Here is a 56,367-nt window from a genome sequence, read left to right on the forward strand (position 1 = left end):
TGGTTGCTGCAGGCAAATTGAAAAGGGGCAAGAGCGATAAAGGATTGGTAATGGGTCAGCAAATTTGCAATGAGACGGCAAAGTGGGCAGGTGAGTGACGGCCCCGACCCGGGGTGGTGCGCTCGAGCGGCGGTCGAGCCCGGTCCGGTCCCCTCCTCCGAGGGCTTCGGTCGCGCGGTGCGGCTTGATCGACGACGAGTGGATGCGGCGCCCGCGAACCATGTGCCCGATCCCTGTCCGCCCCGTGGCGGTCCCGTGCTGCGTCACGCCCCGGGGGTTGGGCGACGTGCGCGAATTCGCTAGGGTCCCGCCCATGGCACACAACCCCACCGCCCCCCAGGGTCCCGACGGCCAGCACGACCCCGCGGGCAGCACGCAGATGTTCCGCGCCTTCGTCGACGAGGGTGCTCCGCAGGGGCAGCGTCAGGCGCCCGCACCGGCCGGCCCCCGGTTCGGCCTGATCGCCGGCATCGTGGTCGCGGTGGTCGTCGTCGCCGCGGTGGCCTGGCTCGCCCTGGGCTGAGGCCGCTCGGCCGAGCCCGGCCCCCGGCGCGGGTCAGCGCCCGCTACTTCCACTTCGCCGCGACGTCCTGGGTCTCGACGTGCATGCCGAGCGGCACCCGCCACTCGGCCACGCACACGGTCCAGGTCTTCTTCGCGGTCGCGCCCGGGGCGATCGGTACCGGCAGCTTCTCGGTGGACTCGACGGTCGCCCAGTCGACACCCAGGCCACCGATCACATGCGTACCGAAGGTCACGGTGCCCGAACGCACCGCCGTGCCACCGGAGTTGTGGAACTTCACGGTCACCCGGTCGCACCAGCGCTTCTCCACCTCCGCGCGCACCGGCTCGCCCACCTTCAAGGCCGCGGGCCCGGCCGGCTCCTCCGTACCGGGCTTCGGCGCCCCGCCGTCACCCTGACCGCCGCCCCCACCGGACGAGCCCCCGGCCCCGGATCCCGTACCGGCGCCCGAGCCGCCGCCGTCCGTCTGGTCTCCCGCATGAGCTCTGCCGTCAGGGCTCTCTGATCCCGGCGCCCCGGACTCGCCCGCCGCCTCCGGGCTGCCGGACTTCTCGCCCGATCCACCCGACCCGGACTCCTCACCGCGCGCCGCCCCGGAGCCGCCGCCCTCTCGCCGCTGTCCGCCGTCTCCGCCCTTGCCGTCGAGCGGCACCAGCGTCACCTCACCGCTCGGCGGTACGGGCTTCTGCGGCGCGCCCGAGGGTCCCGAACCGGCCGCGCCGAGGGGCACGTGGCCGTCGGTGGATGCCCCGGCGCCGCAGGCCGCGAGCAGACTTCCCAGGCACACCACGGCCGCCGAGGCGCCGATGACGGCACCGCGGCGACCGCGTATCCAAGCTCGGTCCATCGCGCCAGTGTGTCTGACGAACCGTCAAATATGAACCCTGGAGGCTCAGTCCGCGATGAGCCCTTCCCTCAGCTGCGCGAGCGTGCGCGTCAGCAGGCGCGAGACGTGCATCTGGGAGATGCCGACCTCCTCGCCGATCTGCGACTGCGTCATGTTCGCGAAGAAGCGGAGCATGATGATCTGGCGTTCCCTCGGCGGGAGTTTGGCCAGCAGCGGCTTCAGCGACTCGCGGTACTCCACGCCCTCGAGGGCGGTGTCCTCGTACCCGAGGCGGTCCGCGAGTGAGCCCTCGCCGCCGTCGTCCTCGAGGGACGGGGAGTCGAGCGAGGAGGCCGTGTATGCATTGCCCACGGCGAGGCCGTCGACGACGTCCTCCTCGGACACCCCGAGTACTGCGGCGAGTTCGGGCACGGTCGGGGAACGGTCCAGCTTCTGTGCCAGTTCGTCGCTGGCCTTGGTGAGCGCGAGGCGCAGCTCCTGCAGCCGGCGCGGCACCCGCACCGACCAACTGGTGTCACGGAAGAACCGCTTGATCTCGCCGACCACCGTCGGCATCGCGAACGTGGGGAATTCCACGCCCCGTTCGCAGTCGAAGCGGTCGATCGCCTTGATCAGGCCGATCGTTCCGACCTGGACGATGTCCTCCATCGGCTCGTTACGACTGCGGAAGCGCGCTGCCGCGTACCGCACGAGCGGGAGGTTCAGTTCGATCAACGTGTCCCGTACGTAAGCGCGTTCGGGGCTGTCCTCGTCGAGTGCGGCGAGCCGCAGGAACAAGGAGCGGGACAAGGTGCGGGTGTCGATGGCTGTCGATTCGACGTGGCTGTCGAGCCCGGTTTCCGGTGCGCTCTTGGTGAGCGTGAGCACCTTCGAGCTGCCCTGTTCTACGGACATGCCACCCCCTTGAGGTCGCGGACGGTCGCGGTGGCCGCTCCCGTCTTGAGGAGTGCAGCCTCCACCTGAATACCGGCTGCGAGGCCGCGGCAAACGCGGTTCCAGCAGAATGTCACATGTCGGCAACGCGCTGTAGCGCCAAGTCGACAAATCTGCGCAGGAAAAGGGCGGTCTGCGGCATTTCTGTCGGCAACCCCGGTACGGGTCCTCTACCCGTACCGGTTACGCCTCGATCCGATTTGCGGATCGAAGACGCGCGAAGCTCCTGGCCAGGAGCCTTGACACATGCATCTGGGAGACACCGAGTTCGACGCTGATCTGAGACTGGGTCAGATTGCGGTAGTAGCGCAGCAGAAGAATCCGCTGCTCGCGCTCGGGCAGCTGTACGAGCAGGTGCCGTACGAGGTCGCGGTGCTCCACGCCGTCGAGCGCGGGATCCTCGTAGCCGAGCCGGTCGAGAAGCCCGGGCAGTCCGTCGCCCTCCTGGGCGGCCTCCAACGACGTTGCGTGGTACGAACGTCCGGCCTCGATGCAGGCCAGCACCTCGTCCTCGCTGATACGGAGCCGTTCGGCGATCTCCGAGGTGGTGGGGGAGCGGCCGAAGGCCGTGGTGAGGTCCTCCGTCGCGCTGGTCACCTGCACCCACAGCTCGTGCAGCCGGCGCGGCACGTGCACGGTGCGCACGTTGTCCCGGAAGTAGCGCTTGATCTCGCCCACCACGGTGGGCATCGCGAAGGTCGGGAACTGCACTCCGCGTTCCGGGTCGAAGCGGTCGATCGCGTTGATCAGTCCGATGGTGCCGACCTGGACGACGTCCTCCATCGGCTCGTTACGGCTGCGGAAGCGGGCCGCTGCGTAGCGCACCAGGGGCAGATTGGCCTCGATCAGTGCGGCGCGCACCCGGTCGTGTCCGGGGGTGCCGGGTTCGAGCCCGCTGAGCTCGGCGAAGAGGACCTGAGTGAGCGCCCGGGTGTCCGCACCGCGCTTCTTGGCCGCGGTGAGGGCGGGGGCGGCCGCCGGAGCGGACGCGGCCTTCTGGGCCTCCACGGCCTCTGACGAGGCCTCCTGGGAGGGCACTTGAGGTGCGGTACTGGCCGGCACGTTCAACGCCACCCCTTTTCGAAACAAACCGTTCCACTCATCCGTCAAAAGCGGTCATAGCATCACAAGACATGTGCACTGTGTGCAAGCACCGCATAACGCCGTGTTGAGGGGCAAGTTGGGTGTCAAACACAAAAACGCCCCCCACGTTCGAGTGGGAGGCGTGCGTTAGCGCGCTGTACTGCCGTGCCCCGGTGGCTACTTGACGAGTTCGGACATGAAGTCGCCGATGCCTTCCGCGGCGCTGGATATCCCCTCGAAGCCCACTTCGACGAGATCCGCGGCGCGCTCGGGAGAGGTGATGATCGTGTACAGGACGAAGACGACGACTATGTACAGCGCGATCTTCTTTGCTTGCCCCACCCCTGGCCTCCTGTGACCTGTCCCCGCGTGCAGTCGGGTGAGTCTATCCCGGACCCTGCGCCCCGCCAGGGCCCGTCGATCACTCCCGTGACAGGCCGGGGGCCTGCCCCGCGGCCCGGCGGACGCCATCGGCGACGGAATGTCCGGACAGTCCCTCGACCTCCGCCTTTTCGGGACCAACGGCCCGTACGCCGAGGTCCTTTGCCCGCTCCGCGCGAAGCCGGGGCGGCGCACCATAGGAGATGCAGCCCGCGGATCCGGCAGGAATCCGCAGGGCGCGGGACCAGAGCCCCTGGCACCCAGCCGCGCCGTCAGCTTCCCCCCTGACGACGGCGCAGGCTCGAGCGGGCTCGGTCCTCAGTGGGGGAGGCGGCCGAATTCCCCCGTGAGCGCCGTCTCCCCCGACCCCCACCGCAACAGCGGAGCCCCGGCCGCCCCTACGGCGCCGGGGCTCGCGGCGTCGCACAGCTCTCCGAGCAGCACGAAGGGCCCGGTCCATCGGACCGGGCCCTTCGTTCAAGAGCGGTAGCGGTGGGATTTGAACCCACGGTGACTTGCGCCACACTCGCTTTCGAGGCGAGCTCCTTCGGCCGCTCGGACACGCTACCGAGAGAGAGCTTAGCCCAAAGGGGCCCGTGCTCCGAAATCGGTATCGGGAACGGCCCCGGAGATCGCTCTGGAGCGGGGCTCGCGGCGTCGCGGGATCCCGTCACAGGGCGCGGAAGAAGCGGCTCAGGACCGCCGCGCACTCCTCCTCGAGGACGCCGGCGACAACCTCGGGCCGATGGTTGAGACGACGGTCGCGCAGCAGATCCCACTGGGAGCCCGCGGCACCGGCCTTCTCGTCGCGCGCTCCGTACACGACCCGGTCCACCCGGGACTGCACCAGCGCCCCCGCGCACATCGCGCAGGGTTCGAGGGTCACGACCAGCGTGCAGCCCGTGAGCCGCCAGCCGCCGCGTGCCGCGGCTGCCCTGCGTACCGCGAGCACCTCGGCGTGCGCCGTCGGATCACCGGTCGCCTCACGCTCGTTGTGGCCGGTGGCGAGCAGGTCGCCTTCCGCGGAGAGCAGTACCGCGCCGACGGGGACATCCCCGTCGGCGACGGCACGCTCCGCCGCGTCCAGCGCGAGCCGCATCGGCGCCGTCCAGCGCGCTCGTACGGGATCGAGCAACGGAAGGTCACCCGCAGGGTCGTTCACCGGTGATGCCACTCCCTGCCGGGGTCGTTCGTCGATACGGACACGTAGAGGGATACAGAGGGATCACGTAGAGGGATACAGAGGGATACGGACAGGCGTAGAGCGAGAAGGCGGGGCGCCGGGGCAGTTCGAAGGTGAGCCCTAGCGGACGGCCTGCAGGATCTCCGAGGCGCCGAGGGCGTCGGCGATCTCCCCGAGGGCGTCCGTGGTCAGGCCGAGCAGTGCCTTGTCGTCCATACCGAGGTCGGCGAGGATCGCGACGTCCCCGATCGGGCCGGCCGGCACCGCGCCGGACGCGTCGCCGTCGGCACTGTCGGTGGTGTCGGTCTTGTCGGGTTCGCCGTCCTCGGTGCCGTCCAGGTCGACGAGCTCCTCGAGCGCGGCCAGAGTGTCGCCCGGGTCGCGGCCGAGCAGTTCGTCGGTGAGCAGGATCTCGCCGTAACTGCTGCGGGCGGCTGCCTGCGCCTGCGAGACGTAGATCCGGGGGTCTTCCTCGCCGTCCAAGCGGACGACGCCGAACCAGGAGTCCTCCTGTTCGATGAACACAAGCACCGTGTCGTCGTCGCCCGAGGCGTCTCGGGCCAGCTCTGTCAGGTCCGACAGAGTCTCCACATCGTCGAGCTCCGTGTCGCTCGCTTCCCACCCGTCTTCGGTGCGCGCGAGCAGTGCGGCGAAGTACACCGTGACTCTCCCACTGGTATGAGGGCGTGCCGTTGGGGGTTCCCCTCGGCGGAGGTTGGTGGGCGGAGGTGCGAGGTGCGTCCCGCCCAATCGGCATCGTGGCAGAAACGGGCGCTCCGCGAGGTGTCTTCGGCCCGCTGTGTCCACGGCGAGCCGTGGCAGGATGCCCGGCGGCTACCAGCGGAACGTGCGCATCCGCATCGCCTGGCGCATGCGTGCCGCCCGGGCGCGGCGCGGCTTCACCCGGTCCCGGAGCTCCTGCGCCTCACGTCGTTCACGCAGGAACTGGGCACGGCGCCGCCTGCGCTCGTCCTCGGCCTCGCGATCCGCCATGGGTCACCACCCTGGGTCCGTCCTCACCACTTTCCCCCGTACGGCGGGTTTGATGCCAGCGCGGGCAGGTCAGGGCCCCGGTTACTGTGGTGGACATGCGAATCCACGTCGTCGACCATCCCCTGGTGGCGCACAAGCTCACCACGCTGCGCGACAAGCGCACCGACTCCCCGACCTTCCGCAGGCTGGCCGACGAACTGGTCACGCTGCTCGCCTACGAGGCGACCCGGGACGTGCGTACCGAGCAGGTCGACATCGAGACGCCCGTCTCGACGACCACCGGTGTGAAGCTGGCCCGCCCGCGCCCGCTCGTGGTGCCGATCCTGCGCGCCGGTCTCGGCATGCTGGACGGCATGGTGCGGCTGCTGCCCACCGCCGAGGTCGGTTTCCTCGGCATGATCCGCAACGAGGAGACGCTGCAGGCCTCCACGTACGCGACGCGGATGCCGGAGGACCTCTCGGGGCGGCAGGTGTACGTCCTCGACCCGATGCTGGCGACCGGCGGCACGCTCGTCGCGGCGATCCAGGAGCTGATCCGGCGGGGCGCCGACGACGTCACCGCCGTGGTGCTGCTCGCCGCACCGGAGGGCGTGGAGATCATGGAGCGCGAGCTGGCGGGTACGCCGGTGACCGTGGTGACCGCCTCGGTCGACGAGCGGCTCAACGAGTCCGGCTACATCGTCCCGGGCCTCGGTGACGCGGGCGACCGGCTGTACGGGGCGGCGGAGTAGCACCGGCGCACCACGGGACTCAGCGATACGGCGGACGGGCCGGGGCGCACTGCCCCGGCCCGTCCGCCGTATCGCTCGATGGGTCGTGCCGGGTTCAGCAGCGGCTCTTGGTCGCGGCCGGAGCCGGCTTCTCGAGGGCGGCGAGCGCCTTGTCGGCCTCGGCCTTCGGGGAGAGCTTCTTGAAGGCCGTACCGATGACCAGGTCGACCTCGTCGCCGTCGCGGGCGACGGTCTTCGTCTCGGCGCCGGACAGCTGGGTGCCGAGCACCGTGAGGGCGCCCTTCGTCGCGGACGCGGGGCCGAGCAGCAGGCCGGTGCCCTTGACCTTCTTGTCGTACTCCTTGGTGGCGTTGCCGACCTCGCCGATCGCGAAGCCACGTTTCTTCAGCTCGTCGGCGGTCGACTTGGCGAGGCCGCCGCGCGGGGTGGCGTTGAGGACGTTGACCTTGATCTTCGCCGGGGCCGGCAGGTTCTTCGGGGGCGCCGCGGACGGGCTCGGCTTGCCGGGCTTGCAGTCCGGGGTCTTCGCGGCGACGGTCTTCGGCTCGTCCTCGCCGGAGAAGACGTCGACGAGCTGGACGGTGCCCCAGCCGAGCAGGCCGAGCGTGGCCAGCGATGCGACGGAGACGAGCACGATCCGGCGAGTGCGACTGCGGCGCATCCGGGGGTACTTGTCTCCCTTGATGCGGTACTGGCCGCCCATGCCGGGGGGAGTGAGCATGCTCATGGGCGCAGCGTAGTGCCGCTGGGCAGTGATTCCTACTAAATGATCAACAGGTGGTGGCCGACGGTACCCAAAAGGGTCAACGCCGGAGTGCGGGGCTGCCGTGGAGCCGGGACGAAAAGGGCGTGGCGCGGGTCAGCCGAGCTCGAGGACGCGGGCGTGCAGAACCTGCCGCTGCTGGAGCGCCGCGCGTACCGCGCGGTGCAGTCCGTCCTCCAGATAGAGGTCGCCCTGCCACTTCACGACGTGCGCGAAGAGGTCGCCGTAGAAGGTGGAGTCCTCGGCGAGCAGGGTCTCGAGGTCCAGTTGGCCCTTGGTCGTGACGAGTTGATCGAGGCGGACCGGACGCGGCGCGACGTCCGCCCACTGCCGGGTGCTTTCCCGACCGTGGTCGGGGTAGGGCCGACTGTTTCCGATGCGCTTGAAGATCACACGGAAAGCCTACCGGGCAAGCGCCTCCGGGCGCAGCCAGGACGACGGAGTGTGAGTCTGGGAAATCATGCGCCAACAGGTACAAAACGGACCTGTCCCAGCAGGAGCAGAGGCCTGAGATGAGCGACAGCGAGCGGAGCGTGTCGAGCGCGACCGAGCCCGCCCCGGGCGGCGGCGACGCCGGTGGCGCGGCGGACTCAGCTCCGGCGCGGGAGGCCCTGGAGATCGCCGCCGGCTACGCCTTCACGGGCCCCGCACTCGACCTCGGCGCGCTGCTCTGGGACGGGCGGTGCCTGCCGGACGCGCAGGTGCGGATCCCGCTGGCGATGCTCAACCGGCACGGCCTGGTCGCGGGCGCCACGGGCACCGGCAAGACGAAGACCCTCCAGCTGATCGCGGAGCAGCTGGCCGGTCAGGGGGTGCCGGTGTTCCTGGCCGACGTCAAGGGCGACGTCTCCGGAATCTCCGCGCCCGGAGCGGCGAACGAACAGGTCGAGGCGCGAGCCCGCGAGGTCGGGCAGGAGTGGCGGGCGCAGGGTTTCCCGACGGAGTTCTACGCGCTCGGCGGCCTCGGCCCCGGCGTTCCGGTCCGGGCGACCGTCACCGGCTTCGGCCCCGTACTGCTCGCGAAGGTGCTGCAGCTCAATCAGACGCAGGAGCAGTCGCTCGGCCTGATCTTCCACTACGCCGACCAGAAGGGCCTCGAGCTCGACGACCTGAAGGACCTCAAGGCCGTCGTCGCCTTCCTGACCTCGGCCGAGGGCAAGCCCGAGCTGAAGAACATCGGCGGTCTGTCCACGGCGACCGCGGGCGTCATCCTCCGGTCGCTGACCGCCTTCGAGGCGCAGGGCATGGAGCCGTTCTTCGGGGGGCCCGAGTTCGATGTGAGCGAGTTCCTGCGGACGGCGGCGGACGGCCGCGGGCAGGTGTCGGTGCTCGAGCTGCCCGCCGTGCAGGACAGACCGCAGCTGTACTCGACGTTCCTGATGTGGCTGCTCGCCGATCTCTTCAACCGGCTGCCGGAGGTCGGCGACGTGGACCGGCCGAAGCTGGTGTTCTTCTTCGACGAGGCGCATCTGCTGTTCAGCGGCGCCTCCAAGGCGTTCCGCGAGGCGATCACGCAGACGGTGCGGCTGATCCGCTCCAAGGGGGTCGGCGTCTTCTTCGTGACGCAGACCCCGAAGGACGTACCGGCCGATGTCCTCGGGCAATTGGGCAACCGGGTGCAGCACGCGCTGCGGGCCTTCACCCCGGACGACCAGAAGGCGCTGCGGGCCGCGGTGAAGACGTTCCCGACCTCGCCGTACGACCTGGAGGAGGTGCTCACCGGGCTCGGCACCGGGGAGGCGGTGGTGACCGTGCTCAGTGAGAAGGGAGCGCCGACGCCGGTGGCGGCGACCCGGCTCAGGGCGCCCGAGTCGCTGATGGGGCCGGTGGACGGCGCGGCTCTGGACGCGGCGGTACGCGGGTCTCGGCTCTACGACCGGTATGCGCAGGCCGTCGACCGGGAGTCGGCGTTCGAGAAGCTCGGGCAGCGGCAGGCCGAGAGCGAGGAGCGGGCACGGGTCGAGGCGGCGACGGCCGAGGCGGAGAAGGCCGCGGGGTCGGGGCGTGCCGAGAGGCGTGCCGGCGGGGAGCGTTCGGTGATGGATCAGGTGGTGGGCAGCGGGATGTTCAAGTCGCTTGCCCGGTCGCTCGGCACGCAGATCGGGCGGGAGATCTCGCGGTCGGTGTTCGGGACGCGGCGGCGGCGTTGAGCGGGCAGTGGGCTTGGTGGCTTTGAACTCCCGCCCACCCGGCGGGAGTTCGAAGCGCTCCTGTCAGCTGCGGGCCCGGTCGTGGGCGGCGTGGAGGCCGCCGCTGCCCGAGTTGCCCTCGGTGGCGGTCCTGGGCACGGGGCGGCTCAGGGAGCGCTGGTCGTGGGCGTAGGTGCCCACCGCGTCGGCGATGACGTCGATGTTCACGCCGAACGACACCATGTCGATGTTGTCCAGGTCGTCGCAGGCGGAGTGGTAGCACGCGTCGTACGCGACGCCCGCCTCACCGCCGTAACGCGCAGCCTGGTCCTCGGACTTGATGCCCTCGGCGCCGGTGAAGGTGCCGCCGGCCGGGATGCCGGCCGCGATGAACGGGCCGTAGTCCGAGCGGCCGTCGAAGTCGGTTCCCTCGTGCGGATCGCCGCGGCGGTCGAGGAACTCGGTGATGTCGCGCTCCAGTTGGGCCGAACCCTCCGGTCCCGGGCCCTCGCCCTCGTTGTCGGAGTCGTCGCCGTCGTAGACGAACTGGGCGGCGTTCGGTGAGGCGATCATGTCGAAGTTGAGGTACAGGGCGATGTTCTCGCGCTGTGCGTCGGTGAGCTTCTCGACGTACTTCTCCGAGCCGACGAGGCCGTTCTCCTCGGCGGACCAGAGCGCGAAACGGACCTTGTTGCGGAGCTGTTCGTGGGGGTGGCCCCGGGTCTCCTGGGCGAGTTCCACGGCGACTTCGAGGAGGCCGGCGGTGCCGGAGGCGTTGTCGTTGATGCCCGCGCCCTCGGTGACGGAGTCGAGGTGGGCGCCGAGCATGACGGTGTTGTCGGTCTTGCCGCCCGGTGTCTCGGCGATGACGTTGCGGGTCTCGCGCTCCTCCTGGAGCTCGCGGACCTCGAGGTTCACCACGACCTCGCCCGCCTCGGCCGCCGCGGCGAGCTTCTGGCCCTCCGCCCGGGTGACGCCGCCGGTCGGGATCTTCGCGTCGTCGGTGCTGCCGATGGTGCCGGAGAGCGCGCCCTCCTCGTTGTTGTAGATGACGGCGCCGACCGCGCCCGCCTCGGCCGCAGCGTTCTGCTTCTCGGCGAACGAGCAGGCGCCGCGCTGGATCAGGGCGATCCTCCCGTCGTAGTCGCCCGCCGCGTAGTCCTCGGCCTGGCAGCCGGTGGTCCCGTCGGTCGGTACGTGCGCGAGCGCCGCCTCCAGACCGCCCTCGGGGGTCGACTCGGTGTACGTCATGGACTCGATGGCGACGTCGCGCGCCTCGGGCGAGACGACGGACAGCTTCTCGGCGAGGGTCTCGGTGTAGGTGAAGCGGAAGGTGTCGTACGCGACGCGGTAGCCGGCCTTGCGGAGCAGTTGGTACACGTACGCGGCAGAGGCGTCGTGACCGGGTGAACCGGCCGCGCGGTGACCGCCGCTCTCGTCCGCGATCTGCTGGAAGCGCTCCAGGTGCCGGTACGCGTCGCGCGCCGACGAGTCCCGGACGAGTTCCCGGCTGAGCTTGCGCGCGTCCTCGGCCGGGTCGCCGTGGCCGCGGTCGGCGGTGGCCGGGCCTGCGGCGGTGAGCAGCAGGGGCGCGGCGAGTGCGACGGCCGCGAAGGCGGCGGTGGTGCGGCGTGCGCGGGTGGCGCTCGGCTCGCGGGTGGTTCTCGGTGCGCGGGCTGGCGGCTTCACTTGAGGTCCCTCCCCTGGCGTGGTGGACACGAGACTGGGGGGAACGTAAGCCTCACGGAGGTCCGGCGGAGGACCGCGGGGCGGGGGCGGGCGCGGGATCCGCCCCGATGGCGGAGGGGCGCGCCGGGTCAGGTCTTGGGCTCGGCCTTCGCGGCCTTGGCCGCGGCCTTCGCCTCCTGCTTGTACGCGCGGACCTTGGCCAGGGTCTCCGGGCCCGTGATGTCGGCCGCCGAGCGGAACGAGTCCTTCTCGCCGTACGCGCCGGCCGCCTCGCGCCAGCCCGTGGGGCGTACGCCGTACTGCTTGCCGAGCAGGGCGAGGAAGATGCGGGCCTTCTGGTCGCCGTAGCCGGGCAGGGCCTTGAGGCGGGCGAGCAGTTCCTTGCCGGACTTCACGTCGCGCCAGACGGCCTCCGGGTCGCCGTCGTACTCGTCGACGAGGTACTGGCAGAGCTGCTGGACGCGGCCGGCCATCGAGCCCGGGTAGCGGTGGACGGCGGGCTTCTCGGAGAGCAGCGCCGAGAACGCCTCGGGGTCGTACGCGGCGATCTCGTGGGCGTCGAGGTCGTCGTGCCCGAGGCGCTGGGCGATGGTGTGCGGGCCGGCGAACGCCCACTCCATGGGGACCTGCTGGTCGAGCAGCATGCCGGTGAGGGCGGCGAGGGGGCTTCGGCCCAGGAGGGTGTCGGCGTCCGGGTTCTGGGAGATGTGGATGGTTGCCTTCTTCATGCCTCGATCATGGCGGAATCGTGGCGGGCGCGCCTGGTCGTGGCGGGGGCGCCTTTGGGGGGTTTGGGCGGGCGTGGCTCCGGCCGGGGCGAGTGCGCGACAGGTCGTGCGGGCGTTCTTTGTCCTCAATCGCCGGACGGGCTCTGGAGATGGACGGGCTCTGGAGATGGGCGGGCTGTGGAGGCGGGCGGGCTCTGGAGGCCGGTTCCTTGAGGGCGCGTGCCGGCAGAGGGGAGAAGTGGCCCAAGAGGCAGTGCGGGTATTGGCCCAGAATTCAGGGCCAGTGGCGGGCTAGCGTCGAGGGATGGCGCAGTGGACGAGAGCGGTGCTGCCGCCGGTCGGGGTGCAACGGGGCCTGGCCTGGGCGCAATTGAGCAATTCGGTGGGGGACGGGGCGTATTACGTCACGTCGGCTCTGTACTTCACGCATGTGGTCGGGCTCGCGCCCGCGCGGATCGGGCTCGGGCTGACCGTGGCGTGGGGGATCGGGTCGGTCGTGGGGGTGCCGCTCGGGCGTCTGGCCGATCGGCGTGGACCGCGCGGGGTGGCGGTGCTGCTGGCGCTCGCGACCTGTGTCGCGGTGGCGTCGTTCCTGGTCGTACGGGACTTCGTGCCGTTCCTGGTCGCCGCCTGTCTGTACGCGAGTGCTCAGTCGGGGCTCGCCGCGGCCCGACAGGCGCTGCTGGCAGGACTTGTGCCCGAGCGGGAGCGGACGGCGGCGCTCGCGCATCTCCAGTCGACGCTGAACGCCGGGCTGGCGATCGGTGCCGCGCTCGGCGGGCTCGCGCTGCATGCCGGGACCGAGGCGGCTTACCTGGCGGTGTTCGCCCTGGATGCGCTGAGTTTCGCCGGATGCGCGCTGGTGCTGCGCCGGCTGCCCGAGGTCGTGCCGGTGGGGGAAGAGCCGCGGGGCGCCGGGCGTGCCGTGCTGCGGGACCGGCCGTACGCGGTGGTGACGTTGATCAACACCGTGCTGCTGCTGCGGATGCCGCTGCTCAGCGTCGGCCTGCCGCTCTGGATCACGGAACGCACCAGCGCACCTGAGTGGCTGGTGTCGGCGCTGTTCATCCTCAACACCGGCGCGGTGATGCTGTTCCAGGTGCGTACGGCCCAGGTCGTCAGCGGGCTGCCGAGTGCCGGCCGTGCGCTGCGACGGTCCGGCGTGATCATGCTGGTGACCTGCGGGATCTTCGCGTTCTCCGGGGCCGGTGGGCCGTGGGCGGCGGGCGCGTTCCTGGTGGCCGGGTCCGTCACGCTCGTGGTCGGCGAGATGCTGCACTCGGCGGGGTCGTGGCAGATCGGCTTCGACCTGGCGCCGGCCGGCCGCATCGGGGAGTACCAGGGGTTCTTCGGTACGGGCGTCACCGTAGCCCGCACCGCCGGACCGCTCCTGCTGACCACTTTGCTGGTCGGACTCGGCACCGCGGGCTGGCTTCTGCTCGGCGGCCTCTTCCTGTCGGCCGCGTGTGCGATGGGACCGGCGGCGCGGTGGGCCGCGGGACGGCGCACAGTGCCTGCCTATACGCCGAGTACGGCCTTCGCGGTGAGGAAGTAGATGATCAGGCCCGTGGCGTCGACCAGGGTGGTGACCATCGGGGCCGAGACCACGGCCGGGTCGATGCGCAGGCGTTTGGCGAGCAGCGGCATCGTGCCGCCGATGGTGGCCGCCCAGGCGCAGATCAGTACGAGGGTGATGGCGACGACCAACGCCACCAGCACGTCCGCGAACAGCGTGCCCACCACCAGACCGAGCAGCGCGAGCAGCGAACCGAGCACCAGGCCGACCCGCGACTCGCGCCAGATCACCTTGAACAGGTCCGAGCCGCGCACCTCGCCGACCGCGAGTGCGCGCACGCAGGCGGTGGCGGCCTGGGCGCCCGCGTTGCCGCCCGCGCCGATCAGCATGGGGATGAACATGGCCAGCACGGCTCGCTGCTCGAGGGTGGCCTCGAACAGCTGCGTCACCGAGACCGTCATGGTCGCGGCGACCAGGAGCAGGCTCAGCCACAGCGCGCGGTAGCGGGCCAGCCGCCAGACGCCGGTCGCCATGTAGTGCCCGGACCAGGGGCTCGCTCCCGACTGGCGGGCCATGTCCTCGGTGTCGGCCGCCTCGATGACCTCGACCGCGTCGTCGATGGTGAGCAGGCCGACGAGGCGCCGCTCGCTGTCGACGACCGGCAGGTTCAGGTCGTTGGTCTCCCGCATCAGGCGGGAGGCCTGCTCCGCGGGGTCGCCCGCGTACGCGAAGGCCGGTTCGGTGACGACGAGGTCGCAGACCATCGCCTCAGGGGCGCTGAGCACCAGCTCACGCAGTTCCACGATGCCGGTCAGGCGGCGGCCGTGGTCGACCACGGGGAGCGTGTACACCGTCTCGGCCTGCGGCCCTTTGCTGCGTACGGTCTCCAGTGCCTGCTGCACCGTCAGATCCTGTCCGAGTGCGACGACTTCGGGCGTCATGTAGCGGCCGACGGAACCCTCTGGGTAGCCGAGCAGCGCGGACGTCATACGGCGTTCGTGGACGCTGAGCCCGGCCAGGACCCGCCCCGCGACCTTCGCCGGTGCCTCGCGGAGCATCCGGGCGCGGTCGTCCGGCGCCATCGACTCGACGAGCTCGCGGAACGAGTGGTCGCGCAGCCCCTCCAGGATCTGCTGCTGGTCGACCGGCTCCAGCTCCTCGAACACGGTGAGCGCGCGGTCCTTGTCGAGCAGCCGGAAGGCGACACCGGCGTCGACGGCGTCCATCCGGGCGAGCTCGTCCGCGATCAGGTGCGGCGGGTTGGTCTCCAGCCATTCGAGCGCGGCGTGCAGCTGCTGGTTCTCGACCAAGTCCTTGAGGGACTGCGGCTGTTCGGTCTGCATGTCGGTGGCCCCCGGCGGTCGTACGTCGTCGTGGCGGCTGACCTCGGGGTCAGGCAGTTCCAGGGTCTTCGGGCTCTCCTGGTGGCGGGTCTGCGGCATGAGTTGTCCTCGGTGCGGCCGCGGGGTGGCGCGGCTCGGTGAACGGGCTGTCGGGGACACGTCGCGGACATCGCCCGCCGTTGCCGTTCCGGTTCCGCTCCCGGCCCGGCTGGGCGCTCGGGTCGGGAGGGGGCAATTCGGCTGTCACGGGCGGGAGTTGCTCCGGTCGGACCTGGTCGCACGCGGGCCCCTGCCGGGGAAGGCCGGGCGAGGGCGATCCCGGTGAAGGGGCAGGGCGTCCCTGTTCGGGGGATTCCGGTCAGGGTGTCCGGGTCAGGAGCGGAGGGCTCGGGCCGCGTGCCGCCGCGGGAGGGCTGCGGTGCCGCGAGGTGCTCGTCGACTGGGAGGCTCGCCACGCATCGCGACCACCTCCGTCCCTCGCATCGCCGTCTCGGTCGCTCGCGCCGCCCGGTTGCCGGGCGCGCGCCGTCTGTGAGGGTACCGCGCTCCGGTGAACGCGCCCACCGGACACCCGAAGGCCCGCCCCAGCCGTGTGGCGTGGGGCGGGCCGGCGCCGGACTACTTGGTGCGGGACTCCGCAAGGGTGTGGGCGACGACTGCGTTGGCGTGTCCGTGGCCGAGTCCGTGCTCCGCCCTGAGCCAGGCGACGAGCCCCATGTGCTTGGTCAGCGGGGAGGTGCGGATCTGCTCCTGCCAGTCGGCGACCGGGCGGCCGTACTTCTTCTCGATGGCCGGGAAGTAGCTCGCGGGTCCCCTGGGTGTGGCGGTGGCTTCGGTCATGGCGGCGGTGGGCTCCCCTCGGCCGTGTCCGGCCGCGTCGTGGTCCGTTGTACTCAAGACCTTTGATCGGGCCCGTAGTTGTGGGTGCTGTCGGTGCTGTCGGTGCTGTCGGTGCTGTCGGTGCTGTCGGTGCTGTCGGTGCTGTCGGTGCTGTCGGTGCGGTGGTGTGATCCACGTCACTGCGTGTGGGGGTGGGCGCATCCTGTCCACAGGCTGTGGACAGGATGCGCCCACCCGGATACGACACCTCGCCGTACGGCCTCAGCCCGGCCCGGGCACGCGCCGGGTCCGTACGCTCCAGCGGCCGGACTCGAGGGTGAGGTCGACCGGGTGGTCGAAGCACTTGCTGACGGAGTCGGCGGTCAGGGTCTCGTGGATCGGGCCCGCCGACAGGCAGCGGCCGTCCTTGAGCAGCATGACGTGCGTCGTTCCCGGTGGCAGCTCCTCCAGATGGTGGGTGACCAGTACCGACGCCAGGCCGGGAGTGGTCGACTGCAGGAGGTCGATACGGTCGACGAGCTGTTCACGCCCTGCCAGGTCGAGGCCGGTCGCGGGCTCGTCGAGCAGGAGCAGCCGGGGCTCCGGCATCAGTGCCCGGGCGATCAGCACCCGTCCCCGCTCCCCCTGCGACAGGGTCGGCCAGCGCGCCGTACTCCGTTCACGAAGACCCAGGAGCCCGGCCAAGTACTCGGCGCGCGACCGCTGTTCGTCCGTCGGGGTCCAACGGGGCACCCTTTCCAGGGTGTTGGTGGCCCCGGTGAGGATCACGTCCGGGACCCGGAGCGGGGTGCGCAGGTCGTGCCGCGGGTCGACATGGCCGACGTACGCACGCAGTTGACGCAGGTCGACCCGTCCGAGCGGGTGGCCGAGCACCTCCACGGTGCCGGACGTGGGGTGGGTGCGCGCGCCGAGCAGGCTCAACAGCGTGCTTTTTCCTGCCCCGTTGGCGCCGAGCAGGGCCCAGTGCTCGCCGGCCCGTACGGTCAGCGACACCTCGGTCAGGATCGGGCGTCCGTCCCGGACCAGGCCGGCGCCGCGCACGTCGAGGAGCGGCTGCTCGGTGGTCGCCCTCGGGTCGCCCATCAGGTGTTCCTCGCCCGGTGCACGGCGGCGATCACGGCCCGTACGGAAGCGGTGAGGACCGAGGTGTCCAGGCCCGCGCCCCAAGCGGTCGCGTCGCCCACGCGGCAGCGGACGTAGGCGGCGGCGGGGCTGTCCGGGCCACTGCCGGTGGCGTGCTCGGCGTAGTCGAGGATGTCGGCCTCGACGCCGGCGCCGCGCAGGGCGTCGATGAGTGCGGACAGCGGGCCGTTCCCCTTGCCGCGCAGCACCTGCCGCTCGCCGTCCCTTTCCAGGGAGTACGTCAACTCGTGGGTTCCCGGAGCGATTTCGCGCGTACTCCAGGAGGCGGGCGCGAGCGGACCGTGCTCACCCGGGGCGATGAACGTGCTGCGGAAGAGGTCCATCAGTTCGTCGACGCCGAGTTCGCGGCCGGTGTCGTCCGTGACGCGCTGCACCGTCCGGGAGAAGTCGGCGCGCATGGCCTGCGGCAGGTCGAGACCGTGCCGGGTGTGCAGGAGGTGCGCCATTCCGCCCTTGCCCGACTGCGAGTTGACCCGGATGACCTCCTCGTACGTCCGCCCGATGTCGCCCGGGTCGACCGGCAGGTACGGGACCGACCACGGGGCCTCGGCCGCGGGGACGCCGCTCTCGGCGGCCTGTTCGGCGTGCCGGGCCAGGCCCTTGGCGATGGCGTCCTGGTGGGTGCCGGAGAAGGCGGTGTGCACGAGGGTGCCGCCGTAGGGGTGGCGGGGGTGCACCGGCAGGCGGTTGCAGTGCTCGACGGTGTCGCGGACCGTGTCGATGTCGGAGAAGTCGATCATCGGGTTCACGCCCTGGGCGTACAGGTTCATGGCCAGGGTGACCAGGTCGACGTTGCCGGTCCGCTCGCCGTTGCCGAACAGGCAGCCCTCCACGCGCTGCGCGCCCGCGAGGACGGCGAGTTCGGCGCAGGCGACGCCGGTGCCGCGGTCGTTGTGCGGGTGCACGGAGAGGATCACCGAATCGCGGCGGGCCAGATGGCGGTGCATGTACTCGATCTGGTCGGCGTAGACGTTCGGCGAGGCGATCTCCACCGTCGCGGGCAGGTTGTGGACCACCGGGCGGTCCGGGCTCGCCTCCCACAGCTCGGTGAGGCTGTCGCAGACCTCGAGGATGAAGTCGGGCTCGGTGAGGTTGAAGACCTCGGGTGAGAACTCGAACCTCATGTCGTCGCCCGGCCGCTCCTCCGCCCGGCGCAGCAGATGCGTCGCGGCGTCCAGGATCATCGTGTGCACCTCGGCGCGGGACCGGCCGAGGACCACGTCGCGCCAGGTGGGCGCGGTCGCGGTGTAGAGATGGACCAGCGTGCGCGGCAGTCCGCGCAGCGATTCGACGGTGCGGTCGATCAGGTCGCGGCGGGCCGGGGTGAACACCGAGATCGTGACGTCGTCCGGCACCGCGCCGCTCTGGGCGAGATGAGTGACGAAGTCGAAGTCGGTGCTGCTCGCGGACGGGTAGCCGACCTCGATCTCCTTGAAGCCCATGGCTACCAGGAGGTCGAACATGCGGCGCTTGCGCGGGGTGTCCATCGGCTCGGCCAGCGCCTGGTTGCCGTCCCGCAGGTCGACGGGGACCCACAGGGGCGCCTGCTCCAGGCGGCGGGACGGCCAGGCGCGGTCGGTCGACGGCAGGTCGACCCGTTCGTGCGCGGGCCGGTAGCGGTGGTGCGGCATGGCGCTCGGGCGCTGCGGATTCCAGGCCGCGGCCTGTGGGGGTACCGGGGCGGAGGGGGTGCGCAGGGTGGGGAAGGCGGTGGGCGCCGTGGTGGTCGGGGAAGCGCTCGCGGTGTGCTCGGCGCCTTCGGGGCCGGGCGCGGCGGATGCGGTGGTCGCCATGGGCTGAGGTCCTTCGGTTCGGTCGTCGGGCGACCGGCGCAGCAAGACACCCGCTGCGGGGGGGCCGGTCGGATCAGGCCCCGCAGCGGCGACCGAGGAGAAGGAGCTCGTGGTGCGGCATGCTGGGTACCGTAGACACACCTCAGCTCCTCAGACAAGCTGAGGTGTACGAAATCAGCTGAGGCACACCGAAATTCGGGAAAGGACCACTCGATGGCGACAGGGACACCGCCCGCACCGATCGGCGCGCTACGGCCGTCACCGCTGGTCGAGCAGGCCACCGAGCGGCTGCGCGAGGCGATCGCGACGGGCGAATGGCCGGTGGGCAGCAAGCTCCCGGGCGAGACCACCCTGGCCAAGTCGCTCGGCGTCGGCCGCTCCACCGTCCGCGAGGCGCTGCGCTCGCTCGCCGGTGCCGGCCTGGTGCAGGCCCGCCAGGGCGCGGGCGTCTTCGTCACGGCGACCCGGCCGCGCGAGGACTGGTCCACCCAATTGCGCCGGGCGGCGGTGGCCGACGTCTACGAGGTGCGGATGCTCATCGAGGTCGGGGCGGCCGAGGTGGCCGCGGCGCGCCGCACCGAGGACGACGTGAACGCGATGCGTGCGGCCCTCGAGGGGCGCAGGGCCGCAGGGGAGGGGACGAACGCGGAGTTCGTCGAGGCCGACATCGCGCTGCACGCGTCGGTGGTCGCGGCCGCCCACAACCCCGTACTCACCGGCTTGTTCGAGGAGTTCGTGCCCGTACTGCAGCACGGGCTGACCGAACTGCTCGATCTGCTCGAGCTGCGCGCGGCCGACCCCGCGCACGGGGACGCGACCCATGCCGCCCTGGTCGCGGCCGTCGTACGGGGGGACGCGGATGCGGCGGGAAGGACGTTGCGGGAGGAGCTGAAGGGGACGCTGGACCGGCTGCAGGCGTTGTGACGGCGTTCACCGCGGCCGATTGCGCCGGCAGGGGCCGACGTCGGTACGAGGACCGGCCGTAGTCCGAGGTGAGCGCGCCGAGCGCCGGCGCTACGCTGGATCGCAGCGCGGCCGCGGGCCCGGGCGTCCCCCACGGGTACGAGCCGGAAGCCACGGACCGTCGCGCGGCGGTGGGGCCCGCCGTACCCGAACCGCGGAACTCTCCGCCAACGGTCCCTGCTTGTGGCGAAACCCGCCCAGCCCGTCCCGCGAGGCCGGCGCCTGGGCGACGCACGAGTAGGAGACGCATGCCCGAGCCAGTGCCAGAAGACGCCTTCGACGCCGGCGGTGATCCCGATGCCGGCCGTGATCCCGATGCCGGCGGTGACCCCGGTGCCGGCCGTGACCCCGGCGCCGGCGGTGACCCCAATGCCGGCGGTGACCCCCGTACCGCCCGTGACCCCGACACCGCCCGTGGCGACCACCACCTCCCGTCGAAGCCGCCCTCCCAGCACCCCGTAGTCGCCGTCGTGGCGCTCGGCGGCGCGCTGGGAGCCGCGGCCCGCTACGGCGCCCAGCTCCTGTGGCCGACCCCGGCGGGCGGATTCCCCTGGACCACCTTCTGCGTGAACGCCGTCGGCTGCGCCGCGATGGGCGTCCTCATGGTGCTGCTCACCGAGGCGTGGACGGCACACCGCCTGGTCCGGCCGTTCCTCGGGACCGGAGTGCTCGGCGGGTTCACGACGTTCTCCACCTACGCCGTGGACGTCGAGCGCCTGGTGGACGCGCGAGCGGCGGCCCGCGGCCTCCTCTACCTCCTGGCCACACCGGCGATCGCCCTCGTCGCCGTCGCCCTCGCCACGTGGCTGACCCGTCGAGCCCTCGGAAGGGAGCGCGCAGCGTGAACTGGCTCCTGGTGATCATCGGCGGCGCGGTCGGCGCCCCGCTGCGCTACCTCACCGACCGGGCCGTGCAGCGACGGCACGACACCGCCTTCCCGTGGGGCACCTTCGTGGTGAACCTGGCCGGCTGCCTCGTGCTCGGCCTCCTCACCGGCGCCGCCCTGGCCGGCGCCACTTCCTCCCGGTGGCAACTCCTGCTCGGCACCGGCCTGTGCGGCGCCCTCACCACGTACTCGACGTTCTCGTACGAGACGCTCCGCCTCCTCGAGACGAACGCTCGCCGCTACGCCGTGGCCAATGTGGCCGCGAGTGTCCTGGCCGGCACGGCCGCCGCCTTCGCGGGAGTGGCGGCGGCCCGCGCGATGTGGATGTAGGGGCGGCGGCCCCTACGGCCGGTCAGCCGCCGAGCTTGATCACCTTGCGGCCCGGGCCCCAGCGCTCGACGGCCTGGCGGTCGGCGAAGGCCATGGCCCGCAGCATGTTGCCGCCGTCGCTCGCCTCGACGCTGCTGCGCAGACGCCGGCGCATCGAGTCGGGCAGGCGTGTGGTGCCCGACTCCACCGTGTCCCCGTAGAACGGCGCGAACGTCACGCCGGCGAAGCCCGCCTTCCGCAGCAGCAGCGGCAGGGTCTGAGAGGAGTAGAACATCAGGTGGTTCCGGGTGAAGCCGTTCCAGTCCGAGCCGTACGCCTTCAGGTGCAGGGAGGCGGCGTTGACCGTCAGGATGTTCAGCACTCCGCCGGGCGCGAGCAGTTCACGGAACTTCTTGAAGTCGTCGACCGGGCGCGGCAGATGGGCGAGCACCGACCAGAGCGTGATCACGTCGAACCCGCCCTCTGCCACCTCCGGAACGTCCTCGGGCGCACCGTGGTACGCGGTCGCCGACGTCAGGCGCTCGTTGGCCAGCTGGACCGAGTCGGGGGACAGGTCGACCCCGCAGGCGTCGAAGCCGCGCTGCTCGGCCAGATCGAGGAACAGGCCGGAGCCGCAGCCGAAGTCGAGCAGTCTGCGCTTGTCGCCGTCGGTGAGGATCGGGTCGAAGGCGTCCATGGAGAGCCGGTAGCGGCGCTGCCGCCGCCGCGAGTAGCCGCCCGACAGGAACGAGCTGTAGTTCTTCGCGTAGAGGTCGCCGAGCCGTTCCGGCCGGATGTTGGGGTTGCGGTAGAGGAAACCGCAGGTCGGGCAGCGCACCACGCGGTACGACCACTTGGTGCGGCCGTTGGCGTTGACGGCCTTGGGGTTGAACAGCGGCTGCTGGCGGGTCTCCCCGCACAGATGACAGGTGATGAACTCCTCGATGGTGCCGGCGGGCACGTGCTTGCGGTACTCCTCGAGGGAGACCACCGGTGCCCTGCGGACCCGCAGCTGCCACTGCAGCTCGCGGGCCTGCCGCTCGCCCGGCCGGACGTACACCCGCTGTGCCCACGGGACGCTGTCGTAGCGCGATCCGTAGAGGGCCCGGGCAACAGCTCGTTTTGCAGTCGTCATTTACGAACCTCTGCGTGGCTCCGCGGCCCGCGTACCGCTGTGTGCCGGGCAGATGGCAGCCCGGCACACAGTGGTACGGAGTCCGCGGAGACGTACCTAGTGGGACGAAAGTGCGGATCTGACGCGCGTGTTCGCCCACCGTTCCATTTCGGCCACAGCGACACAAGGGATCGGATGGGACCGAGTGGGGCGGTCTCGGAGCGTCTTGTGTGCGTCTTTCGACGGACAAGGCGTCCAGTCATGTACTCCCGCACCAGCCGTACCAGCCGCATCGTCCATGCGGTACTGCCCATTCCGCCCCCTCTGCTCCATGCGTCTCATCCATCTCACCCACCTCATCCATCCCATCCATCCCACCCACCTCATCCGTCACTGCCCGGCGCCGGCCCGGCTCTCCGCTCCGCGGCACTCACTCCTTGGCGGTGGCCGCCGTGACCGCCCGGACCCGCAGCGCCGCCCGGCCCGGCAGAGCGGTCGCGGTGAGTGCGAGGAGTGCGGCCGCGCCCACCACCGCGGCGTACACCAGCGGGACGACGGACGGCGTCGCCCGGCCCGTCATGCCGATGCCGAACGAGGTCAGGACGGCCAGGGCGATGGCGGTACCGAGCGTGGTGGCGAGCAGGAGCACCGCCAGGGCCTCGGTCCGCAGCATGCGCAGCACCTGGCGGCGGGTGGCGCCGGCGAGGCGCAGCAGCGCGAACTCCCGGACGCGCTCCGAGACCGACATGGCGAGCGTGTTGACCACCGCGATGGCCGTGAAGGCCAGTACGAGGCCCATGGCGAGGAAGTTCACCTCGGCGTCGGCCTGCCGGCGCTCCGCCCGGAGTGCGTCCGCGGACGCCGGTGAGATCACCTCGAGTTCCGGGAACTCACGCAGAGTGTTCGACAGTTGACTGTGTGTGCGGTCCGTACTGACGAGGACGGTGGAGGCGAGGGGGTTGTCGATGTGCCGGGCGAGCAGGTCGTGCGCGAGGGTGAGGTCTCCGGAGCCGAGCCCTTCGGCGTAGACGGCGGCGACGGTGAGGGTGGCGGGCGTGCCGTCCCCGAGGGTGAGCCTCAGTCGGCTGCCGGGTTTCAAGTCCTGTTGCTCGGCGGCCAGTTCGCTGACGGCGACGGTGCGTTCGGTGAGTCGGCCGAGTGAGCCGGCGGTGATGTCCGGGCGCCAGGTGCGGGTGAGCCCGGCCGGTGTGACGCCCTGGGCCGCGTACTTGTCGAGGCCTACCCGGACGTCCGTACGGACCACTTCGGTGACGGCCGTATCGCCGGTACGCAGGTGTCGGGCCGCCTGGGACGGGACTCCGGCTCCCCGGGAGGCGACCACCCAGTCGGCGGTCACGTCCTCGCGGACCTGGGCGCGGGCCGCGTCGGCGAGCGTGGGCTGGACGAACAGCACGGTGGACGCCATACCGACGAGCAGCGTGAGAGGGGTGACGACGGAGGCCATCCGGGCGGCGTTGCCGCGGAGATTGGCGGCGGCGAGCCTCCCGCCGGGTCCGGCCAGCCTCAGCGGGCCGGTGAGCAGCAGCGCTGCCGCCTTGACCAGTACGGGACCGAGCAGGGAGACGGAGGTGGCCAGGACGACGACGGCGAGGAACGTCACCGGAGTGGACGCCGCCTCGGTGCGCAGGAAGCCGAGCAGGACGACGAGGGCGACACCGCCCACCAGCAGCACAAGCCCGGCGACGAGCCGGCCGCGCGCAGGCCGTGCCCGCTCGTCCGCGGCCTCGGACAGCGCCTCGGCGGGCCGGATCCGGGTGATCCGGCGTGAGGCGATCCGCGCGGCACCCCAGGCGCCGAACAGGGTCGCGGCGACGGCGGCGAGCGGCGGCAGAAACCCGGTGGTGTGCTGCAGCGTGTCCGGCACCGCGCCGAGCTCGACGAACCGGCGGTGCAGCCAACCGCCCAGCGGCAGCCCCGCCAGCGCCCCGGCCGCCCCCGCCACCGCGGAGACGACCAGCGCCTCCCGGCCGAGGAGCTTGCGGACCTGCCGCGGGGTGGCCGCGATCGCGCGGAGCAGGGCGAGTTCGCGGTGCCGCTGCTGGATGGAGAGCGCAAAGGTCCCGACCACGACGAGCACCGCCACGAGCAGCGAGGTCCCACCCATCGCGCCGCCCATACTGACCAGCTTCACGCGCGCCCCGGCGGCATCGAGGAACTCCACAGGCCCGCGTGCGTCTCCGGTGCTGACCTGCGCACCGGTGCCCTGCAGTGCCTCGGTCACGGCGCGCTCCAGCCGGTCCGGACCGACGCCCGCCGCCGGAATCACGCCGTACGCGGTGACCTGCCCGGCGCGGTCCGCGAGCCTGCGCGCCTCGCCGCCCGAGAAGAAGAGAGACGTCTGGTGGCGCACCTCGGTGGCGGGCGCGGCGATACCGGAGACCCGGTACGTGCGCGGGGCTGCTGTCGACTGGACGGTGAGGCGGTCACCCGGCTCGAGCCGGGCACGTCCCGCGAGATGGCGGTCGATGACCACTTCACCGCCGGCCGCGGGGGCGGATCCCGCGGTGATCCGGTACGGCGTCAGAGCCGCCGACTCCCACGCATGCCCGTGGGCGGCCCGGCCTCCGGTGCCGCCCGGTACCAACGGCTCGGCCAGGAAGGTCAGTTCGGGTACGACCCGGGAGACACCGGGCGTTCGGGACAGGGTGCGTCCGATGCCGGCCGGCAGCCAGGCGCGCTCGGCGACCGGTTTGGCCTTGTGCTTGACCTTGGTCCTGCCCTTCTTCTGCTTGACCGTCGTTTGGTGGACGTTCTGGTCGGCGGAGACCACGACCGGCGCCGCCGCGTAACGCTCGGTGCGGACGGTGCCGCGCAGTCCCGTATCGAGCAGCGTGCCGCAGGCGGTGATCAACGCGGCCGCACACATCAGGGCGACGAAGGAGCCGAGGAACCCGGCCTTGCGCGCACGGACGGTCTTCAGGGCGTAGCGCAGCATCATGACGGGTCGGCCTCTCTTGTGCTGTCGTCGCCCGTCGGTGCGGGGGCGTCGTCGGACTGTCCGGCCGGTTCGGGCCCGGGGAAGGCGAGGAAGCGGGTGAGGAGCGTGCGCGCGCCGTCGGGGGTCTCGGACTCGGGCCGCTTGTAGCGGTCGAGGAGAGCGATGTACTCCTCGAAGAACTCCCGGAGTTCGGGCAGCGTGAGCCGGACACTGCCCCGCGAGTACGGGAACGCGTCGGCCCACGGCCCGTCCCCGGCGTCCCGCTGCAGCTGCTCGAAGAGCTCCAGGTCACGGGCGTACGCATGGTGGTTCAGCTCGTCCATGACATGCCGCATCTCGGGGCTCTGCCGACTGCGCGGCGGGAAACGGCGGTCGCCCGGTACGACGCGCCACCAGCGCTCCCGCCGCCCACCAGCCCCCTGGGTCTCCTCCACGAACCCGTATCTGGCCAGCTCACGCAGGTGATAACTGGTCGCGCCGGTGTTCAGCCCGAGCACCCGGGCGAGTACGGCCGAGGTGGCCGGCCCGTGCAGGGACAGGTACTCGAACACCCGCTGTCGACGCGGATGCGCAAGTGCCTTGAGCGCGGCCAGATCGCCCAGTTCGACGGGCGCCGCAGAACCGGTCGGTACTTCGGAGGATGCGTCAGTGCCTGATTCCTGAGCCATGACCACACAGTCGCCTGTGCACAGATACCTGTGCACTGCGGCAACCCGGCGTCTTCAGCGGGGGCTATCCCCCCTACTGGCCCACGGCTGCCGCGATTCACCTCATGCCGTTCCAGCGCTCCCACGACTCGGTCCGGACCACCGCCGCGGAGCGAGCCCGAGCGCAGGGATGCCCGCTGGGGGGGGGCTCGGGTTGTGTGCCGGCTGCGGGCAGCCGATGCGGCGGTACGGACGGAACGCGGCGATGCACTGCAACGCGTGCCGGACCGAGCTCAACAGCCGGTAGCCGAGAACTGCCACCAGAACTGCGACCACGCACGCCGAAGGGCCCCGCCGCGAACGACGGGGCCCTTCAACGTTAGTGCCCGGTGAGGCACTGGCGGAGGATACGAGATTCGAACTCGTGAGGGGTTGCCCCCAACACGCTTTCCAAGTCTGATCGTTGGGGCTGACTGATGATCCAATGCCGTTCATCTGCGTTCATGCCCGAACGCACGTTGTTCGCCTCCCTGGTGTCGGCCTCTCGTGAACGAGTGCGGACCATGGCGAATGAGACGGAAACTGAGACGGAGTCCTTGCGTCACTCAGGGATGATGCCCGGGAATCCGATTCCAGCTTCGGGGTCTTGTATGTTGAGGTCTGCTCGCATGCTGGCTCTCAGGCGCTGCAGCCGTGCTTCAAAGGAGGCAACGAGCGTGCGGTACTCGGGGTGGTCTTGAAGCAGGCCGTCAGCTATCGGATCCTTCATGTTCCTCAGAGCCTTGTACGTTGCCTCCGACTCCCGGACCACATCTTTCGATGCCGTGATCAGCATCTCCATTCGGCGTTCGTACGCCTGGCTGTCCACCAGTGCTTGCCGTGCGTGCGCTCGCCGATCTTCGGCTGCGAGTCCGGGGTTGTACGCGGTCTCCCGTAATCCATTCCGCCAGGCCGCGAGTGCGATCAGGTAGCTCGTGTAGGAAGACTTCTTGGAAACCTCGTGGCGTTCCCGCGACTCTCTGCGCCACCGCAGCCGGTCGGCAACCAAGGTTGTCGTGGCACCGAGAGCCACGCCTGTAAGTGCAATTAGAGCAGGGAGCCAAGCCAATCCAGCCTCCGGATCTCGTATGAGCTCGTGTAGTGCCTGCAACGGTAAGCGGAGGTCGGTGGAGCGGGTTTGGGCTGGAGCTGCTTTGGGGTGAGTGATCATGGCCCCTTAAGCTGGCTGCGCGTCGGGCAGTCTTGTGGACCTGCCCGTTGTAGCTCGACGTCGGGGCCATGATCTTCGAGGCTCACCCCAAAGTGGCTGCCTAAAGCCGTGGAGCCGACCGCCCCAGCCACGCGGGTATTTGCTCTTCCCTCTCCCCGAGCACGCTGGCGCGTCGACGGGCGCGGCCTGCCGGTGGCGAAGACATGGAGGCGGGCCGCGCCGCAAGGCGGCGCGCCCCCGCGCCGTGCGCGGGGGCCTTGATGAAGTAGAGAAACCTGTAACGGGCTACCGGGTGCGGCTCAGCGCCGTGAGGTGTTCTAGGTAGCCCTGTCCGGTGGCCTCGCCGCTGAAGTCACGGTTCACGATCGCTGCGAGTTCGCGGCTGACCAACAGGAGCGACGGCAACGATTGCCGATCGCCTTTGAGGGCCCATTCGCCGAAGTTCACGGCTTGCTCAAGGTCTCCGCGCCGTGCGGCAACAACTCCAAGCGTCACGCGGGCTTCTGCTGCGCGCATCGGTGCCTTCTCGACACCGTCGAAGTCTGTGCCGACTCGGATCACTTCATTGGCGAGTGTCTCGGCCATGGCGTCTTCGCCAAGCAGTCGGTAGCAATCCATGGCGTAGAAGTCGAACTTTGCCGGGTCCACCACGAAGTGATGATCCAGATTCTCCGGATACGGCATGCCCTCCAAGAGCTTGCGGCCCCGGTCTAGCGCGACTTCGGTCTTCCGGCGGTCTCCGAGACGTGCCCACCCTTTGGCCTCGTGTGCAGCGAGTTGCACCGCGACACCATGGTTGGGGGCAACCTCCGTGCCGCTCTGTGAGGCCGCAAGAATCCCGTGGTAATCACCGGTGGTGAGCGAGAACCAGGCGCGCATCTCGTGGGCCCATCCTGCTACTTCGCTGTTCCCGGCTTCGTCGGCGAGAGACAGAACTGCCCGGCGGGTGCTCTCTGCGGCGGCTCGGTCTCCGGAGTCGTACTCGACGCATCCGACGAGCAGAGCGAGCCATGCGGAGATCGTCAGTACTTCGCGGTGCTGAGTGAGAGTGAGGCGCTGGGATTGAAGGCCTGCTACGCGCTTGAGCCATTCCCGGCCCTCGACAGCGAGTTGCCTGCTCGGCAGATATGGGTACTCCGAGCACAGGCGATCGGCGGTGATGCGGAGCGCGTCCAAGGTGGCGTTATCGACGTCGGACGCCTGTACGCGGCTCAGGATGTCCAGTGTCTCCATACCGCTGGCAGCAATGACCTCGGCGTTCCCGTCCCGGCGGCCCTCCACGGGGAAGAGAGCGTGAGTGACTGTGCCGAAGGTGGACGCAATGATCGGCTGGTAGAACTCGCTCGGCTTGACCTCGCCGGACTCCCAGCGCTTCCACTGCCGGACCATGCTCGACCCATCGGGCAGGCGTTTTGGGGAATGCGCCCGCAGCGCGGCCACGGCTTCGGTTTGTGACCACTTCCGGGCTTCACGCTCGGCAGCAATCCGCCGTGCCCATGCCGGCCGTTCGTCGCTCATGTGCTTGCCCTCCCGTCGGGGATGCCTGCTCCCGAGTCTGGCACCTCAGATGCCGGTGACACGGGGGGTGACAGGGGGCTGACACCAAGGCTGTCCCCTGGTGACACCACCTCTGTCACTGGTCGAGCGATCACGCTGCGTTCATCGTGGATCACACGTTAGAGGCTGCTCGTGTGATCGGCTCGCTTCTCCAACTCGGCCACACGGGCGGCAAGTTGTCGAATCTCGGAGTGGATAGCTGTGATCTCGTCCCGACTGGCCCTGTTGGTCGATCCACCTTCATCGTCACCGACCGTCGACGTCTGCACGAAGTATCCGCGTGTAGGCACGGACTCGATCAGGCCTTCCTCAATGAGGATCTGGAGCGCACTCCCCGCCGTCACGGGTGTGACCCCGAATCGATCCGCCAGGTCCCGCACGGACGCGAGCTTTCGCCCCTTGGGAAGCTCGGCGATCTCCGGGCGCAAAGCGTCCGCGATTTGGACCTTCTTGGGGCGGGGGTCGTCATCGGCAATGGTCATGGATCGAGCGTAGCGACTAGAGCAGATTAGTACAGCCCATGTTGCGTGACCTCTTGCGTCATAGTCTGTATAAGTACATGCTATGTCATGCGGCCGGATGGCCGTGAGCCCGGAGGACGGCGCCCTACCGCCAAGCAAGTCGCCGCCCTCCTTCGTCCCACGAAGGGAAGTTCCATCATGCCTGCGACCCGCAGTGATCGTCTGTCGGCTCCGCTGTCGCGTACCGAGGATGCGGTGGCCGTGTCCTCGCCGTGCATGGCGTGCGGGGCCGTGGTGTCCGGTTGGGCTTGGATCAACACGGCTGGTGTCGGGGTGCTGATGCACCGCACGTTCTGGGGTTCTGAGGCGTGCCCGTCGGCGGCCTCGTTCGACTGGGCGACCGGTGTTGAGTTGTCCGCTCCGGTTGAGGCGGTGGCGGCATGACGATCACCGGCCTGGACTCGGTCCGCTCGGGTAATGAGCGTCTGCGTGGCGCGATGATCGCCGCGAACGTCACGCTTGATGCTCTGGCTGAGCGGGTCGGTATCGATCCGAAGAGCGTGGAGCGGTGGATCTCCAAGAACCGCACTCCGCACGCCCGGCATGCTGAGGCTGCCGCGAAGCTGCTGGGGGCGGATGCCTTTCACCTGTGGCCTGCGATGGGGGAGCGTCGGCGTTCGGTGCCGGTTCCTCAGGATGAGGTCGTTGCCGCCTATGCCACGCGGGCCGCGGTCCCCATGGACGTATGGCGCCAGGTTCTCGCCGGTGGCACGGTGTCGCTCGACCTGGTGCTCGTGAACCTGGTCTTCGTCGCCCATGTGGTCGGGGACTTACCCGAGTTGATCGCCGACAAGGCGGCTGCTGGCGTCCGGGTCCGCATCGTGATCCCCGAGCAGGCAACCGGTCGGGCCGGACAGGTCGCTGACACGCTCGGGGCCCTGGCGGAGCTGCCGGGCGTGGAGATCGCTACGCACGCGGGCTTGATGTCGGATGTGCTGCGGGCCGATGACGACCTGTTGGTCTCCACTCCGGTCGACGGCCTGATTCCCTCACTCGCCCCGGTGCTACACCTGCGCCGGTTGGGTCCGGCCCCGCTGACCGGGGGCTACCTGACCAGCCTCGATCACCTCGTCATGAGCGCCGAACCCTACGGTTCCGCTCCGGTGGCGCGCCTTCGGGCGGTGGGCGCATGACCGGCTTCCCCGTTTCCCCGGACGCGGTCACCGCTCAGGCATCAGCCATGGGCACCGACCCGATCACCTTCGCCGACCTTCTACGGGTCGCCAATGACCCTGACTTCGACCGCTGGCGCGAACAGATCGGCCGTACCGGCGGCTGCTCCGACCCCATCCACCTGACAGGCCAGACCGTCACCCGTGACGCGAAGACGCGTGAGGTCCTGTACGCCTACAGCACCGAGCAAGAGCCCGGCGGACGGCTTCGCGTCGCATGCGGCAACCGTCGGGCATCGCGCTGCCCCTCCTGCGCCTGGACCTACGCGGGGGACACGTACCACCTGATCCGGGCCGGGATCTCGGGTGATGAACGCAAGGACGTGCCCGATACGGTGCGTGATCACCCACGGGTGTTCGCCACGCTGACGGCTCCGTCGTTCGGCCCGGTCCACAACCGCCCGGATCGAGGCGTGTGCCGCTGCGGGACCTCGCACGTGGAGGACGATCCCGCCCTCGGCACTGCGCTCAACCTGGGCACGTACGACTACGCCGCAGCCGTGTTGTGGAACAACCACGCTGGGCAGCTTTGGCAGCGCTTCACGATCTATCTGCGCCGCGAGATCGCCGCCCGCGCCGGTCTGTCCCAGGGCGCCCTCTCCGAGCACTGCCGCGTGTCCTTCGGGAAGGTCGCGGAGTTCCAGAAGCGCGGTGCCGTCCACTTCCATGCCGTCGTGCGCATCGATGGCCCCGACGGCCCTGCTTCGATGCCCCCGGCCTGGGCCACCACCCAGCTTCTGGATGAGGTGATCCGCGCCGCTGCCGCTCGATCGACGGTGACGGTCCCGTCTGCCGGCCGTTTCCCGGAACGCATCCTGGGGTGGGGAACTCAGGTCGACGTCCAGCCCATCGGTGCTTTCGGACACGAGGAACTGACGGAGCAGGCGGTGGCCTCATACGTCGCGAAGTATGCGACCAAGGCGGCGGAGACAACCGGCACCGTGGACCGCCGTATCGGTGAGCTGGCCGAACTCGACAAGCTCTCCGGCCTCCCCGCCCACACTCGCCGCCTGATCGAGGCCTGCTGGGCACTCGATGCCGTCTATCCGGATCGGCTGCTCGCGCGCTGGTCACACATGCTCGGCTTCCGAGGCCACTTCTCTACGAAGTCCCGCCGCTACTCGACCACCCTCGGCGCTTTGCGTCAGGTCCGCGCCGACTACCGCGCCCGCCAGGAACGCCAAGAGCGCGGCTTCGCCGAAGACCTCGACGACACGGAGGCCTCCACGCTGGTCCTCGCCCACTGGACCTACGCCGGACACGGCCACACCCCCGGCGAATCCTGGCTCGCCCAGACCATCGCCCGAGACATCCACCTGAACAGAGAAGTTGCCCGCGAAGCACTCACCGATCAACTGGACATCAGCAGCGACAGCGAGGGGGACTGGCTGTGAACGAAGCACCTGAACTGACGGCGGTGGCCGTGGATCCCACGTTGATCCTGCTGACCGTCGAGGAAGCTGCCCGGCGCCTCGGGATCGGCCGTACAACCTGCTTCAGGCTCGTCAGCACGGGCGAACTGGAGTCGGTCACTGTGGGGCGCCTACGCCGTGTTCCCGCAGATGCCTTGTCCACCTACGTGGCGACGCTTCGCCGCGCAACTCTGGCTGCGTGAAGGTGACCATGGCTGATCAGAAGCGGACTCGGCAGCCCAACGGGGCGTCATCGATCTACTTCGGGAAGGACGGCAAGTGGCATGGACGCGTGACGGTCGGCGTCCGGGATGACGGCAAACCCGATCGGCGTCACGTCGAACGCAAGACCAAGGCTGAGGTCACCAAGGCCGTACGAGAACTTGAGAAGGCACGCGACTCCGGTCGGGTCCGGAAGACCGGCAAGGCGTGGTCGCTCGGGGCCTGGCTTGAGCACTGGGTCGAGAACATCGCCAAGAAGTACGTCAGTGAGAACAGCTACGACGGCTACGAAGTTGATGTTCGCGTGCATCTCGTGCCCGGACTCGGTGCACACAGACTCGATCGTTTGGAGCCTGAGCACTTGGAGACCTTCTACGCGAAGATGCAGGCATCCGGAAGCTCTGCCGGTACCACTCACCACGTTCACCGAACGGTCCGGGTGGCTCTGGGCGAAGCGGTGCGACGTGGCCACATCACGACCAACGTTGCCGAGATCGCCCGCGCTCCTCGGCTCGAAGAAGAGGACATCGAGCCGTACTCCATCGAGGAAGTGCAGAGCCTTCTTCTGGAGGCATCCAAGCTTCGGAACAGTGCTCGGTGGGTCGTCGCGCTCGCGCTGGGCCTACGGCAGGGCGAAGCTCTCGGGCTTAAGTGGGAAGACGTGTACCTGGACGCCGGATACGTCCGCACACGGAAGAACCGTCTGCGCCCGAAGTACGAGCACGGTTGTGCTGATCCGTGCGGGCGGAAGGCGGGTTACTGCCCGGAGCGCCGACAGGTTCGGCGTGAGTTCAAGAGCACCAAGTCCCGGGCAGGTCGCCGGACGATCGGTCTTCCGGAGCCGGTGGTCAAGCTCCTTCGCAAGCATCACGAGGAGCAGGCTCGGGAGCGTCAGGAAGCTGGGGAACTGTGGGAGGGCAAGGGGTACGTCTTCGCTTCCCCGACCGGCGAACCGCTCATCCCGAACACCGACTACCACCGGTGGAAGCAGCTTCTTGCCGATGCTGGTGTCCGTGATGGTCGACTCCACGACGCTCGGCACACGGCCGGCACTGTGCTCCTCCTGCTCGGTGTGCCGGATGTGGTGGTCGACGCGATCATGGGATGGGAGCCCGGGGGAGCGGCACGGATGCGCGCTCGGTACATGCACGTCACAGGTCCCATGCTGAAGAAGGTGGCCGATCAGGTGGGCGAAGCTCTCTGGGGACCGCCGGACCCGAACTGAGACGGAAACTGAGACGGACAACGACGAAGGCCCCCACCGCGGACGGTAGGGGCCTTCGACATCGTGCCCGGTGAGGCACTGGCGGAGGATACGAGATTCGAACTCGTGAGGGGTTGCCCCCAACACGCTTTCCAAGCGTGCGCCCTAGGCCACTAGGCGAATCCTCCGCGGCAAACAATACAAGACGCCGAGGACTGCTTGCGAACGCCTTCCGCCGAGATCGGATCCGGTCGGGCAGGGGGGTCCGAGCACCCCTGTGTATCGGGTAACCTGGGCACAGCCCCTCACGTGGCGCTATCTGACTGAACTCCCCCAGGGCCGGAAGGCAGCAAGGGTAAGTTGGCTCTGGCGGGTGCGTGGGGGGCGCTTGCGTTCCCCTGTCACTTCCCCCCTCCTCCTTCTACTCGCTCTCCCCTTCCTCCCTTCTGTCCGATCCGTCGGGCCTGGTTCCGCGTGTGTGGGATGGATCACTGCGGGGGGCGAGGGCGCCGGTGTTCGAGCGCGGGTTTCGTTGTCGGTGGGCACCGATAACCTCGTAGACGTGTCATCCCTTGCGCTGTACCGCCGTTATCGCCCGGAGTCGTTCGCCGAGGTCATCGGGCAGGAGCATGTGACCGACCCGCTGCAGCAGGCGCTGCGGAACAACCGGGTCAATCACGCCTACCTGTTCAGTGGCCCGCGCGGCTGCGGCAAGACGACGAGCGCGCGCATCCTGGCCCGCTGTCTGAACTGCGAGCAGGGCCCGACGCCCACGCCTTGCGGCGAGTGCCAGTCCTGCCAGGACCTGGCGCGCAGCGGGCCCGGGTCGATCGACGTCATCGAGATCGACGCCGCCTCGCACGGAGGCGTGGACGACGCCCGTGACCTGAGGGAGAAGGCGTTCTTCGGACCGGCCTCGAGCCGGTACAAGATCTACATCATCGACGAGGCCCACATGGTCACGCCGGCGGGGTTCAACGCCCTGCTGAAGGTCGTCGAAGAGCCGCCCGAGCACCTCAAGTTCATCTTCGCGACGACGGAGCCCGAGAAGGTCATCGGGACGATCCGTTCGCGGACGCACCACTACCCGTTCCGCCTCGTGCCGCCCGGCGTACTCCGGGACTATCTGGGCGAGGTGTGCGGCCGGGAGAAGGCACCCGTCGCGGACGGCGTGCTTCCGCTGGTGGTGCGGGCCGGCGCCGGTTCCGTACGTGACTCGATGTCGGTGATGGACCAGCTCCTCGCCGGCGCGGGCGACGAGGGCGTCACGTACGAGATGGCGACGGGGCTGCTCGGATACACGGACAGTTCGCTGCTCGACTCGGTCGTCGAGGCCTTCGCCTCGGGGGACGGGGCCGCGGCGTTCGAGATCGTCGACAGGGTCATCGAGGGGGGCAACGACCCGCGGAGGTTCGTCGCCGATCTGCTCGAGCGGCTGCGCGATCTGGTGATCCTCGCCGCGGTGCCGGACGCCGCCGACAAGGGCCTGATCGACGCCCCGGCCGATGTGGTCGAGCGCATGCAGGCACAGGCCGGAGTCTTCGGCGCCACCGAACTCAGCCGCGCCGCCGACCTGGTCAACGAGGGGCTGACCGAGATGCGCGGCGCCACGTCGCCGCGCCTCCAGCTCGAGTTGATCTGCGCCCGCGTCCTGCTGCCCGCGGCCTACGACGACGAGCGCGCCGTGATGGCCCGCCTGGACCGACTGGAGCGCGGAGCAGGGGGCGTGAGTGCCGGCATCACCGGGGCCCAGGTCGTCTCCGGCGGCCCGGCGATGGCGTACGCACCCGAGGGCGCCCATGCGCAGGTCCCGCCCGCGGGTCCGCCGCAGTCCGCGCCGTCCGGTCCGCCGGTGCCGCCCGGCGGTGGCCCGGCCGCCGCACGGGCCGCGGTCCGCGGCCAGGCTCCGGAGCAGGCGGCGCCACAGCCCGCTGCCGCGCCGCCCGCGAGCCCGGCACCCGAGGCCGCACCGGCACCCGCACCTGCTACGCCGGCACCCGCGCCGGACCCGGTGGCCGAGCAGCCGCAGCCGCCGGTGGAGTCCGCTCCTCAGCAGGGCGAAGGTGCGGCCGCCGCGCGTCCGGGCGCCTGGCCAGGCGCCCAGCAGGCTGCCCCCGCGGCCGAGCAGCAGGGGGCCCGTCGCCCCGGAGGCTGGCCGACGGCCGCACCCGCCGGTGGCGGCAGGCCCGCGCCCGCGCAGCCCCAGCAGCCGACCGCGCCCCAGCAGGCGGCGCCTCCCCCGGCCGCTCCGGCGGCCCCGGCAGCTCCTTCGGGCCCGCCCCAGGGCGGCGGCCTCGACGCCCGCACCCTGTGGCCGAACATCCTGGAGGCGGTCAAGAACCGCCGTCGCTTCACCTGGATCCTGCTCAGCCAGAACGCCCAGGTGACCGGCTTCGACGGCCAGAACCTGCAGATCGGCTTCATCAACGCGGGCGCGCGCGACAACTTCACCGCCAGCGGCAGCGAGGACGTACTGCGCCAGGCGCTCGCGGAGCAGTTCCACGTCAACTGGAAGATCGAGGCGATCGTCGACCCGTCCGGCGGCTCGGCACCGCCGCCCGCCGCCCCGGGCTCCGGCGGCGGAGCCCCGGCGGCCCCGCGCCCGTCGGCGCCGCCCGCCGCCCCGCAGCCCGAGCGCCCGGCCGGGCCCGCGCCCGCCGCCCAGCAGGCGCCGCCCGACCCCGCTCCGGCGCCCGCACCGCCGGAGCGTTCCCGGGTCTCGATCGAGGACGACGTCCCGGAGGACGACGACCCCGACCTCGACGAATCGGCCCTCTCCGGCCACGACCTGATCGTCCGGGAACTGGGCGCGACCGTCGTGGAGGAGTTCACGAACGAGTAGCGCCGGCGGCCTGTCCGGCGATCGAGGACCGGGCGTACCGGGCACCCGGAACCGCCACGCAGCCGCGGGACGCGGCACACTCGGCGAGCTGGAAGAGGCCTGCCCGAGCACGGCGAAACCGCGCCCGGCCCGCAAGGTAGGTTGAGGACCGTGAAGGTCCTCGTCATCGGCGGCGGCGCCCGCGAACACGCCCTGTGCCGCTCACTGTCCCTCGATCCCGACGTCACCGCGCTGCACTGCGCCCCCGGCAACGCCGGCATCGCCGAGGTGGCCGAACTGCACCCGGTGGACGCCCTCGACGGTACGGCCGTCGCCGCGCTCGCCCGGGACCTGGGAGCCGAACTGGTCGTGGTGGGCCCCGAGGCCCCGCTCGTCGCCGGTGTCGCCGACGTCGTACGGGAAGCGGGCATCCCCTGCTTCGGCCCGTCCGGTCAGGCCGCGCAGCTCGAGGGTTCGAAGGCGTTCGCCAAGGACGTGATGGCGTCTTCCGGTGTGCCCACCGCTCGCAGCTACGCATGCACCACACCGGAAGAGGTGGACAGGGCGCTGGACGCCTTCGGTCCGCCGTACGTCGTCAAGGACGACGGCCTCGCGGCCGGCAAGGGCGTCGTGGTCACCGCTGACCTGGAGGCCGCCCGGCAGCACGGATACGCCTGCGACCGCGTGGTGATCGAGGAGTTCCTGGACGGACCCGAGGTCTCCCTCTTCGCGATCACGGACGGCACCACGGTGCTGCCGCTCACCCCGGCCCAGGACTTCAAGCGCGCCCTCGACGGCGACGAGGGCCCGAACACCGGCGGCATGGGTGCGTACTCCCCGCTGCCGTGGGCGGACCCGAAGCTGGTCGACGAGGTCCTCGAGACGGTCCTGCAGCCCACGGTGGACGAGCTGCGCCGCCGCGGTACGCCGTTCTCCGGGCTGCTCTACGCAGGGCTCGCGATCACCGGACGGGGCGTGCGGGTCATCGAGTTCAACGCGCGCTTCGGCGACCCGGAGACCCAGGTGGTGCTCGCCCGGCTCCGCACCCCGCTGGCCGGTGTCCTGCTGCACGCGGCGAACGGCACGCTCGACGCACAGCCCGCCCTTTCCTGGCGCGACGAGGCCGCGGTCACCGTCGTGGTGGCCTCGCACAACTACCCCGGAACGCCCCGTACCGGCGACCCGATCGAGGGCCTGGACGAGATCGCCGCCGAGGACGCCCCGCATGCGTACGTCCTGCACGCCGGTACGAAGCACAGCGGTGACGCGGTCGTCAGCGCGGGCGGTCGCGTCCTGTCCGTGACGGCGACCGGCGCGGACCTCACCGAGGCGCGGGAGCGGGCGTACGCGGCGGTGGGCCGGATCCGCCTCGACGGGGCGCAGCACCGGACCGACATCGCGGCGCAGGCGGCCGCGGCGAACTGAGTCGTCCGCCGGGCACCGCCTGTCCGGAAAGCCCCCGCCCGGACCCTCGTACGAGGGCCCGGGCGGGGGCTTTCGTGCGTCACTCGAGGGGTTCGCGAGTGCCGGGAGAGGGGTGCGCGAGGGTGCCCACCACAGAAGTCGAACGATGGGGCAGCTTTACCCAAAGCCATTCCATCGAGTGACCGATCGGCCATCCGGCTGACTGGCTCCAGGGCCCCAACTATGGTGCGCCGCAAGCTTTCCGGCACTTGGCCCACCGGCATTGCGGTGTCCGTGGTGGGTGTCACAGTGGGGGAGTGAACAGAGCCGTCGCAGGTGCAGAGGGGGTGACGTCCGGCCGTGTCCGGAACCGGTATGGGTGCTGAGGTGGGCGCGCAGACAGCGCGGTCCCAGGCTCTCGCGGTGCTGCGGATCCGCAGCAGGGCCCTTGCGGCGGCGTTGCTGCCCGCGGCCTTCGCGGTGGTGCTGTTCGCCGGGTGGGCCACCGGCCATGCGGAGGGCGGCGGTTGGGACGTACTGCGCCAGGTCGTGACCGGCGTCGCGGTGCTCTCGCTGATCGTCGCCGCGGCCGTGGCGATCGTGGTCGCGCAGTCCAGGCCGGCGATGAGCCCGACCGTGGATGTGGCCGAGCGGGACGCCCCCGATCTCTACCGCCTGGTGCGCGATCTGGCGGACCGCCTCGAGGTGCCCGCACCGTCCGCGATAGCCCTGACCCCCGACTGCGACAGCTGGCTCGAGGACCGCACGCATCCGGCGCACAGCCCGCCGGCCCGCGCGGCCTCGTCCGGCGGCGCGACCCCTGCGCCGCGCGGCGGCGAGGAGCGTTCCGCCGCCCCGGTCCTGGTCATCGGATCGCCCTTCCTGTGGTGGATGCGCGTGGGTGAGCTGCGCGCGGTGCTTGCGCCGGTCGTGGCGGGCACCGGTCCGTCGGCTCATCCGGACCTGGCGGCCGCCCGCCGGTTCGTGCGGGGGCTCGACGGCGCTGTGGCGGACTCGCGCAAGCCTGGTCTCGGACTGCTGCGCGGGCTGTTCCTCGCCGGTACGGGACGGATCGCGCGGGCCCTGTTGCGGGCCTGCCGGGACCACGCCGCCGAGATGGAGCGCGGAGTCGCCGCGGCGGCCTCCGAGCGCGCGCAGAGTGTCGACTACGGACTGCGGATCGTCGCCCAGGAGCAGGTCGGCCTGGCGTACGCGGGCTGGGACCGGCTGCTCACCCGGGTCGCGCTGCCCGCCTGGCGGATGGGGCGCTGGCCCTCCCGCCTCGACGCCGGGGTCGTCGCGGCGCTCACCGAGCTCTCCCGGCGGGACCGCCTGGCCGACGGCTTCGCCGCCCGCCTCGGCGAGCGCCCCGCCTGCGATCTCCTCGAGGAGCCGGGTGCCGCGGACGAGGCGGCCTCACTGCTCGCCGCCCGGCTCTTCCACGGCGGACCTGCCGAGGCCGGTCCCGACTGGTCGCCGGTCGGCTGGGACGAGTATCCGGAGGAGGTCGTGGACCGCAAGTGGCGTACGGACGCGGCCCGACTCCACCGCGTCCTCGACGAGTTGGGCGTACGGCTTCCCGCGGACCCCACGGCGAGCGCCTCCGCACCCACCCTGTCCCGGGTCCTGGAGCACTTGGCCGGTCCGGACGACGGCCGCGAACTGCCCCCGGCCTCCGGCGCCGACGGCGCGGGCACAGCCCTGGGCTCCGACTCCGTCCCCTCGCCCGCCGAGCCGCCCGACGCCGAGGGCGCCCTCGGCACCGATCTCGACGAGGACGAGGACGAGGACCCCGACGCCGTGTTCGGTTCCGAGCGGAGTGCGGCGCTCGCGGCGCGGATCAGTACCGAGGTGGCGCGCGAGGAGGCACAGGCCCCGGTGCCCCCGCCCGCCGCCCCCGGCGCCGACGACGAAGAGCTGTGGAGCGACGGCACGTTGCCCCTGTTCCCGCTCCAAGCACCGCGTACGGGACGCGAGTTGCTGGTCGACCACGTCACGGCGATGGTGTGCTGCGCCGCGATCGACACCGCCGGAGCCGCACCCGGGCTCGACTGGCTGGACGGCCCGGTGCTCCTGGCCGGTGGCGAGCGGGCCGGTGACCTCGGTCCGTGCGTGCTGAGCCTGATATCCGACGGCGACCCGGGCCCGTTGCGAGACTGGCTTGCCCGGCACGGCGTACGCCCGGAGAAGCCGGTGCGCCTCGTCTGAACGGACCCGCGTCGCGCACCCTCCGTGCCACCCCACCGCACTCACGTCCCACCCGCCCCTGCCAACTTCCGGACTTGTCGGTTCCGTTCACGTCGATTAACGACGAACGGTGACGGAGTGAGTGCTTTATGTGATGTGCTGGGCTCGGTCGTTGACACGAGCACGTGAAAACCGGCCGTCAACACCAGCCGGGCGCGGGGGCCAGAGGGAGGGGACGCCGTGGGCGGCGAGCAACAGATTCGGCGGTGGGAGTCGGGCGCCCTCGCCCACGCGGTCACCGACCCCTTCGGTCAGGGCCCGTTGCCGTGGCTGCGCGGCAGCGAGAACTACTTCGGCGACACCGGCCAGGTCGTCCCCTGGTACATCGACCACGCCCCGGCACCCGGCGCGCGGAACATCCCGAGCCCCCGCACCGGCGGCCCCCGTACCGCCGACGACGTGCACCAGCAGATCAAGGGCTTCACCTCCACCGGCGCCGCGGCCCCGGGCGAGGCGATCGACTTCCACGTCACCGTCGATCCGCCCCAGCAGTTCAGCGTCGACATCTACCGCATCGGGCACTACGCGGGCGACGGCGCCGCGAAGATCACCACCAGCCCCCGCCTCTCCGGCATCGTGCAGCCGGCCCCGCTCGCCGCCGACCGCACCGTCTCCTGCCACCACTGGTGGCTCTCCTGGCGCCTGCAGATCCCGTCGTACTGGAACGTCGGGGCGTACGTCGCCGTCCTCACCACCACCGACGGGTACCGCTCGCACATCCCGTTCACCGTCCGCGACGACCAGCCGGCGGACCTGCTCCTGCTGCTCCCGGACGTCACCTGGCAGGCGTACAACCTCTACCCGGAGGACGGCCGCACCGGCGCGAGCCTCTACCACGCCTGGGACGAGCAGGGCCGCCTGCTCGGCGAGAGCGACGCGGCGATCACGGTCTCCTTCGACCGCCCCTACGCGGGCGCGGGCCTGCCCCTGCACGTCGGCCACGCCTACGATTTCATCCGCTGGGCAGAGCGCTACGGCTACGACCTGGCGTACGCCGACACCCGGGACCTGCACGCGGGCCGCGTCGACCCGACCCGCTACCGGGGACTGGTCTTCCCGGGCCACGACGAATACTGGTCCGCGCCCATGCGCCGCACCACGGAACGGGCCCGCGAGCACGGCACGTCCCTGGTGTTCCTGTCGGCCAACAGCCTGTACTGGCAGGTCGAGTTGGCCCCGTCCGCGTCGGGAGTGGCCGACCGGCTGCTGACCTGCCGCAAGCGCCACGGCCCCGGAAAGCCCTCCCTGTGGCGCGAGATCGACCGGCCGGAGCAGCAGCTGCTCGGCATCCAGTACGCGGGCCGGGTCCCCGAACCCCACCCGCTGGTCGTGCGGAACGCGGACCACTGGCTCTGGGAGGCCACCGGCGCCCACGAGGGCGACGAGATCGAGGGACTGGTGGCGGGCGAGGCCGACCGGTACTTCCCCCGGACCGCGCTGCCCGAGCACGAGAGCCGCATCCTGCTCGCCCACTCCCCGTACGAGGACGGCGAGGGCGCCCGGCGCCACCAGGAGACCTCGCTCTACCGGGCGCCGTCGGGCGCCCTGGTCTTCGCCTCGGGGACGTTCGCCTGGTCGCCGGCGCTCGACCGGCCCGGCCATGTGGACCCCCGGGTCCAGCGGGCCACCGCGAACCTCCTGGACCGCATCTGCAAACGGGACTGACAGCCCCGCACCGACCCGGCCGACCAGCGCCCGGACCTCCCGCGCGCTGCACCGCCGCGGGAGTGCGGGAGAATCACAAGTGCCAGTCCGCCCGTCTCCCAGCACCGCCCACCGCGGAGCCCCGGGCGTTTCACCTGCACGACCCGCGGAGGAAACCGTGTCCGGATTCGTCGAAAAGCCCGAGCCGGTCCAGGTGCCCGGCCTGGTGCACCTGCACACCGGCAAGGTCCGCGACCTGTACCGGAACGAGGCTGGAGACCTCGTGATGGTCGCCAGTGACCGCATGTCCGCCTACGACTGGGTGCTGCCCAGCGAGATCCCGGACAAGGGCCGGGTGCTCACCCAGCTGTCGCTCTGGTGGTTCGACCAGCTCGCCGACCTCGTACCGAACCACGTGCTCTCCACCGAACTCCCGGCCGGCGCCCCCGAAGACTGGGCCGGCCGCACGCTGATCTGCCGCTCCCTGCGGATGTCGCCCGTCGAGTGCGTGGCCCGCGGCTACCTCACCGGCTCGGGGCTCGCCGAGTACCGCGAGACCCGCACGGTCTGCGGTCTCGCGCTGCCCGAGGGCCTCGAGGACGGATCCGAACTGCCGTCGCCGATCTTCACCCCGGCCACCAAGGCCGCCGTAGGCGAGCACGACGAGAACGTCAGCTACGAGGAGGTCGCCCGGGAGGTCGGCGCCGAGACGGCCGCCCAGCTGCGCCAGGCGACGCTCGCGGTGTACGCGCGAGCCCGGGACGTGGCCCGTGAGCGCGGCATCATCCTGGCGGACACGAAGTTCGAATTCGGCCACGACGGCGAGGAGCTGGTGATCGCCGATGAGGTGCTCACCCCGGACTCGTCGCGCTTCTGGCCGGCCGACACCTGGCAGCCCGGGCGTGCACAGCCGTCGTTCGACAAGCAGTACGTCCGCGACTGGCTGACCTCGCCCGAGTCCGGCTGGGACCGCGCGAGCGAGCAGCCCCCGCCCGCACTCCCCGACGCCGTCGTCGCCCGCACCCGCAGCAAGTACGTCGAGGCGTACGAGCGCCTGACGGGGCTGGCCTGGGCGTAGCGGCTCACGAGCACAGCGAAAGGCCCCGGCACCTGGGGTGCCGGGGCCTTTCCGATGGAGCGAACGACGAGGTTCGAACTCGCGACCTCAACCTTGGCAAGGTTGCGCTCTACCAACTGAGCTACGTTCGCCTGCGCACAAGCGCGACGCCCACTATACCCAACCGTGTTCCCGGGCGAGCCGCACCGCTGCGTGCCGGTTCTCGACGCCGAGCTTGGAGACCGCGGAGGAGAGGTAGTTGCGGACCGTGCCCTGGGACAGAGCGGCCCGCTCGGCGATCTCCGCCACGGGTGCGCCGTCGGCCGCGAGTTCCAGCACCTCGGCCTCGCGCGCGGTCAGCGGGGAGTCACCTGACGCGATCGCGTCGGCGGCCAACTCCGGGTCCACGTAACGGTTTCCGGCGCGTACGGTGCGGATGATCTCGGCGAGGCGCTGGGCGCTGACCGTCTTCGGCACGAAGCCCCGTACGCCTGCCGCGAGGGCGCGTTTGAGGTGGCCGGGGCGGCCGTGGCTGGTCACGATCAGTGTCCGGCAGTCGGGCAGTTCGGCGCGGATCGTTGTGGCCACACTCACACCGTCGGCGCCCGGCATCTGCAGGTCGAGCACGGCGACGTCCGGCCGGTGCGTACGGGCCATGGCGATCGCCTCGGGGCCGCTGCCCGCTTCCGCGACGACGACCAGGTCGTCCTCCAGCGCGAGCAGTGCGGCCAGCGCGCCGCGGATCAGGTGCTCGTCGTCCGCGAGCAGGAGCCGTACGGCTGACTGTGCGGCCGGCTGATCGGTGGACTGCTCGCTGTGCTGCTCGGCCGTCACTCGAGCCTCCCTTCGGACCGGAGCGTTCCGGTGGGTTGTGCGGTGGGGGCCGCGGGGGCGGCCCGATGGTCGTCAGCGGTGCTGCGGCTGCGGCCTCCTCCTTCCGCGGCGGGTACGTCTTCCGCGCGTTCCGCATCGGCAGCGTCGTCGCTCGGGCGGGCCGCGCTGTCCGGGACCTGCGCCTCGTTCTCGGGGCCGGTGGCCGCCGATGCCGGTCCCGGTGCCCGCTGCCCAGACGAGTCCGGTTCTCCCGTCCGCCCGGACGACCGACTCCGCTCCGCCACCGGAACCCGGGCCGTCACACGGAAGTAGCCGCCCCGGGTCAGGCCCGCCTCGAGGGTTCCGGAGACGCCGGCGAGGCGTTCGCGGAGGCCGGCCAGGCCGGAGCCGCCGGCCGGAGCCAGGGCATCCGCGTCCGCGTCCGTCTTCTGATGGCCCGCGGCACCGTCGTTCTCCACGGTCAGGACCGCGTCACCGCCGTCCCGGCGCAGCAGCACCGAGCAGTGGGCCGGGTCGCCGTGCCCCAGCACATTGGTGGTGGCCTCGCGCACCACCCAACCGAGCACCGACTGGGTGGAGTCGGGCAGGGTGTCCGCCGTGGCCGTACCGACGAGCACGCACTGGATGCCTGCGGCCGTCAGGACGCCGTGCGCGCCCGCCAGTTCGGCGCCCAGATCCGCCTCCCGGTAACCGCGCACCACGTCGCGCATGTCGCGCTGGGTCTCCCGGGCGATGCGCTGCACCTCCGCCATCTCCTCGATGGCCTCCGGCTTCCCCCGCGACGCGAGCCGCGCGGCCAGTTCGCTCTTCAGCGCGATGACCGCGAGGTTGCGCCCCATCACGTCGTGCAGATCGCGTCCGAAGCGCAGCCGCTCCTCGGCGACGGCGAGTCTGGCCTGGGCCTCCTTGCCCTGCTCGGCCTGGGCCATCGCCCCGACGCTCCAGGCTCCGCTGCGCACCGAGGCCAGGGCGAGCAGCGGCCCGGCGTAGGAGCTGCAGATCACGGCGAACAGGCTGAGGCCCTGCAGCCCGGCGACGGCGTAGGCCACGCCGATGACCGCTGTGAGCGCCAGATGCCGCAGCAGGAAGGTCCGTACCGGCGCCACCAGGGAGTACGTCATGGCGAACGGAAGGGTGGCGAAGAGGGCGAGGAACGCCGGGAACGGCTGCTCCGGCCCGCCCAGTGCTTGAGTGACGACCAGCAGGAGCAGGACGATGCCCATCAGCGTGGCCAGGATCTGCAGCGTCCGCGGGGAGAGCCGTCCCCGGCCCAGGTAGTGGTCGAGCGCGGGGGCCAGCGCCCGGTCGCAGATGACGGCCATGGTCAGGCAGAGCACCGCCACCACCGAGCCGAGCATCACCGTCCGCAGATCGTCGCCGATCAGCTGGAGCAGGGGCAGCAGCGCCCAGCTCATGAGGAAGAACCAGGGCAGCATGCGCAGCGCCATCCGGTACTGGAACTCGACCCGCTCCAGCGGACTGCGATCGCCCCACACCCGCGCCTGCCAGCGCTTCATGCGCCCCATGCCCGTTCGCCTCCGTATCGTCCGTGCGTCCCGGCCGCCCTCAGGCCCTGTCGGTCCTGGTGCGGCCGCCGGACACCCCCGGCTCAGCGCCTGGGCTCCCACCGGAACAACCGTCGCACAGCGATCCCGGCGACGACGATCCACGCGACGGCGAGGCCGATCTGGGCCAGCGTCTCGGTGCCGGAGAGCTCTCCGGTCAGGCCGCTGCGTACGAGGGCGATCACCGGGGAGAACGGCAGCATCTCGCAGATCGAGGCGACCTTGTCGGGCAGCACCTCGAGCGGGACGGCCATGCCGGACCCGAGCATCGAGATGAAGACCAGCGGAAGCGTGGTGACCTGCGATCCCTCGGCCGTACGGCTCAGGGCCGCGGTCACGCCCGCGGCGACCACGGCGAGGACGAGCCCGAGCAGCAGACCGATCACGATCAGGTGGGCCGCCGCCGGGACCTTGGCGTCGATCACCGTCAGACAGGCCACGGACACGAGTACGGACTGGGCGAGGCCGATGAGCAGCGACGGCAGTGCGGCCCCGGCGAGGATCTCGCCGTCCTGCAGTTCGCCGGTGCGCAGCCGCTTGAAGACCAGCTCCTCGCGGCGTACGACGAAGATGTTGACCAGGGCGCTGTACACGGCGAAGAGCAGCGAGAAGCCGATGGCCGCGGGCAGGATGATCTCGCTCATGGACAGCGAGGTGGAGTCCTGGAGGGTGTCCTTGGCGGAGGCGTAGACGCTGAACGGCAGGATCAGCGGAATGGCCATCGCCGTGAACAGAACACCCTTGTTGCGGCCCAGCAGGGTGAGTTCGGCGCGGGCGAGCGAGGTGAGCCGGCCGGCCGGCGTGCTGGCGGGGCCGGCCGCGGCGGTGGTCGCGCTGTCGGTGGTCAGGGTGCTCATGCCACTGTCTCCTTCTGGCGGTCGCCCGCACGGAATCCGGGGTCGTCCTGGCTCCTGGCCTCGCGGGCGATCTGCAGGAACGCCTCTTCGAGGGAGGCGGAGCGGACGTCGAGGGCGCGCAGTTCGATGTTGCGTTCGGCGGCCCAGGTCAGCAGCCGGGTGGCCGAGAACTGCAGCTCCTTGGTGCGCAACTTGACGGTGCGGCCGGACAGTTCGTGGCCGATGATGCCGATCGAGTCGAGCGGCGGCAGGTCGCCGACGAAGTAGCCGTCGGGCAGTTCGAAGGAGATCCGGGACGGCTCCGCGGCCGTCACCTCGGCCGGTGTGCCCGAGGCCGCGATCCGGCCCTCGTGCATGATCGCGAGGCGGTCGGCGAGCGACTCGGCCTCTTCCAGGTAGTGCGTGGTCATCAGGACGGTGGTGCCGGAGTCGCGCAGCGAGCGGACCAGGTCCCAGGTGTCCTGCCGGCCCTCGGCGTCCATGCCGGTGGTGGGCTCGTCGAGGAAGAGCATCTCGGGCCGTCCGAGCAGGGCGAGCGCCAGGTCGAGGCGCCGCTTCTCGCCGCCGGAGAGCATCTTCACGCGTACGTCGCCGCGCTTGGCGAGGCCGACCAGTTCGAGCGACTCCGCCTGCGGGCGGGCGCCGCTGGTGGCGCCGGCCCACATCCGCAGCGTCTCGTTCACGGTCAGCTCGGACGGGAAGCCGCCCTCCTGCAGCATCACCCCGACCCTCGGGCGCACCAGGTTCCGCTCGGTGTACGGGTCGTGGCCGAGGATGCGGACCTGGCCGCCGGCCGGCCGGTCGAGGCCTTCGAGCAGTTCCACGGTCGAGGTCTTGCCGGCGCCGTTGGTGCCGAGCAGGGCGAAGAGTTCGCCCTTGCCGACCTCGAACGAGACGCCGCGTACGGCCTCGAATTCGCCTCCGTACACCCGTCGTAGATCGGTGACTTCAATCACGGATTCGTCCCCCGCTGGGCTCTGTGTGGTCATGGCTCAAGCCTCCCGGCGGCGACGGGCCGGCGGCAGTGCGAGGTGTCATGGACCTGCGTGACAAATGTCAGAAGCCGGGGAGAGCGGCGCTTGCGCGGACCGGGGTGCGTCCGGACAACGAAGAAGCCCCGGTACGAGATGTACCAGGGCTTCTTTCCCGAGCGGACGACGAGGTTCGAACTCGCGACCTCAACCTTGGCAAGGTTGCGCTCTACCAGCTGAGCTACGTCCGCATGGCATCCGACCGGCTTTCACCGATCGGCGCGTGCATCAGCCTACCTGATCGAATTACTCGACCGGAAGGAGATGCCGGAGCGGGTGACAGGAATTGCACACTGCGCCTCCCCCTTGGAAAGGGGGTGTTCTACTACTGAACTACACCCGCGCGTCCTCCGTGGAGTCCGGCCTTGTGGCCTGGCCCCGCGGCGCGCTCCAGACTTTAGCCGACCTGCAGGGGTGGAGCGCAAGTCGGATGCGTCGCCGGTCCGTTCCGCGATCGGCGGACCGGATCGGGACGGCGGCGTTCCGCGGTCAGTTGGCCGCGTTGAACGCCTCGTAGACCTTCTTGGGGATCCGGCCGCGGGCCGGGACGTCCATCTTGTGCGAACGGGCCCAGGCGCGCACCGCCGCGGGGTCGGCCGTCACCGTGGTGAAGGTCGCCGTGGGGCGGCCGTTCCTGACGCTCGCCTTCGTGCCGGATTTCGGCTGCTTGCGGCCCGCGTGCAGGTACGGCGCGAGCGCGCTGCGCAGTTTCTTGGCATTGGCGGGATTGAGGTCGATCTCGTACGACTTGCCGTCCAGGCCGAAGGCAATGGTTTCCGCTGCTTCTCCGCCGTCGATGTCGTCGGAGAGGGTGACCACGACACGCTGCGCCACGAAAATCGGTCCCTTCATGCGGAATCACCGCGCTGACATGCGGTGACGCCGACTGGCCGGTTGTTTTAGGGGGCATTGCCAGGACTATTGAGCTATTGCTTGTCGAATCCTTTGTACAGGGCCCGGCAATGCATTGTGAAGCCCGACTAAATCCGTCCGCGTGTCCGGATGCAATGTCAGTCCTGTCTTTTTCCCAGAATTTTCCCTGGGTGGCCCGTCCGGTATGCGGGAACGTGATGACGGTCACGTGATCGCCGCAAGTCCCGGCCGATGTCCACACTTCCGTGCGGCGTTCCTCCGGTGTTCCCGCCGGCCTTCCGGTTCTCTTCCGGCAGCCCTTCCGGCGACTGTTCCGACGGCCCTTCCGGCTCCACTTCTGTCCGTACTCAGGGCGGTCCTTACGGCAGTCCTTACAGCGGTCCTTACAGCGGTCGTTATGTGCGGTCCCCTTCCGCCCGTTGTCTACCCGCGTAGAAATTTTCGGCGGGTAGTCTGATGAGACCTGCTCACGCACCACACACCGGGAGTGCCAGTGGCACGCGTCGTAGTCGACGTCATGCTCAAGCCCGAGATCCTCGACCCCCAGGGACAGGCGGTGCAGCGTGCACTGCCGCGTCTCGGATTCGAGGGAATCGCGGACGTACGCCAGGGGAAGCGCTTCGAGCTCGAGGTGGAGGGCGCGGTCGACGACGCCGCACTCGCCCGCATCCACGAGCTGGCCGAAACGTTCCTCGCCAACACCGTGATCGAGGACTTCGTCGTCAAGGTCGAGAACGCCGAGGGCATCGAGAACCCCGTGACCCCCGACGTCCCCGCGAAGTCCGGGAGTTGACGTGACTGCTCGCATCGGAGTCGTCACCTTTCCCGGCACGCTCGACGACCGGGACACCCAGCGCGCCGTTCGGGTCGCCGGCGCCGAACCCGTGCCGCTGTGGCACCGGGACAAGAACCTGGGGCAGGTCGACGCGGTTGTGCTGCCCGGCGGATTCTCCTACGGCGACTATCTGCGGGCCGGCGCGATCTCCCGTTTCTCGCCGCTGATGGAGACCGTCATCGAGCAGGCCAGGGCCGGAATGCCGGTACTCGGTATCTGCAACGGTTTCCAGGTCCTCACCGAGACCCACCTGCTGCCCGGCGCCATGCTGCGGAACACGGATCTGCACTTCGTCTGCCGCGACCAGAAGCTCCGCGTGGAGAACGCGGAGACCGCCTGGACCGCGGACTACACGCAGGGCCAGGAGATCTCGATCCCGCTCAAGAACATCGACGGCCGCTACGTCGCCGACGAGCGCACCCTCGACGCGCTCGAGGCCGAGGGCCGGGTCGCCTTCCGCTACGCCACCGCCGGCGAGAGCGCCGACGGCTACGGCAACCCCAACGGCTCGCTGCGCGATATCGCCGGCATCACCAACGCGGCGGGCAACGTCGTCGGCCTCATGCCGCACCCCGAGCACGCGGTCGAGCCGCTCATCGGGACCGGCCGCACCGACGGCCTCGGATTCTTCACCTCGATCCTCAAGAATTTGGTCAACGCCTGATGAGCCTCGACACCGTCAAGCACGCGGAACAGACCCCCGACGTCGAGCTGCCCTGGAAGGAACTCGGCCTCAAGGAGGACGAGTACGCCCGGGTCCGCGAGATCCTCGGCCGCCGTCCCACCGGCGCCGAGCTCGCCATGTACTCCGTGATGTGGTCCGAGCACTGCTCGTACAAGAGCAGCAAGGTGCACCTCAAGCAGTTCGGCGAGAAGGCCCCGCAGTCCGACGCGATGCTCGTCGGCATCGGCGAGAACGCCGGTGTCGTCGACGTCGGCGAGGGCTACGCGGTCACCTTCAAGGTCGAGTCGCACAACCACCCGTCGTACGTCGAGCCCTACCAGGGCGCGGCCACCGGCGTCGGCGGCATCGTGCGCGACATCATCGCGATGGGTGCGCGCCCGGTCGCCGTCGTCGATCCGCTGCGGATGGGCGCGGCCGACCACCCCGACACCAAGCGCGTGCTGCCCGGCGTCGTCGCCGGCATCGGCGGCTACGGCAACTGCCTCGGCCTGCCCAACATCGGCGGCGAGCTGGTCTTCGACGCCTGCTACCAGGGCAACCCGCTGGTCAACGCCGGTGCGATCGGCGTCATGCGGCACGAGGACATCCACCTCGCCAAGGCCTCCGGCACCGGCAACAAGGTCATCCTGTACGGCGCCCGCACCGGCGGCGACGGCATCGGCGGCGCCTCCATCCTGGCCTCCGAGACCTTCGACGCCACCAAGCCGAGCAAGCGCCCGGCCGTGCAGGTCGGCGACCCCTTCCAGGAGAAGCTCCTCATCGAGTGCACCCTGGAGGCCTTCGCCGAGCAGCTCGTGGTCGGCATCCAGGACCTCGGCGCGGCCGGACTGTCCTGCGCCACCTCGGAGTTGGCATCCAACGGCTCCGGCGGTATGCGCGTCGAGCTGGACGACGTACCCCTGCGCGACTCCACGCTCTCGCCCGAGGAGATCCTCATGAGCGAGTCGCAGGAACGCATGTGTGCGGTCGTCGAGCCGGACAAGGTCGAGCGGTTCCTCGCGATCTGCGAGAAGTGGGATGTCATCGCCACCGTCGTCGGTGAGGTCACCGACGGCACCCGGCTCGAGATCTTCTGGCACGGCGAGAAGATCGTCGACGTCGACCCGCGCACGGTCGCCCACGACGGCCCGGTCTACGAGCGCCCGTACGCCCGTCCCGACTGGCAGGACGCGCTGCAGGCCGACGACGCCGGCGAGCTGGCTCGCCCGGCCGACGGTGACGCGCTGCGCGCGCAGGTCCTCCAGGTCGTCGGCTCGCCGAACCAGGCGTCGAAGGCCTGGGTCACGGACCAGTACGACCGTTTCGTGCAGGGCAACACCGTGCTCGCCCAGCCCGAGGACTCCGGCATGATCCGGATCAACGAGGAGACCGGCCTCGGCGTCGCCCTCGCCACCGACGGCAACGGCCGGTTCGCCAAGCTCGACCCCTACACGGGCGCGCAGTTGGCGCTCGCCGAGTCGTACCGCAATGTCGCCGCCACCGGCGCACGGCCGCTCGCGATCTCCGACTGCCTCAACTTCGGTTCGCCCGAGGACCCCGACGTGATGTGGCAGTTCGCCGAGGCCATCCGCGGTCTCGCCGACGGCTGCCTCGAACTCGGCACCCCGGTCACCGGCGGCAATGTCTCGCTGTACAACCAGACCGGCGAGGCCGCCATCCACCCGACGCCGGTCGTCGCCGTCCTCGGTGTGATCGACGACGTGGCCCGGCGCACCCCGATCGCCTTCCGGGAGAGCGGCCAGCTGCTGTACCTGCTCGGCGACACCCGCCAGGAGTTCGGCGGTTCCGCCTGGTCGGACGTCGTGCACGGGCACCTCGGCGGGCTGCCGCCGAAGGTCGACCTCGGGCGCGAGCAGCTGCTCGCCGAGATCCTGATCTCGGCCTCGCGCGACGGCATGATCGACGCCGCACACGACCTGTCCGACGGTGGTCTGGTGCAGGCGGTCACGGAGTCCTGTCTGCGCGGCGGCAACGGCGCGCGGCTCGTCGTCCCCGACGGCCTCGACGCGTTCACTCTCCTGTTCTCGGAGTCGGCCGGTCGTGCCGTGGTCGCGGTGCCGCGCAGCGAGGAGCTCCGCTTCACCGACATGTGCGGTGCGCGGGGGCTTCCGGCGACCCGGATCGGCGTGGTCGACGGTGACGCGGTGGAGGTGCAGGGCGAGTTCACGCTGTCGCTGGCCGAGCTGCGCTCCGCGCACCAGGAGACGGTGCCCTCGCTCTTCGCCTGAGCACGGAGTTCGTTCACCCGCGGCCCCCGTTCCGGATCCGTCCGGGCGGGGGCCGCGGCGTGCCCGGGGGAGCGGGTGTCGCTCCGCGTGGTCTCCGCCGGCCGGGCTTCCGTAATAGCGTGTTCCGACCTACCGCGCGCCCGACCCGCACCTGACGCGCTCCACGCCCGACCGGATCCGAGCCGGCTCGACCCGTACCGCGAGAACCCGGGGGAACTCATGCTCGTACGCAAGTCGTTCGCCGTCCTGCAGCGCCTGCTCCTGGTGGCCTTCGTGGCGCTGATCGTGGTCTACCTGATCAAGGACCTGCAGCCGCCGCTGTGGATCGTCTTCGGCCCGCTGATCGTCTCGTACGCGATCGGGATCACGCTCGGACGGATGTCGAGCCGGTACCAGAAGAGCGTGCGGCACGAGACGGTGGAGGTGCAGGCGCCGGTCACCGGACGCTGGTCCGCGATGAACAGCCCGGCGGACCGCACGCCGAGCCACGGCGTCCACCACTTCGGCCAGACCTACGCCATCGACGTGGTGCCCGAGCCGGAGGGCACGGGCCGTCCGCGCTTCGCCTGGCTGTGGCCGATCGCGCGGCGCCCGGAGTCGTTCCCGGGTTTCGGCAGCCCGCTCTACGCGGTCGCGGACGCCACCGTGGTCGCCATGTCCGACGGCCGGCGTGACCATCTGAGCCGGAACTCGGTGATCGGGTTCCTCTACGTGCTCCTGGCCGAGGGGGAGCTGCGCGGACTCCTCGGCCCCGACCGGGTGTTGGGCAACCACGTGATCCTGGACCTCGGCGATGGCCTGTACGCCGCGTACGCCCACGTCCAGCGAGGGTCGATCCCCGTCCGCGCGGGCGACCGGGTCGCCGCCGGTCAGCTCCTCGGCCGCTGCGGCAACTCGGGAAACACCACCGAACCGCATCTGCACTTCCAGCTGATGGACGGACCGGACCTCGACACCGCCCGCGGCAGGCCGTTCCGCTGGCGGAACGTCGGAGTGCCGCGGAACGGCGAGCGGTTCACGGTCGACTCGGCGCCCTCCGCGCAGGAGTGAGCGGCAGCGCCGATCTCGCCCGCCGGCAGAGCTATTCTCGCCCGCATGCCGACAGCCAAGCCCCGCGCCCGTACGTACGACTCCGCCAAGATCAGGGCGGCCGTGACCCGGCAGTTCGGCCAGGTGCACGGCGCGATCCGCGGGTTGACCGCGGAGCAGCTCGCGGCGCCCACCGGGCTCGGCGACTGGACGGTACGTGAGCTCGCCGTGCATCTGACCATGACGGTCGAGAGCGTCAGCCGCTGCCTGGACGAGCCGGAGCCCGCCGGGCGGCCGACCGGGCTGCTCGAGTACCCGCAGCTGACGGCCGGTTTCGCCGAGGCGGTCGCCGAGCACACGCAGGGGGTCGCGGAGCGGAAGCCGGATCTGGTGGGGCTCTACGACGAGGTGGCCGAGCGGTTCGAACGCCGCCTCGCCGACGCCACCGACGGCCGACTGCTCGCCGTGCGGTCCGGCGCGATGAGACTCGCCGACTACCTGGTCACCCGTACCGTCGAACTCGTCGTCCACACCGATGACTTGAACCGTGCGACGGGCCTCGGGATCCCGCTGGAGCGCCAGGCGGTCGCCGCCTGCACGCGGCTGCTCGCCGACACCCTCGCCGCCCGGGCACCCGGTGCGTCCACGGAGGTCCGCATCCCGCCGTACGCCGTCGTGCAGTGCATCGAAGGCCCTCGCCACACCCGCGGCACCCCGCCGAACGTGGTGGAGACCGACCCGCTGACCTGGATCCGGCTGGCCACCGGACGGACGGACTGGCAGTCGGCCCTGGACGGGGCGAAGGTCGCCGCCAGCGGCGAGCGGGCCGACCTCGCGGCGCTGCTGCCGCTGATGAGCTGAGCCCCGCGCGCGGCACGGACGGAAGCGTGTCCGTCACCAGGACGGAAGCGTGTCGGTCACCAGGACGGAAGCGTGTCGGTCACCAGGACGGAACCGTGTCCGTCACCAGGACGGAACCGGATCCCCCACTGCTTCCGTCACAGGCACATGCATACGCAGCGCAGCACACTCAGCGCCGTCGCCGTCGCCGTGGCCGCCCTCGGCCTGCTCACCGCCTGCGGGACCGAGAAGGCGGGTTCGGAGGGTTCGAAGGAGGTCGGCGGGGCGCCCGAAGCGTCCCTCGCCGGCCAGAAGTGGCAGGTCGAGAGCATCACCGTGGACGGCAGGACGACGAAGGCAGCGGTCGGCGCGGCCCACGTCGCGTTCAAGGACGGCAAGGCCACCGGCAACCTCGGCTGCAACGGCTTCGGTGGTGAGGCCGCCGTCGAGGGCGACTCGGTCAAGGTCGGCAAGCTGATCCGGACCCAGATGGCCTGCGGCAAGAAGATCACCGGTTTCGAGAACCGGGCGATCGAGGCGCTCTCCGACGGCAGCCTGAAGGCCGCCGTGGACGGCGACCGCCTCACGCTCACCGCGGGCAACGGCGACCGGATCGCGCTGACTTCCAAGCCTGCCGCCCCGCTTGTCGGCACCAAGTGGAAGGTCGGCTCGGTCGTCGACAAGAAGGCGGCCCGGTCCCTCCCGAAGGAGGTCGATGCGCATCTGACGTTCGGCAAGGACGGCACCGTACGCGGCAACCTCGGCTGCAACGACGTCACCGCCAAGGCCGACGTCCGGGACAACGGAAAGATCGAACTCGGCTCGGCGGGCGCGACCCGCAAGATGTGCCCGGGCGACAAGATGAAGACCGAGCGGTCCCTGCTCGCCCTCTTCGGCAAGACCGTCGACTACACGCACGAGGGCGACCGCCTGACCCTGACGAATCCCGCCGACGGCAAGGGCGCGGCGGCGAAGGCCGCGACGGACGCGAAGCCGGGCGCCGGTGAGAAGTCGGGCGCCGGTGAGAAGTCGGGTGCGGGTGAGAAGTCGGGCGCGGGCGAGAAGTCGGAGCCCGGCGCGCAGACCGGATCCGTTTCGAACCCGGACGGCGAGTAGACCGGACGGCCGGGCGGCGCACCGGGCCTGGCCGCGCCTCAAGTCCGCCGGAGAATCAGGAAGTTGAGCCGCCGGAACCGGGCATCCCGCCCGGCCGGCAGCCCCCAGGAGGTCCGCACAGCACTGTCGCGCCCCCCTCCCCCGTCCGACCGGCGGCAGAGGCACCCCGTAGGGACGCCCCGCCGGTTCCCCCCGGCCGGACCGTGCGCGGGCCCACCACCCCGATGGGGCCCGCGCCGGCCGTTCTCGGAACCGCCCCAGGGATCCCTCACCCCCGGACGGTCCCGGTACGGACCGCTTCGAGTGGCCCGTACCTACCCGGGCCGCCCGCACGATCCGAACTCAGACCCGCGTCGCCCGCCCGCGACGCGACCGCAGCAGGAAGACCGCACCGACCGCGAGCAGCAGGCCGCCGCCCACCGCCGACGGCAGCGTCTGGTCGGATTCGGCGCCGGTCGCGGCGAGATCGCCGTCGGCCTTCCCGGCCGAAGTGTCCTGCCCGGCAGCCGACTCCGCGGCCTTCGTCCGCTCGGTCTGGGGCTCCGCGCCCGAGGCGTCCTCGGACGACCCGCCGCCCTTCGCCCCGCCCTTCGCCGCGGCCGGCGCCGGGACGCCGTCCAGCGAGACGGCCACCTTCGCCGAGTCCTCGCCCGCGTCGACGACCTTCACCTCGACCTCGGCCGAGGGATCGGCCAGCGTCTTCCCGGCCGCGAGCGCGTCGGCGTCCGGCGCACCCTCCGACTCGTGGTGGTCGGCGTCGGGCGTGGTGTCGACCAGGGCCGACTCGGCGTACTCGGTCCCGGTCACGCGGTAGGCGTGGACACCCTCGATGCCCTGGTCCAGATTCCCGGAACCGGCGCGGAACTCCACCACGAGCCGGTCGTCCCCGACCGGTATGTCCAGAGCCCGCACCCCGTCGCCCGTCCCGTACAGCGAACGCAGTTCGTACGTACCGGATTTGGCGACCCGCACCGCCTCGTCGCCGTTCAGCCACTTGCTGTGGATCAGCTCGGGCGCGGTCAGACCGGCCGCCCAACCACCGCCGCCCATCGGTGTCTTGTGGCTGGTGTCCTCGGTCTCCTTGCAGGCCGAGAGGTCCGTGCCGGGGCAGCGCAGCCGCATGTGGTGGCCGTAGCCGAAGTTGTGCCCGAACTCGTGGACCAGGGCGGTCATGCTCATCTCTTTGCCGTCGTTCGGCATCCAGGTGGTGCCGCCGCCGACCGAGCCGAGGCCCGCGTAGTCGCAGCCGGCCTTCTCGCTGGGGAAGACGATCGAGAGGTGCTCGTAGTCGTCCTCGGTGACGCCCTTGCCGGCCAGGGCCTTCTCGGTGAGCTCGGCGATCCGGCCGCTGTCGCAGCCGGACGCCGACATGGGCAGCTCGATGCCGCCCAGCACACCGTCGCCCGAGGCCGGCGCGAAGGTCGTAGCGTCCCGGGTCACTTCGTTGTAGTACGAGGTCAGGGACTCCGAATCGCCGAAGTACGCCTTCTCGAGCATGGCCTCGGTGGCCGCCGGGTCCGCGAAGGAGTCGTCCGTGAAGCCGACCATCACGACCTGGACGCGCCGCTCGTCGGGCGCCTCGGCGGCCGCCGCCGGTGCGAGCGAACCGGCGGCGAGCGCCGTGCCGCAGGCGAGTGCGCCGAATGCCGAACGGCGCCGGGCGCGCGGGGACACCAGCATGGTGAGAGATCCTTCCGGACACGTCATGGGGATTCCGGGCGGAGAACTCGCCGGAGTCCGGGCCACGTTAGGTGCCCTCACGCCCCACCAGCCCCCTCACCACAGGGCGTTAGGGCTGCCTTGAGGCTGCCTTAAGGATCACCGGACCCGCCGCCCGACGCCGGCTCCTCATCAGGCGGGATACGGCAGCAGCTCGTCGTTCACCGCCTCCCACCTGCCCCGCAGTTCGGCGAGCAGTTCGCGCTCCGCGGTTGCTCGGTCGGCCTGCTCGCGCTGGTCGGTGCCCAGGTCGAAGAGCTGGTCCGCGCCGCTCTTGCCGCGGTAGTACTTCCAGTCGCCGCGGCGCAGCGCCCGTTCGCCCCTGACCCGCCAGAACAGGTCCCGCTCCGGTACCTTCTCGCCGCGCAGCAGATATCCGGCCAGGCTCGTACCGTCCAGCGGGTAGGCGGGATGCGGCCGCGCACCCGCGATCTCGAGCAATGTGGCGGTCCAGTCCGGCGTGAACACCGGCTCCCCGCTGACCTGCCCGCCGTCGATCCGGGCCGGCCAGCGCAGCAGCGCCGGCACCCGGATACCGCCCTCCTGCAGCGACGCCTTGTTCCCGCTCAGCGGCCAGTTGTACGAGAAGCGCTCGCCGCCGTTGTCGCTGGCGAAGAACACCAGCGTGTCCCGCTCCTGCCCGCTGGCGCGCAACGCGGCGAGCACCCGGCCGACGGACCGGTCCAGGTCCTCGACCATCTCCGTGTACTTGGCGATCGAGCCGCCGTCCGCGTGCCAGAGCGCCCGCGCGTCGCCGGCCTTGATCCGGCGCACGATCTCGGCGCTCT

51 protein-coding genes, 5 tRNA genes and 1 other RNA gene (1 of these 57 cut by a window edge) are annotated in these 56,367 nt (G+C 70.8%); 24 read left to right on the forward strand and 33 right to left on the reverse strand.

The genetic code is table 11. From position 1 onward, the window contains the following. The first annotated feature begins 313 nt into the window (after positions 1-313). Positions 314-523, forward strand: coding sequence for a hypothetical protein (locus DSC45_RS27225; protein WP_119294612.1), 210 nt, complete (start codon positions 314-316; stop codon positions 521-523). A gap of 43 nt (positions 524-566) precedes the next feature. Here DSC45_RS27225 and DSC45_RS27230 read toward each other — a convergent pair whose 3' ends face one another. From DSC45_RS27230 to DSC45_RS35895, 8 genes are all read right to left on the reverse strand, one after another. Then, positions 567-1,370: a hypothetical protein gene (locus DSC45_RS27230; RefSeq protein WP_119294613.1), complete on the reverse strand. Its 804-nt coding sequence runs from the start codon at positions 1,368-1,370 to the stop codon at positions 567-569. 45 nt (positions 1,371-1,415) lie between these two features. Beyond that, positions 1,416-2,264 carry an RNA polymerase sigma factor SigF gene (locus DSC45_RS27235; RefSeq protein WP_119294614.1) on the reverse strand — a complete coding sequence of 283 codons (849 nt, stop codon included), beginning with the start codon at positions 2,262-2,264 and terminating at the stop codon, positions 1,416-1,418. A gap of 222 nt (positions 2,265-2,486) precedes the next feature. Next, positions 2,487-3,365: an RNA polymerase sigma factor SigF gene (locus DSC45_RS27240; RefSeq protein WP_119294702.1), complete on the reverse strand. Its 879-nt coding sequence runs from the start codon at positions 3,363-3,365 to the stop codon at positions 2,487-2,489. A gap of 198 nt (positions 3,366-3,563) precedes the next feature. After that, entirely contained in the window at positions 3,564-3,728 is a 165-nt protein-coding gene (locus tag DSC45_RS35890) for a hypothetical protein (RefSeq protein WP_162929360.1), read from the reverse strand. 523 nt (positions 3,729-4,251) lie between these two features. Then, a tRNA-Ser gene (locus DSC45_RS27245) sits at positions 4,252-4,336 on the reverse strand. Between the two features lie 101 nt (positions 4,337-4,437). After that, positions 4,438-4,866, reverse strand: coding sequence for a tRNA adenosine(34) deaminase TadA (tadA, locus tag DSC45_RS27250; RefSeq protein ID WP_119294615.1), 429 nt, complete (start codon positions 4,864-4,866; stop codon positions 4,438-4,440). A gap of 204 nt (positions 4,867-5,070) precedes the next feature. Continuing rightward, entirely contained in the window at positions 5,071-5,610 is a 540-nt protein-coding gene (locus tag DSC45_RS27255) for a tRNA adenosine deaminase-associated protein (protein WP_119294616.1), read from the reverse strand. Between the two features lie 174 nt (positions 5,611-5,784). After that, a complete protein-coding gene (locus DSC45_RS35895; RefSeq protein WP_162929361.1) occupies positions 5,785-5,943 on the reverse strand; it encodes a hypothetical protein in 159 nt (52 codons plus the stop codon). 95 nt (positions 5,944-6,038) lie between these two features. Here DSC45_RS35895 and upp point away from each other — a divergent pair, with 95 nt between their 5' ends. Next, entirely contained in the window at positions 6,039-6,674 is a 636-nt protein-coding gene (gene upp, locus DSC45_RS27260) for a uracil phosphoribosyltransferase (protein WP_119294703.1), read from the forward strand. Between the two features lie 94 nt (positions 6,675-6,768). Here the strand turns inward: upp and DSC45_RS27265 are convergent, their stop codons facing one another. Then, complete coding sequence (locus tag DSC45_RS27265; RefSeq protein WP_119294617.1) at positions 6,769-7,401, reverse strand: LytR C-terminal domain-containing protein; 633 nt, start codon at positions 7,399-7,401, stop codon at positions 6,769-6,771. A 132-nt stretch (positions 7,402-7,533) separates the two neighbouring features. Beyond that, a complete protein-coding gene (locus DSC45_RS27270) occupies positions 7,534-7,830 on the reverse strand; it encodes a type II toxin-antitoxin system VapB family antitoxin (protein WP_119294618.1) in 297 nt (98 codons plus the stop codon). A 119-nt stretch (positions 7,831-7,949) separates the two neighbouring features. On the opposite strand from DSC45_RS27270, the gene DSC45_RS27275 reads away from it, so the two are divergent. Further along, a complete protein-coding gene (locus DSC45_RS27275) occupies positions 7,950-9,587 on the forward strand; it encodes a helicase HerA-like domain-containing protein (protein WP_119294619.1) in 1,638 nt (545 codons plus the stop codon). Between the two features lie 63 nt (positions 9,588-9,650). Here the strand turns inward: DSC45_RS27275 and DSC45_RS27280 are convergent, their stop codons facing one another. Both DSC45_RS27280 and DSC45_RS27285 read right to left on the reverse strand, forming a co-directional pair. After that, on the reverse strand, positions 9,651-11,153 hold the full coding sequence (locus DSC45_RS27280) for a M28 family peptidase (RefSeq protein WP_240434880.1): 1,503 nt from the start codon (positions 11,151-11,153) through the stop codon (positions 9,651-9,653). A gap of 230 nt (positions 11,154-11,383) precedes the next feature. Continuing rightward, complete coding sequence (locus tag DSC45_RS27285; RefSeq protein WP_119294621.1) at positions 11,384-11,983, reverse strand: HhH-GPD-type base excision DNA repair protein; 600 nt, start codon at positions 11,981-11,983, stop codon at positions 11,384-11,386. A 304-nt stretch (positions 11,984-12,287) separates the two neighbouring features. Between DSC45_RS27285 and DSC45_RS27290 the strand changes: the two genes are divergently transcribed. Beyond that, complete coding sequence (locus DSC45_RS27290) at positions 12,288-13,538, forward strand: MFS transporter (RefSeq protein ID WP_119294622.1); 1,251 nt, start codon at positions 12,288-12,290, stop codon at positions 13,536-13,538. Here the strand turns inward: DSC45_RS27290 and mgtE are convergent. The 4 genes from mgtE to leuA all read right to left on the reverse strand — a co-directional run bounded on the left by mgtE (position 13,502) and on the right by leuA (position 18,456). Then, positions 13,502-14,941: a magnesium transporter gene (gene mgtE, locus DSC45_RS27295; RefSeq protein WP_240434872.1), complete on the reverse strand. Its 1,440-nt coding sequence runs from the start codon at positions 14,939-14,941 to the stop codon at positions 13,502-13,504. The two genes, DSC45_RS27290 and mgtE, sit on opposite strands and share 37 nt — an antisense overlap. A 519-nt stretch (positions 14,942-15,460) precedes the next feature. After that, positions 15,461-15,682: a DUF4287 domain-containing protein gene (locus DSC45_RS27300; protein WP_119294623.1), complete on the reverse strand. Its 222-nt coding sequence runs from the start codon at positions 15,680-15,682 to the stop codon at positions 15,461-15,463. A gap of 261 nt (positions 15,683-15,943) precedes the next feature. Beyond that, positions 15,944-16,765: an ABC transporter ATP-binding protein gene (locus DSC45_RS27305; RefSeq protein ID WP_119294624.1), complete on the reverse strand. Its 822-nt coding sequence runs from the start codon at positions 16,763-16,765 to the stop codon at positions 15,944-15,946. Further along, positions 16,765-18,456, reverse strand: coding sequence for a 2-isopropylmalate synthase (leuA, locus tag DSC45_RS27310; RefSeq protein ID WP_240434881.1), 1,692 nt, complete (start codon positions 18,454-18,456; stop codon positions 16,765-16,767). The genes DSC45_RS27305 and leuA overlap by 1 nt, the downstream gene beginning before the upstream one ends. 375 nt (positions 18,457-18,831) lie before the next feature. Here leuA and DSC45_RS27315 point away from each other — a divergent pair, with 375 nt between their 5' ends. The 3 genes from DSC45_RS27315 to crcB (DSC45_RS27325) all read left to right on the forward strand — a co-directional run bounded on the left by DSC45_RS27315 (position 18,832) and on the right by crcB (DSC45_RS27325) (position 20,797). Continuing rightward, positions 18,832-19,542, forward strand: a complete 711-nt coding sequence (locus DSC45_RS27315; protein WP_119294626.1) for a FadR/GntR family transcriptional regulator — start codon at positions 18,832-18,834, stop codon at positions 19,540-19,542. Positions 19,543-20,051: 509 nt separating this feature from the next. After that, on the forward strand, positions 20,052-20,426 hold the full coding sequence (gene crcB / locus DSC45_RS36615) for a fluoride efflux transporter CrcB (RefSeq protein WP_240434882.1): 375 nt from the start codon (positions 20,052-20,054) through the stop codon (positions 20,424-20,426). Further along, on the forward strand, positions 20,423-20,797 hold the full coding sequence (crcB, locus tag DSC45_RS27325; RefSeq protein WP_119294628.1) for a fluoride efflux transporter CrcB: 375 nt from the start codon (positions 20,423-20,425) through the stop codon (positions 20,795-20,797). The genes crcB (DSC45_RS36615) and crcB (DSC45_RS27325) overlap by 4 nt, the downstream gene beginning before the upstream one ends. A gap of 22 nt (positions 20,798-20,819) precedes the next feature. On the opposite strand, the gene DSC45_RS27330 is transcribed toward crcB (DSC45_RS27325), so the two are convergent. The 6 genes from DSC45_RS27330 to DSC45_RS27355 all read right to left on the reverse strand — a co-directional run bounded on the left by DSC45_RS27330 (position 20,820) and on the right by DSC45_RS27355 (position 28,745). Further along, positions 20,820-21,911: a class I SAM-dependent methyltransferase gene (locus DSC45_RS27330; RefSeq protein ID WP_119294629.1), complete on the reverse strand. Its 1,092-nt coding sequence runs from the start codon at positions 21,909-21,911 to the stop codon at positions 20,820-20,822. A gap of 409 nt (positions 21,912-22,320) precedes the next feature. Further along, positions 22,321-24,849 carry an FtsX-like permease family protein gene (locus DSC45_RS27335; RefSeq protein ID WP_119294630.1) on the reverse strand — a complete coding sequence of 843 codons (2,529 nt, stop codon included), beginning with the start codon at positions 24,847-24,849 and terminating at the stop codon, positions 22,321-22,323. Then, the gene (locus tag DSC45_RS27340) at positions 24,846-25,517 is read right to left on the reverse strand and encodes an ArsR/SmtB family transcription factor (RefSeq protein ID WP_119294631.1); all 672 of its coding nucleotides are present in this window, start codon (positions 25,515-25,517) and stop codon (positions 24,846-24,848) included. The genes DSC45_RS27335 and DSC45_RS27340 overlap by 4 nt, the downstream gene beginning before the upstream one ends. Positions 25,518-26,097: 580 nt before the next feature. Then, on the reverse strand, positions 26,098-26,568 hold the full coding sequence (locus DSC45_RS35900; RefSeq protein WP_162929362.1) for a hypothetical protein: 471 nt from the start codon (positions 26,566-26,568) through the stop codon (positions 26,098-26,100). A gap of 423 nt (positions 26,569-26,991) precedes the next feature. After that, positions 26,992-28,224, reverse strand: a complete 1,233-nt coding sequence (locus DSC45_RS27350; protein WP_119294633.1) for an NsdA family TPR-like regulatory protein — start codon at positions 28,222-28,224, stop codon at positions 26,992-26,994. A gap of 158 nt (positions 28,225-28,382) precedes the next feature. Then, positions 28,383-28,745, reverse strand: a complete 363-nt coding sequence (locus tag DSC45_RS27355; RefSeq protein ID WP_119294634.1) for a GntR family transcriptional regulator — start codon at positions 28,743-28,745, stop codon at positions 28,383-28,385. Positions 28,746-28,922: 177 nt separating this feature from the next. On the opposite strand from DSC45_RS27355, the gene DSC45_RS27360 reads away from it, so the two are divergent. The 5 genes from DSC45_RS27360 to DSC45_RS27380 are packed head-to-tail and all read left to right on the forward strand — an operon-like array spanning position 28,923 to position 32,815. Next, the gene (locus tag DSC45_RS27360) at positions 28,923-29,168 is read left to right on the forward strand and encodes a hypothetical protein (RefSeq protein ID WP_162929363.1); all 246 of its coding nucleotides are present in this window, start codon (positions 28,923-28,925) and stop codon (positions 29,166-29,168) included. After that, positions 29,165-29,917, forward strand: a complete 753-nt coding sequence (locus tag DSC45_RS27365; protein ID WP_119294636.1) for a helix-turn-helix domain-containing protein — start codon at positions 29,165-29,167, stop codon at positions 29,915-29,917. The genes DSC45_RS27360 and DSC45_RS27365 overlap by 4 nt, the downstream gene beginning before the upstream one ends. Next, a complete protein-coding gene (gene repSA, locus DSC45_RS27370) occupies positions 29,914-31,350 on the forward strand; it encodes a replication initiator protein RepSA (protein ID WP_119294637.1) in 1,437 nt (478 codons plus the stop codon). Before DSC45_RS27365 ends, repSA begins: the two co-directional genes overlap by 4 nt. Next, positions 31,347-31,571, forward strand: a complete 225-nt coding sequence (locus DSC45_RS27375) for an excisionase family DNA-binding protein (RefSeq protein WP_233521417.1) — start codon at positions 31,347-31,349, stop codon at positions 31,569-31,571. The genes repSA and DSC45_RS27375 overlap by 4 nt, the downstream gene beginning before the upstream one ends. 8 nt (positions 31,572-31,579) lie before the next feature. Then, positions 31,580-32,815 carry a tyrosine-type recombinase/integrase gene (locus tag DSC45_RS27380; RefSeq protein ID WP_119294705.1) on the forward strand — a complete coding sequence of 412 codons (1,236 nt, stop codon included), beginning with the start codon at positions 31,580-31,582 and terminating at the stop codon, positions 32,813-32,815. Positions 32,816-32,894: 79 nt separating this feature from the next. Here the strand turns inward: DSC45_RS27380 and DSC45_RS27385 are convergent. Next, positions 32,895-32,982: transfer RNA gene (locus DSC45_RS27385), tRNA-Ser, on the reverse strand. Positions 32,983-33,090: 108 nt separating this feature from the next. Between DSC45_RS27385 and ffs the strand changes: the two genes are divergently transcribed. The 6 genes from ffs to DSC45_RS27415 all read left to right on the forward strand — a co-directional run bounded on the left by ffs (position 33,091) and on the right by DSC45_RS27415 (position 41,988). Beyond that, positions 33,091-33,189, forward strand: an RNA gene (gene ffs, locus DSC45_RS27390) — signal recognition particle sRNA small type. Positions 33,190-33,356: 167 nt separating this feature from the next. Beyond that, positions 33,357-35,636, forward strand: a complete 2,280-nt coding sequence (locus DSC45_RS27395) for a DNA polymerase III subunit gamma and tau (protein ID WP_119294639.1) — start codon at positions 33,357-33,359, stop codon at positions 35,634-35,636. A 150-nt stretch (positions 35,637-35,786) separates the two neighbouring features. Further along, positions 35,787-37,040 (forward strand): phosphoribosylamine--glycine ligase, encoded by a 1,254-nt coding sequence (gene purD / locus DSC45_RS27400; RefSeq protein ID WP_119294640.1) that lies wholly within the window; start codon positions 35,787-35,789, stop codon positions 37,038-37,040. A gap of 354 nt (positions 37,041-37,394) precedes the next feature. Continuing rightward, positions 37,395-39,227 carry a M48 family metalloprotease gene (locus DSC45_RS27405; RefSeq protein WP_119294641.1) on the forward strand — a complete coding sequence of 611 codons (1,833 nt, stop codon included), beginning with the start codon at positions 37,395-37,397 and terminating at the stop codon, positions 39,225-39,227. A 219-nt stretch (positions 39,228-39,446) separates the two neighbouring features. After that, positions 39,447-40,931: a N,N-dimethylformamidase beta subunit family domain-containing protein gene (locus DSC45_RS27410; protein ID WP_119294642.1), complete on the forward strand. Its 1,485-nt coding sequence runs from the start codon at positions 39,447-39,449 to the stop codon at positions 40,929-40,931. 157 nt (positions 40,932-41,088) lie between these two features. Next, a complete protein-coding gene (locus tag DSC45_RS27415) occupies positions 41,089-41,988 on the forward strand; it encodes a phosphoribosylaminoimidazolesuccinocarboxamide synthase (RefSeq protein ID WP_119294643.1) in 900 nt (299 codons plus the stop codon). A gap of 55 nt (positions 41,989-42,043) precedes the next feature. On the opposite strand, the gene DSC45_RS27420 is transcribed toward DSC45_RS27415, so the two are convergent. The 8 genes from DSC45_RS27420 to DSC45_RS27455 form a co-directional block, all read right to left on the reverse strand. After that, a tRNA-Gly gene (locus tag DSC45_RS27420) sits at positions 42,044-42,119 on the reverse strand. A 22-nt stretch (positions 42,120-42,141) separates the two neighbouring features. Then, on the reverse strand, positions 42,142-42,801 hold the full coding sequence (locus tag DSC45_RS27425; RefSeq protein ID WP_119294644.1) for a response regulator transcription factor: 660 nt from the start codon (positions 42,799-42,801) through the stop codon (positions 42,142-42,144). Then, complete coding sequence (locus tag DSC45_RS27430) at positions 42,798-44,327, reverse strand: sensor histidine kinase (RefSeq protein ID WP_240434873.1); 1,530 nt, start codon at positions 44,325-44,327, stop codon at positions 42,798-42,800. The genes DSC45_RS27425 and DSC45_RS27430 overlap by 4 nt, the downstream gene beginning before the upstream one ends. Positions 44,328-44,410: 83 nt before the next feature. Next, positions 44,411-45,223 carry an ABC transporter permease gene (locus DSC45_RS27435; RefSeq protein ID WP_119294645.1) on the reverse strand — a complete coding sequence of 271 codons (813 nt, stop codon included), beginning with the start codon at positions 45,221-45,223 and terminating at the stop codon, positions 44,411-44,413. Then, complete coding sequence (locus tag DSC45_RS27440; protein WP_119294646.1) at positions 45,220-46,212, reverse strand: ABC transporter ATP-binding protein; 993 nt, start codon at positions 46,210-46,212, stop codon at positions 45,220-45,222. The genes DSC45_RS27435 and DSC45_RS27440 overlap by 4 nt, the downstream gene beginning before the upstream one ends. A 160-nt stretch (positions 46,213-46,372) precedes the next feature. Further along, positions 46,373-46,445 (reverse strand) — tRNA-Gly (locus DSC45_RS27445). An 80-nt stretch (positions 46,446-46,525) separates the two neighbouring features. Continuing rightward, positions 46,526-46,597 (reverse strand) — tRNA-Gly (locus DSC45_RS27450). Positions 46,598-46,743: 146 nt separating this feature from the next. After that, complete coding sequence (locus DSC45_RS27455; RefSeq protein WP_119294707.1) at positions 46,744-47,088, reverse strand: histone-like nucleoid-structuring protein Lsr2; 345 nt, start codon at positions 47,086-47,088, stop codon at positions 46,744-46,746. A 532-nt stretch (positions 47,089-47,620) separates the two neighbouring features. Here DSC45_RS27455 and purS point away from each other — a divergent pair. The 6 genes from purS (at position 47,621) to DSC45_RS27485 (ending at position 53,860) form a co-directional block, all read left to right on the forward strand. Next, entirely contained in the window at positions 47,621-47,920 is a 300-nt protein-coding gene (gene purS / locus DSC45_RS27460; RefSeq protein WP_119294647.1) for a phosphoribosylformylglycinamidine synthase subunit PurS, read from the forward strand. A 1-nt stretch (position 47,921) separates the two neighbouring features. Beyond that, on the forward strand, positions 47,922-48,626 hold the full coding sequence (purQ, locus tag DSC45_RS27465; protein WP_119294648.1) for a phosphoribosylformylglycinamidine synthase subunit PurQ: 705 nt from the start codon (positions 47,922-47,924) through the stop codon (positions 48,624-48,626). Then, positions 48,626-50,875: a phosphoribosylformylglycinamidine synthase subunit PurL gene (purL, locus tag DSC45_RS27470; RefSeq protein ID WP_119294649.1), complete on the forward strand. Its 2,250-nt coding sequence runs from the start codon at positions 48,626-48,628 to the stop codon at positions 50,873-50,875. Before purQ ends, purL begins: the two co-directional genes overlap by 1 nt. Positions 50,876-51,094: 219 nt before the next feature. After that, the gene (locus tag DSC45_RS27475) at positions 51,095-51,925 is read left to right on the forward strand and encodes a murein hydrolase activator EnvC family protein (RefSeq protein WP_119294650.1); all 831 of its coding nucleotides are present in this window, start codon (positions 51,095-51,097) and stop codon (positions 51,923-51,925) included. 45 nt (positions 51,926-51,970) lie between these two features. Then, positions 51,971-52,765, forward strand: coding sequence for a maleylpyruvate isomerase family mycothiol-dependent enzyme (locus tag DSC45_RS27480; RefSeq protein WP_119294651.1), 795 nt, complete (start codon positions 51,971-51,973; stop codon positions 52,763-52,765). A 147-nt stretch (positions 52,766-52,912) separates the two neighbouring features. Continuing rightward, a complete protein-coding gene (locus DSC45_RS27485) occupies positions 52,913-53,860 on the forward strand; it encodes an META domain-containing protein (RefSeq protein WP_119294652.1) in 948 nt (315 codons plus the stop codon). Positions 53,861-54,202: 342 nt separating this feature from the next. On the opposite strand, the gene DSC45_RS27490 is transcribed toward DSC45_RS27485, so the two are convergent. Then, positions 54,203-55,540 (reverse strand): LPXTG cell wall anchor domain-containing protein, encoded by a 1,338-nt coding sequence (locus DSC45_RS27490; protein WP_119294653.1) that lies wholly within the window; start codon positions 55,538-55,540, stop codon positions 54,203-54,205. A 171-nt stretch (positions 55,541-55,711) separates the two neighbouring features. Continuing rightward, positions 55,712-56,367 carry the 3' portion of a sulfatase family protein gene (locus DSC45_RS27495; RefSeq protein WP_119294654.1) on the reverse strand. Its footprint extends 859 nt past the window's final position, so the window shows 656 of its 1,515 coding nt (coding positions 860-1,515); its start codon lies beyond the right edge, outside the window; it ends in the stop codon at positions 55,712-55,714.

Origin of the sequence: Streptomyces sp. YIM 130001, from assembly GCF_003574445.1 — a bacterium.
Classification (GTDB): Bacteria; Actinomycetota; Actinomycetes; order Streptomycetales; family Streptomycetaceae; genus Streptomyces.

Excerpts from the sequence above, each read along its gene's own strand:
- DSC45_RS27225 (WP_119294612.1), top strand. The coding sequence starts at position 314 with ATGGCACACAACCCCACCGCCCCCCAGGGTCCCGACGGCCAGCACGAC.
- DSC45_RS27230 (WP_119294613.1), bottom strand. The coding sequence starts at position 1,370 with ATGGACCGAGCTTGGATACGCGGTCGCCGCGGTGCCGTCATCGGCGCC.
- DSC45_RS27235 (WP_119294614.1), bottom strand. The coding sequence starts at position 2,264 with ATGTCCGTAGAACAGGGCAGCTCGAAGGTGCTCACGCTCACCAAGAGC.
- tadA (WP_119294615.1), bottom strand. The coding sequence starts at position 4,866 with ATGCGGCTCGCGCTGGACGCGGCGGAGCGTGCCGTCGCCGACGGGGAT.
- DSC45_RS35895 (WP_162929361.1), bottom strand. The coding sequence starts at position 5,943 with ATGGCGGATCGCGAGGCCGAGGACGAGCGCAGGCGGCGCCGTGCCCAG.
- upp (WP_119294703.1), top strand. The coding sequence starts at position 6,039 with ATGCGAATCCACGTCGTCGACCATCCCCTGGTGGCGCACAAGCTCACC.
- DSC45_RS27265 (WP_119294617.1), bottom strand. The coding sequence starts at position 7,401 with ATGAGCATGCTCACTCCCCCCGGCATGGGCGGCCAGTACCGCATCAAG.
- DSC45_RS27275 (WP_119294619.1), top strand. The coding sequence starts at position 7,950 with ATGAGCGACAGCGAGCGGAGCGTGTCGAGCGCGACCGAGCCCGCCCCG.
- DSC45_RS27285 (WP_119294621.1), bottom strand. The coding sequence starts at position 11,983 with ATGAAGAAGGCAACCATCCACATCTCCCAGAACCCGGACGCCGACACC.
- DSC45_RS27290 (WP_119294622.1), top strand. The coding sequence starts at position 12,288 with ATGGCGCAGTGGACGAGAGCGGTGCTGCCGCCGGTCGGGGTGCAACGG.
- mgtE (WP_240434872.1), bottom strand. The coding sequence starts at position 14,941 with ATGCCGCAGACCCGCCACCAGGAGAGCCCGAAGACCCTGGAACTGCCT.
- DSC45_RS27300 (WP_119294623.1), bottom strand. The coding sequence starts at position 15,682 with ATGACCGAAGCCACCGCCACACCCAGGGGACCCGCGAGCTACTTCCCG.
- DSC45_RS27305 (WP_119294624.1), bottom strand. The coding sequence starts at position 16,765 with ATGGGCGACCCGAGGGCGACCACCGAGCAGCCGCTCCTCGACGTGCGC.
- leuA (WP_240434881.1), bottom strand. The coding sequence starts at position 18,456 with ATGCCGCACCACCGCTACCGGCCCGCGCACGAACGGGTCGACCTGCCG.
- DSC45_RS27315 (WP_119294626.1), top strand. The coding sequence starts at position 18,832 with ATGGCGACAGGGACACCGCCCGCACCGATCGGCGCGCTACGGCCGTCA.
- DSC45_RS27330 (WP_119294629.1), bottom strand. The coding sequence starts at position 21,911 with ATGACGACTGCAAAACGAGCTGTTGCCCGGGCCCTCTACGGATCGCGC.
- DSC45_RS27335 (WP_119294630.1), bottom strand. The coding sequence starts at position 24,849 with ATGATGCTGCGCTACGCCCTGAAGACCGTCCGTGCGCGCAAGGCCGGG.
- DSC45_RS27340 (WP_119294631.1), bottom strand. The coding sequence starts at position 25,517 with ATGGCTCAGGAATCAGGCACTGACGCATCCTCCGAAGTACCGACCGGT.
- DSC45_RS27350 (WP_119294633.1), bottom strand. The coding sequence starts at position 28,224 with ATGAGCGACGAACGGCCGGCATGGGCACGGCGGATTGCTGCCGAGCGT.
- DSC45_RS27355 (WP_119294634.1), bottom strand. The coding sequence starts at position 28,745 with ATGACCATTGCCGATGACGACCCCCGCCCCAAGAAGGTCCAAATCGCG.
- DSC45_RS27360 (WP_162929363.1), top strand. The coding sequence starts at position 28,923 with ATGCCTGCGACCCGCAGTGATCGTCTGTCGGCTCCGCTGTCGCGTACC.
- DSC45_RS27365 (WP_119294636.1), top strand. The coding sequence starts at position 29,165 with ATGACGATCACCGGCCTGGACTCGGTCCGCTCGGGTAATGAGCGTCTG.
- repSA (WP_119294637.1), top strand. The coding sequence starts at position 29,914 with ATGACCGGCTTCCCCGTTTCCCCGGACGCGGTCACCGCTCAGGCATCA.
- DSC45_RS27380 (WP_119294705.1), top strand. The coding sequence starts at position 31,580 with ATGGCTGATCAGAAGCGGACTCGGCAGCCCAACGGGGCGTCATCGATC.
- DSC45_RS27405 (WP_119294641.1), top strand. The coding sequence starts at position 37,395 with ATGGGTGCTGAGGTGGGCGCGCAGACAGCGCGGTCCCAGGCTCTCGCG.
- DSC45_RS27430 (WP_240434873.1), bottom strand. The coding sequence starts at position 44,327 with ATGGGGCGCATGAAGCGCTGGCAGGCGCGGGTGTGGGGCGATCGCAGT.
- DSC45_RS27435 (WP_119294645.1), bottom strand. The coding sequence starts at position 45,223 with ATGAGCACCCTGACCACCGACAGCGCGACCACCGCCGCGGCCGGCCCC.
- DSC45_RS27440 (WP_119294646.1), bottom strand. The coding sequence starts at position 46,212 with ATGACCACACAGAGCCCAGCGGGGGACGAATCCGTGATTGAAGTCACC.
- purL (WP_119294649.1), top strand. The coding sequence starts at position 48,626 with ATGAGCCTCGACACCGTCAAGCACGCGGAACAGACCCCCGACGTCGAG.
- DSC45_RS27475 (WP_119294650.1), top strand. The coding sequence starts at position 51,095 with ATGCTCGTACGCAAGTCGTTCGCCGTCCTGCAGCGCCTGCTCCTGGTG.
- DSC45_RS27480 (WP_119294651.1), top strand. The coding sequence starts at position 51,971 with ATGCCGACAGCCAAGCCCCGCGCCCGTACGTACGACTCCGCCAAGATC.
- DSC45_RS27485 (WP_119294652.1), top strand. The coding sequence starts at position 52,913 with ATGCATACGCAGCGCAGCACACTCAGCGCCGTCGCCGTCGCCGTGGCC.
- DSC45_RS27490 (WP_119294653.1), bottom strand. The coding sequence starts at position 55,540 with ATGCTGGTGTCCCCGCGCGCCCGGCGCCGTTCGGCATTCGGCGCACTC.